This is a genomic window from Mesorhizobium sp. M7A.F.Ce.TU.012.03.2.1 (assembly GCF_004006095.1).
Taxonomy (GTDB): Bacteria; Pseudomonadota; Alphaproteobacteria; order Rhizobiales; family Rhizobiaceae; genus Mesorhizobium.
On record NZ_CP034779.1, the window covers coordinates 4,383,476 to 4,439,068 of the forward strand.

Annotated in this window: 57 protein-coding genes, 2 tRNA genes and 1 riboswitch (2 of these 60 only partly in view); of the genes, 37 read left to right on the forward strand and 22 right to left on the reverse strand. The window is 64.2% G+C overall.

The window, feature by feature from the left end; translation table 11 throughout:
* Positions 1–626 carry the 3' portion of a TetR/AcrR family transcriptional regulator gene (locus EJ079_RS21395; protein ID WP_127810051.1) on the forward strand. It extends 28 nt beyond the left edge of the window, so 626 of the gene's 654 nt are visible here — the last part of the coding sequence; its start codon lies off the left edge, out of view; its stop codon occupies positions 624–626.
* Positions 627–651: 25 nt separating this feature from the next.
* Complete coding sequence (gene ilvC, locus EJ079_RS21400) at positions 652–1,671, forward strand: ketol-acid reductoisomerase (RefSeq protein ID WP_013531065.1); 1,020 nt, start codon at positions 652–654, stop codon at positions 1,669–1,671.
* Positions 1,672–1,772: 101 nt separating this feature from the next.
* Here the strand turns inward: ilvC and EJ079_RS21405 are convergent, their stop codons facing one another.
* Complete coding sequence (locus tag EJ079_RS21405; protein WP_127810052.1) at positions 1,773–2,336, reverse strand: BA14K family protein; 564 nt, start codon at positions 2,334–2,336, stop codon at positions 1,773–1,775.
* 189 nt (positions 2,337–2,525) lie between these two features.
* Between EJ079_RS21405 and EJ079_RS21410 the strand changes: the two genes are divergently transcribed.
* Together EJ079_RS21410 and EJ079_RS21415 are read left to right on the forward strand one after the other, a co-directional pair.
* The gene (locus tag EJ079_RS21410) at positions 2,526–3,638 is read left to right on the forward strand and encodes an endonuclease/exonuclease/phosphatase family protein (protein ID WP_127810053.1); all 1,113 of its coding nucleotides are present in this window, start codon (positions 2,526–2,528) and stop codon (positions 3,636–3,638) included.
* A gap of 3 nt (positions 3,639–3,641) precedes the next feature.
* A complete protein-coding gene (locus EJ079_RS21415; RefSeq protein ID WP_127810054.1) occupies positions 3,642–4,358 on the forward strand; it encodes a hypothetical protein in 717 nt (238 codons plus the stop codon).
* On the opposite strand, the gene EJ079_RS21420 is transcribed toward EJ079_RS21415, so the two are convergent.
* The 4 genes from EJ079_RS21420 to EJ079_RS21435 form a co-directional block, all read right to left on the reverse strand.
* Positions 4,355–4,597, reverse strand: a complete 243-nt coding sequence (locus EJ079_RS21420) for a hypothetical protein (protein ID WP_127328948.1) — start codon at positions 4,595–4,597, stop codon at positions 4,355–4,357. The genes EJ079_RS21415 and EJ079_RS21420 overlap by 4 nt on opposite strands.
* A 128-nt stretch (positions 4,598–4,725) precedes the next feature.
* The gene (locus EJ079_RS21425) at positions 4,726–5,943 is read right to left on the reverse strand and encodes an ABC transporter permease (RefSeq protein WP_127810055.1); all 1,218 of its coding nucleotides are present in this window, start codon (positions 5,941–5,943) and stop codon (positions 4,726–4,728) included.
* Positions 5,940–6,653: an ABC transporter ATP-binding protein gene (locus EJ079_RS21430; protein ID WP_127810056.1), complete on the reverse strand. Its 714-nt coding sequence runs from the start codon at positions 6,651–6,653 to the stop codon at positions 5,940–5,942. Before EJ079_RS21430 ends, EJ079_RS21425 begins: the two co-directional genes overlap by 4 nt.
* A 4-nt stretch (positions 6,654–6,657) precedes the next feature.
* Positions 6,658–7,950, reverse strand: a complete 1,293-nt coding sequence (locus tag EJ079_RS21435) for an efflux RND transporter periplasmic adaptor subunit (protein WP_127810057.1) — start codon at positions 7,948–7,950, stop codon at positions 6,658–6,660.
* Positions 7,951–8,051: 101 nt separating this feature from the next.
* Between EJ079_RS21435 and EJ079_RS21440 the strand changes: the two genes are divergently transcribed.
* Both EJ079_RS21440 and EJ079_RS21445 read left to right on the forward strand, forming a co-directional pair.
* Complete coding sequence (locus tag EJ079_RS21440; RefSeq protein WP_127810058.1) at positions 8,052–8,960, forward strand: PhzF family phenazine biosynthesis protein; 909 nt, start codon at positions 8,052–8,054, stop codon at positions 8,958–8,960.
* A gap of 344 nt (positions 8,961–9,304) precedes the next feature.
* A tRNA-Lys gene (locus tag EJ079_RS21445) sits at positions 9,305–9,380 on the forward strand.
* A 112-nt stretch (positions 9,381–9,492) separates the two neighbouring features.
* Here the strand turns inward: EJ079_RS21445 and EJ079_RS21450 are convergent.
* The 8 genes from EJ079_RS21450 to cbiE all read right to left on the reverse strand — a co-directional run bounded on the left by EJ079_RS21450 (position 9,493) and on the right by cbiE (position 16,180).
* Entirely contained in the window at positions 9,493–9,750 is a 258-nt protein-coding gene (locus EJ079_RS21450) for a hypothetical protein (protein WP_127810059.1), read from the reverse strand.
* Positions 9,751–9,842: 92 nt separating this feature from the next.
* Positions 9,843–10,853, reverse strand: a complete 1,011-nt coding sequence (cobT, locus tag EJ079_RS21455; RefSeq protein WP_127810060.1) for a nicotinate-nucleotide--dimethylbenzimidazole phosphoribosyltransferase — start codon at positions 10,851–10,853, stop codon at positions 9,843–9,845.
* 51 nt (positions 10,854–10,904) lie between these two features.
* Positions 10,905–11,681, reverse strand: a complete 777-nt coding sequence (cobS, locus tag EJ079_RS21460) for an adenosylcobinamide-GDP ribazoletransferase (protein WP_127399295.1) — start codon at positions 11,679–11,681, stop codon at positions 10,905–10,907.
* 3 nt (positions 11,682–11,684) lie between these two features.
* Positions 11,685–12,998 carry a cobyrinate a,c-diamide synthase gene (locus EJ079_RS21465; protein ID WP_127810061.1) on the reverse strand — a complete coding sequence of 438 codons (1,314 nt, stop codon included), beginning with the start codon at positions 12,996–12,998 and terminating at the stop codon, positions 11,685–11,687.
* Complete coding sequence (gene cobA / locus EJ079_RS21470; protein WP_127810062.1) at positions 12,995–13,801, reverse strand: uroporphyrinogen-III C-methyltransferase; 807 nt, start codon at positions 13,799–13,801, stop codon at positions 12,995–12,997. Before cobA ends, EJ079_RS21465 begins: the two co-directional genes overlap by 4 nt.
* The gene (gene cobM, locus EJ079_RS21475; protein ID WP_127810063.1) at positions 13,798–14,562 is read right to left on the reverse strand and encodes a precorrin-4 C(11)-methyltransferase; all 765 of its coding nucleotides are present in this window, start codon (positions 14,560–14,562) and stop codon (positions 13,798–13,800) included. Before cobM ends, cobA begins: the two co-directional genes overlap by 4 nt.
* Positions 14,559–14,942: a cobalamin biosynthesis protein gene (locus EJ079_RS21480; RefSeq protein ID WP_127810064.1), complete on the reverse strand. Its 384-nt coding sequence runs from the start codon at positions 14,940–14,942 to the stop codon at positions 14,559–14,561. Before EJ079_RS21480 ends, cobM begins: the two co-directional genes overlap by 4 nt.
* Entirely contained in the window at positions 14,939–16,180 is a 1,242-nt protein-coding gene (gene cbiE / locus EJ079_RS21485) for a precorrin-6y C5,15-methyltransferase (decarboxylating) subunit CbiE (protein ID WP_127810065.1), read from the reverse strand. Before cbiE ends, EJ079_RS21480 begins: the two co-directional genes overlap by 4 nt.
* A gap of 1 nt (position 16,181) precedes the next feature.
* On the opposite strand from cbiE, the gene EJ079_RS21490 reads away from it, so the two are divergent.
* Entirely contained in the window at positions 16,182–16,943 is a 762-nt protein-coding gene (locus tag EJ079_RS21490; RefSeq protein WP_127270798.1) for a cobalt-precorrin-6A reductase, read from the forward strand.
* On the opposite strand, the gene EJ079_RS21495 is transcribed toward EJ079_RS21490, so the two are convergent.
* The 8 genes from EJ079_RS21495 to EJ079_RS21530 all read right to left on the reverse strand — a co-directional run bounded on the left by EJ079_RS21495 (position 16,907) and on the right by EJ079_RS21530 (position 27,181).
* Positions 16,907–17,671 carry a precorrin-3B C(17)-methyltransferase gene (locus tag EJ079_RS21495; RefSeq protein WP_127271898.1) on the reverse strand — a complete coding sequence of 255 codons (765 nt, stop codon included), beginning with the start codon at positions 17,669–17,671 and terminating at the stop codon, positions 16,907–16,909. The genes EJ079_RS21490 and EJ079_RS21495 overlap by 37 nt on opposite strands.
* On the reverse strand, positions 17,668–18,426 hold the full coding sequence (locus EJ079_RS21500) for a precorrin-2 C(20)-methyltransferase (RefSeq protein ID WP_127810066.1): 759 nt from the start codon (positions 18,424–18,426) through the stop codon (positions 17,668–17,670). The genes EJ079_RS21495 and EJ079_RS21500 overlap by 4 nt, the downstream gene beginning before the upstream one ends.
* On the reverse strand, positions 18,423–19,055 hold the full coding sequence (locus EJ079_RS21505) for a precorrin-8X methylmutase (RefSeq protein ID WP_127271902.1): 633 nt from the start codon (positions 19,053–19,055) through the stop codon (positions 18,423–18,425). The genes EJ079_RS21500 and EJ079_RS21505 overlap by 4 nt, the downstream gene beginning before the upstream one ends.
* A 2-nt stretch (positions 19,056–19,057) precedes the next feature.
* The gene (gene cobG / locus EJ079_RS21510) at positions 19,058–20,581 is read right to left on the reverse strand and encodes a precorrin-3B synthase (protein WP_127810067.1); all 1,524 of its coding nucleotides are present in this window, start codon (positions 20,579–20,581) and stop codon (positions 19,058–19,060) included.
* Positions 20,578–24,207: a cobaltochelatase subunit CobN gene (locus EJ079_RS21515; RefSeq protein ID WP_127810068.1), complete on the reverse strand. Its 3,630-nt coding sequence runs from the start codon at positions 24,205–24,207 to the stop codon at positions 20,578–20,580. The genes cobG and EJ079_RS21515 overlap by 4 nt, the downstream gene beginning before the upstream one ends.
* Positions 24,208–24,225: 18 nt before the next feature.
* Positions 24,226–25,278, reverse strand: a complete 1,053-nt coding sequence (gene cobW, locus EJ079_RS21520; protein WP_127810069.1) for a cobalamin biosynthesis protein CobW — start codon at positions 25,276–25,278, stop codon at positions 24,226–24,228.
* Between the two features lie 2 nt (positions 25,279–25,280).
* Complete coding sequence (locus EJ079_RS21525; RefSeq protein ID WP_127322371.1) at positions 25,281–25,709, reverse strand: DUF1636 family protein; 429 nt, start codon at positions 25,707–25,709, stop codon at positions 25,281–25,283.
* A 38-nt stretch (positions 25,710–25,747) separates the two neighbouring features.
* Positions 25,748–25,952, reverse strand: a riboswitch (cobalamin riboswitch).
* Between the two features lie 29 nt (positions 25,953–25,981).
* Positions 25,982–27,181, reverse strand: coding sequence for a winged helix-turn-helix domain-containing protein (locus EJ079_RS21530; protein WP_127810070.1), 1,200 nt, complete (start codon positions 27,179–27,181; stop codon positions 25,982–25,984).
* 330 nt (positions 27,182–27,511) lie between these two features.
* On the opposite strand from EJ079_RS21530, the gene EJ079_RS21535 reads away from it, so the two are divergent.
* The 25 genes from EJ079_RS21535 (at position 27,512) to EJ079_RS21655 (ending at position 53,198) form a co-directional block, all read left to right on the forward strand.
* Positions 27,512–27,877 (forward strand): NADH-quinone oxidoreductase subunit A, encoded by a 366-nt coding sequence (locus EJ079_RS21535; protein ID WP_010910112.1) that lies wholly within the window; start codon positions 27,512–27,514, stop codon positions 27,875–27,877.
* The gene (locus EJ079_RS21540; RefSeq protein WP_013531090.1) at positions 27,868–28,449 is read left to right on the forward strand and encodes an NADH-quinone oxidoreductase subunit B; all 582 of its coding nucleotides are present in this window, start codon (positions 27,868–27,870) and stop codon (positions 28,447–28,449) included. Before EJ079_RS21535 ends, EJ079_RS21540 begins: the two co-directional genes overlap by 10 nt.
* A 4-nt stretch (positions 28,450–28,453) precedes the next feature.
* A complete protein-coding gene (locus EJ079_RS21545; RefSeq protein ID WP_127382173.1) occupies positions 28,454–29,056 on the forward strand; it encodes an NADH-quinone oxidoreductase subunit C in 603 nt (200 codons plus the stop codon).
* On the forward strand, positions 29,057–30,247 hold the full coding sequence (locus tag EJ079_RS21550; RefSeq protein ID WP_023812387.1) for an NADH-quinone oxidoreductase subunit D: 1,191 nt from the start codon (positions 29,057–29,059) through the stop codon (positions 30,245–30,247).
* Positions 30,248–31,528 (forward strand): NADH-quinone oxidoreductase subunit E, encoded by a 1,281-nt coding sequence (locus tag EJ079_RS21555; protein WP_127397204.1) that lies wholly within the window; start codon positions 30,248–30,250, stop codon positions 31,526–31,528.
* A gap of 10 nt (positions 31,529–31,538) precedes the next feature.
* The gene (nuoF, locus tag EJ079_RS21560; protein WP_127268495.1) at positions 31,539–32,843 is read left to right on the forward strand and encodes an NADH-quinone oxidoreductase subunit NuoF; all 1,305 of its coding nucleotides are present in this window, start codon (positions 31,539–31,541) and stop codon (positions 32,841–32,843) included.
* Between the two features lie 70 nt (positions 32,844–32,913).
* The gene (locus EJ079_RS21565; protein ID WP_127810071.1) at positions 32,914–33,603 is read left to right on the forward strand and encodes an NADH-ubiquinone dehydrogenase; all 690 of its coding nucleotides are present in this window, start codon (positions 32,914–32,916) and stop codon (positions 33,601–33,603) included.
* 73 nt (positions 33,604–33,676) lie between these two features.
* A complete protein-coding gene (gene nuoG, locus EJ079_RS21570) occupies positions 33,677–35,758 on the forward strand; it encodes an NADH-quinone oxidoreductase subunit NuoG (protein ID WP_127810072.1) in 2,082 nt (693 codons plus the stop codon).
* Positions 35,759–35,760: 2 nt separating this feature from the next.
* Complete coding sequence (nuoH, locus tag EJ079_RS21575) at positions 35,761–36,804, forward strand: NADH-quinone oxidoreductase subunit NuoH (RefSeq protein ID WP_127810073.1); 1,044 nt, start codon at positions 35,761–35,763, stop codon at positions 36,802–36,804.
* Positions 36,801–37,055, forward strand: coding sequence for a hypothetical protein (locus tag EJ079_RS21580; protein WP_127810074.1), 255 nt, complete (start codon positions 36,801–36,803; stop codon positions 37,053–37,055). Before nuoH ends, EJ079_RS21580 begins: the two co-directional genes overlap by 4 nt.
* Positions 37,052–37,543 (forward strand): NADH-quinone oxidoreductase subunit NuoI, encoded by a 492-nt coding sequence (gene nuoI, locus EJ079_RS21585; protein WP_023812382.1) that lies wholly within the window; start codon positions 37,052–37,054, stop codon positions 37,541–37,543. The genes EJ079_RS21580 and nuoI overlap by 4 nt, the downstream gene beginning before the upstream one ends.
* A 239-nt stretch (positions 37,544–37,782) precedes the next feature.
* Entirely contained in the window at positions 37,783–38,403 is a 621-nt protein-coding gene (locus EJ079_RS21590; protein ID WP_027034807.1) for an NADH-quinone oxidoreductase subunit J, read from the forward strand.
* A complete protein-coding gene (locus EJ079_RS21595) occupies positions 38,400–38,747 on the forward strand; it encodes a hypothetical protein (RefSeq protein WP_127810075.1) in 348 nt (115 codons plus the stop codon). The genes EJ079_RS21590 and EJ079_RS21595 overlap by 4 nt, the downstream gene beginning before the upstream one ends.
* Positions 38,744–39,052, forward strand: a complete 309-nt coding sequence (gene nuoK, locus EJ079_RS21600; RefSeq protein ID WP_127810076.1) for an NADH-quinone oxidoreductase subunit NuoK — start codon at positions 38,744–38,746, stop codon at positions 39,050–39,052. Before EJ079_RS21595 ends, nuoK begins: the two co-directional genes overlap by 4 nt.
* A gap of 10 nt (positions 39,053–39,062) precedes the next feature.
* Positions 39,063–41,036: an NADH-quinone oxidoreductase subunit L gene (gene nuoL / locus EJ079_RS21605; protein WP_127810077.1), complete on the forward strand. Its 1,974-nt coding sequence runs from the start codon at positions 39,063–39,065 to the stop codon at positions 41,034–41,036.
* Entirely contained in the window at positions 41,036–42,541 is a 1,506-nt protein-coding gene (locus tag EJ079_RS21610) for an NADH-quinone oxidoreductase subunit M (protein ID WP_127810078.1), read from the forward strand. Before nuoL ends, EJ079_RS21610 begins: the two co-directional genes overlap by 1 nt.
* Positions 42,542–42,559: 18 nt before the next feature.
* Positions 42,560–43,996, forward strand: coding sequence for an NADH-quinone oxidoreductase subunit NuoN (gene nuoN, locus EJ079_RS21615; protein WP_127810079.1), 1,437 nt, complete (start codon positions 42,560–42,562; stop codon positions 43,994–43,996).
* A gap of 5 nt (positions 43,997–44,001) precedes the next feature.
* Positions 44,002–44,823: a biotin--[acetyl-CoA-carboxylase] ligase gene (locus EJ079_RS21620; protein WP_127810080.1), complete on the forward strand. Its 822-nt coding sequence runs from the start codon at positions 44,002–44,004 to the stop codon at positions 44,821–44,823.
* 118 nt (positions 44,824–44,941) lie between these two features.
* Positions 44,942–46,612 (forward strand): ribonuclease J, encoded by a 1,671-nt coding sequence (locus EJ079_RS21625; RefSeq protein WP_127810081.1) that lies wholly within the window; start codon positions 44,942–44,944, stop codon positions 46,610–46,612.
* Positions 46,613–46,715: 103 nt separating this feature from the next.
* Positions 46,716–47,120, forward strand: coding sequence for a methylmalonyl-CoA epimerase (mce, locus tag EJ079_RS21630; RefSeq protein WP_127810082.1), 405 nt, complete (start codon positions 46,716–46,718; stop codon positions 47,118–47,120).
* Positions 47,117–47,401 (forward strand): DUF1467 family protein, encoded by a 285-nt coding sequence (locus EJ079_RS21635; protein WP_127810083.1) that lies wholly within the window; start codon positions 47,117–47,119, stop codon positions 47,399–47,401. The genes mce and EJ079_RS21635 overlap by 4 nt, the downstream gene beginning before the upstream one ends.
* Before the next feature lie 654 nt (positions 47,402–48,055).
* Positions 48,056–49,384 (forward strand): proline--tRNA ligase, encoded by a 1,329-nt coding sequence (gene proS / locus EJ079_RS21640; RefSeq protein WP_127272306.1) that lies wholly within the window; start codon positions 48,056–48,058, stop codon positions 49,382–49,384.
* Complete coding sequence (locus tag EJ079_RS21645; protein ID WP_127810084.1) at positions 49,381–50,667, forward strand: lipoprotein-releasing ABC transporter permease subunit; 1,287 nt, start codon at positions 49,381–49,383, stop codon at positions 50,665–50,667. Before proS ends, EJ079_RS21645 begins: the two co-directional genes overlap by 4 nt.
* Positions 50,664–51,347: an ABC transporter ATP-binding protein gene (locus EJ079_RS21650; protein WP_174800360.1), complete on the forward strand. Its 684-nt coding sequence runs from the start codon at positions 50,664–50,666 to the stop codon at positions 51,345–51,347. Before EJ079_RS21645 ends, EJ079_RS21650 begins: the two co-directional genes overlap by 4 nt.
* A gap of 600 nt (positions 51,348–51,947) precedes the next feature.
* Entirely contained in the window at positions 51,948–53,198 is a 1,251-nt protein-coding gene (locus tag EJ079_RS21655; RefSeq protein WP_127810085.1) for a site-2 protease family protein, read from the forward strand.
* 21 nt (positions 53,199–53,219) lie between these two features.
* Here EJ079_RS21655 and lipB read toward each other — a convergent pair whose 3' ends face one another.
* The gene (gene lipB / locus EJ079_RS21660; RefSeq protein ID WP_127810086.1) at positions 53,220–53,963 is read right to left on the reverse strand and encodes a lipoyl(octanoyl) transferase LipB; all 744 of its coding nucleotides are present in this window, start codon (positions 53,961–53,963) and stop codon (positions 53,220–53,222) included.
* Between the two features lie 235 nt (positions 53,964–54,198).
* On the opposite strand from lipB, the gene EJ079_RS21665 reads away from it, so the two are divergent.
* From EJ079_RS21665 to EJ079_RS21680, 5 genes are all read left to right on the forward strand, one after another.
* Positions 54,199–54,283 (forward strand) — tRNA-Leu (locus EJ079_RS21665).
* 145 nt (positions 54,284–54,428) lie between these two features.
* The gene (locus EJ079_RS34285) at positions 54,429–54,689 is read left to right on the forward strand and encodes a DUF6538 domain-containing protein (RefSeq protein WP_348629718.1); all 261 of its coding nucleotides are present in this window, start codon (positions 54,429–54,431) and stop codon (positions 54,687–54,689) included.
* On the forward strand, positions 54,644–55,270 hold the full coding sequence (locus EJ079_RS21675) for a hypothetical protein (protein ID WP_127810087.1): 627 nt from the start codon (positions 54,644–54,646) through the stop codon (positions 55,268–55,270). Before EJ079_RS34285 ends, EJ079_RS21675 begins: the two co-directional genes overlap by 46 nt.
* On the forward strand, positions 55,270–55,428 hold the full coding sequence (locus EJ079_RS33380) for a hypothetical protein (RefSeq protein WP_164873829.1): 159 nt from the start codon (positions 55,270–55,272) through the stop codon (positions 55,426–55,428). The genes EJ079_RS21675 and EJ079_RS33380 overlap by 1 nt, the downstream gene beginning before the upstream one ends.
* A protein-coding gene (locus tag EJ079_RS21680) for a terminase gpA endonuclease subunit (protein ID WP_127810088.1) crosses the window boundary here: on the forward strand, positions 55,425–55,593 show its 5' end (the start). 1,826 nt of this gene lie beyond the right edge of the window; the window shows 169 of its 1,995 coding nt (coding positions 1–169); it begins with the start codon at positions 55,425–55,427; its stop codon lies off the right edge, out of view. Before EJ079_RS33380 ends, EJ079_RS21680 begins: the two co-directional genes overlap by 4 nt.

Below are 55,593 nucleotides of genomic sequence, written 5' to 3' on the forward strand. Positions count from 1 at the left end.
CCAGCGAAGCGCTGACAGAGCGACAGAAGGCCGTGCTCGACGCAGCGTTGCGGCTGCTGGTCGAAGAGGGCGATCAACTGACCATGACCGCCGTGGCGCGCCGCGCCAGCTGCTCCAAGGAAACGCTCTACAAATGGTTCGGCGACCGTGACGGGCTGCTGACGGCGACGGTGCAGTGGCAGGCCTCGAAAGTGCGGGTGGCGCCGGTTGACGGCAAGGGGCTCGATCTTGCCTCGCTGACCGCAAGCCTCGAACGCTTTGCCTCGGACTGGCTTAAGGTGATCTCCAGTGACACCTCGATTGCGCTCAACCGGGTGGCGGTCAGCCATGCCGGTTCGGGTAAGGACAATCTCGGCGCCGTGGTGCTTGAGAACGGCCGCTTCGCATTGGCCAAACGGTTGAAGCCGGTGCTTGAGGCCGGCCGACGGACCGAGCTTTTGGATTTTGCGGATGCCGAGACGGCGTTCCGCACCTTTTTCGGGCTGGTCGCCCGCGACGTGCAGATCCGTCTGCTGCTTGGCGACCGGCTGGAATTGACTGAGGCGGCGATCGGCGGCGATGCCGCGCGCGCGACGCAGCAGTTTCTCGCTCTTTTCGGAGCAAAAACCGGGCCGCAGGGCCTCTGATTCATAAAACGGGAAGGAAGACAAAATGCGCGTCTATTACGATCGTGATGCCGATCTCAATCTGATCAAGGGCAAGAAGGTCGCCATCATCGGCTATGGCAGCCAAGGCAGGGCGCACGCGCTCAACCTCAAGGATTCCGGCGCCAAGGAAATCGCCATCGGTCTCAAGGCCGGTTCGGCGACCGCCAAGAAGGTCGAAGCCGATGGGCTCAAGGTGATGAGCGTGGCCGACGCCGCCAAATGGGCCGACCTGATGATGATGGCAACGCCCGACGAGCTGCAGGCCGACATCTACAAGAACGAGATCGCGCCGAATATCCGCGATGGTGCCGCTATCGCCTTCGCGCACGGCCTCAACGTGCATTTCGGCCTGATCGAGCCGAAGTCGACGGTCGACGTCGTCATGATCGCGCCGAAGGGTCCCGGCCACACGGTGCGCGGCGAATACCAGAAGGGCGGCGGCGTGCCGTGCCTGGTCGCCGTCAACCAGGACGCCTCGGGCAATGCGCTCGACCTGGCCCTGTCCTACGCCTGCGGCGTCGGCGGCGGCCGTTCGGGCATCATCGAGACCAATTTCCGCGAGGAATGCGAGACCGACCTGTTCGGCGAGCAGGTCGTGCTGTGCGGCGGTCTGGTCGAGCTGATCCGGGCCGGTTTCGAGACGCTGGTGGAAGCCGGCTACGCGCCTGAGATGGCCTATTTCGAGTGCCTGCACGAGGTCAAGCTGATCGTCGACCTGATCTATGAAGGCGGCATCGCCAACATGAACTACTCGATCTCGAACACCGCCGAATGGGGCGAATATGTCTCGGGCCCGCGCATCATCACCGCCGAGACCAAGGCCGAGATGAAGCGCGTGCTGAAGGACATCCAGACGGGAAAATTCACCTCGGAGTGGATGCAGGAATACCGCGCCGGCATGTCCCGCTTCAAGGGCATCCGCCGCAACAATGACAGCCACCAGATCGAGGAAGTCGGCGCCAAGCTGCGCGCGATGATGCCCTGGATTTCCAAGAACAAGCTGGTCGACAAGGCCAAGAACTGAGCGAAATCCACAAGCGCTCGAAACAGCGGCTTCCAGAACAAAAAACGGCGCCAAGTGGCGCCGTTTTTTCATTCTGCCGGTCGGCTCAGCTACAGGTCAGCTCAATAGGGTGAGTAGCACTGCTGGCGCGGGCCGTTGTAGGGCTGGAAGGTGTTGTCGTAGGCCCGGTACGACCGGTAGCGGTTGTAGCACCATTGGACATGGGCGCTCGAAAGCCGTCCCGCGCGGTAGTAGCGGCGCGGCGCCGGCCGGTCATAGTAGTCGTAATTGTTGTACATGCTGCCGAGGCCAAGCCCCAGGCCAAGACCCAGGATCGCGGCACTCGCGCCATCATCGTAATAACGGCCGCCGCGATAGTGATGGCGACCATGGCGCCAACGCCAGTTGTCTCCACCATTCCAATTACCGCCGCCGCCGTGCCAGTGTCGACGGCCGCCGTCCCAATTGCCCGACCGGCGCCATCTCCAATCGTCGTTGTTGAACTGACGGTTGTTGCCGCCGGCCCAACTGTCGCGAACCGGCGTGACATTCGGCGCCGCCGTGCTGGTGGGTATCGACAGATCCGGCTGCATGATCGGTCCGGCGGCGGACGGTGCCGTGACGCCGGACAGGATACCGAGGGCTATCAGCCCCGATTTGACCGTGGAAGAAAAGAGCGAACTCATTGCACTCTCCAAGAGTTACAGGCCCCACGCCCACCCGAGGAATGGGGCAACAATGGATGTTTGCATCTGAACGGCGGATGAACGGAAAGGTTCCGTCAACCATGACGCGAACGCGCCCAGGACCAATCGATCTCAGATGGTGGTTTTGCGCGCTTGTTTTCCGAAGCACTTGCGGGCAAAGGTCGTGGCATGTCGCTGCGCCTTGCCACCTTCAATGTCGAGAACCTGATGAACAGGTTCGATTTTTCCGGCTATCGCAACCAGCTCAACGAGGATCGAACGCTGGCGCTGTTCGATATCCAGAGCGAGGCGGAATACAGGATCCTGGAGCAGGCCCGCGCCATCGCCCAGTCCGACGACACGCGCCAACTGACGGCGCTGGCAATCGCTGCCACCCGGGCCGACATCATCTGCATGCAGGAGGTCGACAACATCGAAGCGCTGAAGGCCTTCGAATACGGCTATCTGTTCAAGATGGTGGGGCAGGGCTACCGGCAGAAATACACCACATCGGGCAATGATTCGCGCGGCATCGACGTTGCCGTGATGATGCGCAACGAGACCGCGCAGGGCCAGCCGATCGAATTCGTGCGCATGACCAGCCATGCCTATGTCACCTACGAGCAGTTCGGGCTGCACACGCCGGAACTCGAGGCACTGGGCAATCAGGCCAATGAGCGCATTTTCCGGCGCGACTGCCTGGAGATCGACGTCACCGTGGGCGGTGTGCCGCTGACGCTCTATCTCGTGCATTTCAAGTCGATGGGCTCGCCGCGCAACGGGCTCGACGGGCGCGAGGCGACGATGCCGGTGCGCATCGCGGAAGCGCAGGCCGTGCGCCGCATCATCGAGGAGCGCTTCGGTGGGGAGCATGCCGCCAACAAACGCTGGGCGATATGCGGCGACATGAATGATTATCGCCAGCGCGTGAAGGTGGCCGGCGATGCGATCGACGGCTATCGCTTCGAGGTGGTCGACGAAGCCCTGTCCTGCATCAACGTGCTGACGGCAGGCGGCTTTTGCGAAAACGTCGTCGAGCGGCGGCCGGAGATGAACCGCTGGAGTTTTTACCACACGCGCGGACCGGAAGAGCGGCATCTGTGCCAGCTCGACTACATCCTGTTGTCGAAGGGGCTCGCCGCCAGCAACGCAACGGCCGTTCCCGACATCATCCGCAACGGCCAGCCCTGGCGCACCATCTTTCCGCCGGGGCAGGAGGTCGAGCGGTTTCCGCGCGCCGGCTGGGACCGACCGAAGGCATCGGACCATTGCCCAGTGGCGATCACGCTGGACATGACCTGACGCATGAGTTTCGACCTTCCGCGCAACGTCATCCTGCCGGTCGACGACATCGACGTCCGGCTCGATCCCGGTCCGCACCCTTTCGCAAGGGACAATGCAGAGGCGATCGCCGAGAACTGGCAGCACGAAATCGCCGCCAATCCGGCGCTGTTCGACGGCATGGTGGTGCTGCTGTCGCAACTTGCCTACCGCGACAGCCGTCTCATCGGCCGCTGCCATGCGGTCAATTACTCGACGTTCATGCTGTGGCGGAAGCGGCGCGAGAATTCGGGCGTTGAGCATGCCTATGCCCATGCCATGCTGGTGGCCGGCGACAATGCGCTGGTGGCGATCCGCATGGGTCCTCACACAGTCAACGCCGGCCGCGTCTATTTCGCCGCCGGCTCGTTCGAGCCGATCGATTTTCGCGATGGGCTGGTCGACGTCGATTTCAACATGATCCGTGAGGTGCGCGAGGAAACCGGGCTCGACCTGTCAGGTGCGGAACGCGGCAAGCGCTACCATGCCATGTCGACCAGCAGCGGCACGGTGATCTTTCGCCGCTACCACGCGGCGGCGCCTGCCGACGAGATCGCCAGGCGCATCTCAGCCTTCGTTGCCGCCGAGACCGAGCCGGAGATCGAGGGACCGGTGATCATCCGCCATGCCGCCGACCTGCCGGATGGGCTCTCGCCGCACATGAAGCCGCTGATCGAGTGGCATTTCGCAAACGGGAATTAAGGGCGCGTCTTATTCTGTGCCGCGTTGCGATCGTTGCGGGCGGCGACGAGGAACAGGATGAAGCCGATGCCGAGCAAGCCGCCCATCGCCATACCCATGGTCTGGCCGACGACTGCCTGGAAATCAGCGGTGACGCGATCGGGATTGGCCATGCCGAAGCGGGCGAGATACCACCAGATGCCTGCAAGACCTGCCTCGATGACCACCATCGCCAGGACCAGTCGCGCCTTCTTGCTCATCCCGCATTCCTCCACCCAGGTGAATTGCCCTAGCATCGCGAACGGCGCGGCGACAGCGGCGGGCAGGGTGGAAACACCGAAGACTGTGCAAAACCGGTTGGAGCGCTGGCGCGCTTCCGACCGGGTGCCTATTCGTGCCGCAGCGCGTCGATCGGGTCGAGCCTGGCGCCGCGCAGCGCAGGGAAGAAGCCGAACACCATGCCGATCAGGGCGGAAAAGCCGACGGCGAGCAGGATCACCGCCGGGCTCGGCGCGAACGGGATGGTCAGCGTCACCGCGGCGAGGCCGGCCAGCGCCAGCCCGATCAGGATGCCGATAATGCCGCCGAGCAGCGACAGCACCGTCGCCTCGACCAGGAACTGGATGAGGATGTGCTTTTCATGCGCCCCGATGGCCAGCCTGATGCCGATCTCGCGCGTGCGTTCGGTGACCGACACCAGCATGATGTTCATAATGCCGATGCCGCCGACCAGCAGGCTGACGCCTGCGACGGCGCCCAGCATGCCGGTCATGGTGGTTGTGGCGCTGGCCATGGCGTCGGCGATCTGGGTCATGTCGCGGATGGCGAAATCGCTCTCGCGATCGGGTGTGATGCGGCGCGCGTCTCGCAAGATGTCCTCGACGCGCGGCTGCAACTCGCTGGTCGGCGTGCGGTCGTCGGCGGCGATGTAGATGTTGTCGATGTCGCGGTTGCCGGCGATGCGGCGCTGGTAGGCGTGCAGCGGCATCAGGACGACATTGTCCTGGTCCTGGCCGAAGCCGGTATAGCCCTTGGGTTCGAGCAGGCCGATGATCTTGCAGGAGGTGCGGTTGACGCGGATGATCTCGCCCTCGGGATCGCCGGCGCCGAAGAATTGCTGGCGCACGGTCTCGCCGATCAGGCACACGCCGGTGCCGGAACGGGTTTCGGAATCGCTGAACGGGCGGCCTGATACCAGCTTCCAGTCGCGCGCATCGAGATAGGCGCTGTCGGTGCCGGTGACGCCCGAGGTCAAGCTCTCGGTGCCGAAGATGACGCGGACCTGCTTTTGCGAAGCCGGCGAAATCGCGCGGGCACCGCTGAGATGCGCAACGAGTGCCGCCAGGTCCTTTTCGGCCAGCGGACGCACCACCTGGTCGAGCCCGCCCGGGCCGCCGGGGCCGGCCGGACGGCCGGAGCGGACGACCAGCAGATTGCTGCCGAGCTTGGAGATGTCGGCCTTGACCTTTTCGGTGGTGCCGGAGCCGATGGTGAGCATGGCAATGACGGCGGCAACGCCGATGACGATGCCGAGCAAGGTCAGGAACGAGCGCAGCACGTTGCGGCGGATCGAGCGGAGCGAGAGGCGGACGGTTTCCCAGATCATGGTGATGCCATTTCCAGCTTCGCGGTGTCAGAAGCGACGTGGCCGTCGAGGAAGCGGATGGTGCGTTCGGCATAGCCGGCGACGTCGGCCTCATGGGTGACCATGGCGATGGTCAGGCCAAGCTCGGTGTTGAGCCGGGTCAGCAGCTCCATGATCTCGTGCGTGCGGGCGGTGTCGAGATTGCCGGTCGGCTCGTCGGCGACGAGCAGGGTCGGGCGGGTGACGATGGCGCGCGCGATGGCCACGCGCTGCTGCTGGCCGCCGGACAGTTCGGCCGGCGTGTGGTGCTCGCGGCCGACAAGGCCGACCTCCGCCAACGCCTGCATGGCAAGGTCGCGGCGTTCGCGGGCGGCCACGCCGCGATAGATCAGAGGCAGTTCGACATTTTCGGCTGCCGTGGTGCGGGCCAGCAGATTGTAGCCCTGGAAGACGAAGCCGACATAGAGGTTGCGCAGCATGGCGCGGCGGTTGCGGTCGAGGCGGCCGGCGTCGATGCCCATGAAGGAATAGGTTCCGGCCGTCGGCGTGTCGAGGCAGCCGATGATGTTCATCGCCGTCGACTTGCCGGAGCCGGACGGCCCCATGATGGCGACGAATTCGCCACGCCGGATCGCAAGATCGACGCCGGCCAGCGCATGCACCTTGGCCTCGCCCTGGCCATAGCTCTTCCAGACCTTGTCGAAGGTGATGAGGGTCGCGCCCGCAGCCACGGTATCAGCTCCGCTGCTGCGACGCGGTGATGATCTGAGCGCCTTCGTCCAGGCCCGAAAGGATCTCGGTCAGTTCGCCGTCGGTGGAGCCGATCTTGACGTTGACCGGGTGCGGTCGCCCATTCTCCAGCACATAGAGCGTGCGCGAGCCATCGGCGGGCACTGTGGCGGCCTGGCGCTGGCGATTGCCGCCGGGGCGGCCCATGCGGCCGGTAAACAGGTCGCTCAGGCTCCAGCCGCGGGCGGCCTGCTGGACCGGGCGATAGCGGAAGGCGGTGGCCGGTACGGTGAGCACACCCTTGGCCTGCTTGGTGACGACCGACACCGTGGCGGTCATGCCGGGCCGCAGCAGCAGCTCGTTGTTGTCGACCTCGAGCCGCGCATTGTAGGTGACGACGCCGTCGGTGGTGACCGAGGCGTAGGAGATGTCGCGAATCTCGGCATCGAACGGCCGCTCGGGGAAGGCATCGACGGTGAAGCGGGCATGCTGGCCGGACTTGACCGCGCCGATGTCGGCCTCGTCGACCGCCGCCACCAATTCCATGTTTCTGAGATCGGCTGCGATGATGAACAGCACTGGCGCCTGCAGGGAGGAGGCGACCGTCTGGCCTGGATCGACCGAACGCGTCAGCACGATGCCGTCGATCGGCGCATAGATGGTACTCTTGGCAAGGTCGGTCTGCTGCGCCTTGAGGTCGGCCTGGGCAATGGCGAGGTTGGCCTGCGCACTGTCGAGCGCTGCCTTGGAACGGTCGCGCGTGGCGGTTGCTGCTTCAAGCGATTGGTCGGTCGCCATGCCACGCCTGGTCAGTTCGGCGGCGCGCACCAGCGCCTTCTCGTTTTCGGCCAGCGTAACCGTGGCGTCCTCGACATTGGCGGCGGCGGCCTTGGCCGAAGCTTCGGCGCGTTCGATCTGGACTTCGAGTTTCACCGTGTCGAGTGTCGCCAGCACGTCACCCTTCTTGACCTGCTGATTCTCCTCGGCTGAGACCGAGCGGATGATGCCGGACAGTTCGCTTGAAATGTCGACCTGGGTGAGCGGCTGCAGCGTGCCGGTCGCCGACACCGCGACGGTGAGGTCGGCCTTGGCAGCAGGCACGGTGGTGTAGTCGATCTTGGCCGGCGAGCCCGCATACCACTGATAGGCGCCAAGCCCGGCGGCGAGCACGATCAGCGCCAGCAGCGCATAGAGCCAGCCGCGCCGGCGCGACTTGCGCAGCCCCGTTCTGTCGAGCCCAAGCGCCGTCTCGATGGCGGAATCCGATTCCGTCTTTGGCAGATTGACAATCTGGTCCACGCTGGACCCCTATAATGCGCAATGTCCCTATCTGTGCACAGATCAGGCTTACTGGTTCAAATATCAAATTAAATTTCGCCCATGTTGGGATTGAGGCAGGAATGAAAACCCGGAATTACTTGCTTTACGATGTGTTTACGACCGAGCGACTGGCCGGCAATCCTTTGGCCGTCGTGCTGGACAGCAAGGGATTGGACGCGGCCGCGATGCAGGCCATCGCGCGTGAATTCAACCTGTCGGAATCGGTGTTCGTGCTGCCGCCGGACAATCCCAAACACAGAAACCGCATTCGCATCTTCACGCCCGACTATGAAATGCCGTTCGCCGGCCATCCGACGGTCGGCGCCGCGATCGCGCTGGCCGAACTGGCGCAAGAGGGCGGTGCCGGCATTTTCGTGCTGGAAGAAAACATCGGCCCTGTGCGTTGTGCCGTTAGCAAGCACGACGGAAACACTTTCGCCGAGTTCGACCTGGCGAAGCTGCCGGAGCCGCTGAAGCTGGAGGCCGATCCGGAGGCGATCGGTGCTGCCCTTGGGTTGACGCCGCATGAGATCGGCTTCGAGAATCACCGCGTCGCGTTCTGGTCGGCCGGCGTGCCCTACGTCACCATTCCCGTTGCCAATCTCGAGGCGGCGGGCCGAATCCGGCTGGACAACCAGGCCTGGTCGGAACTGGCGCCGCGCAAGAGTGAATGGGCCTTCGCCAGTCCCTATGTCTATTGCCGCGAGACGGTGAACCATGAAAGCGCCTTCCATGTCCGCATGATCGTGCCCGGCACGCCGTCCTACGAGGATCCGGCGACCGGCTCGGCGGCAGCGGCCTTTGCCGGCGCCATCATGCATTTCGACGCGCCGACCGACGGCATTTCGCAGCTGTGGATCGAGCAGGGGCTGGAGATGGGCCGGCCATCGCGCATCCGCCTCGAACTGACCGTGCAAGGCGGCAAACTGGCCTCGGCGCGCATTGGCGGCAACGCGGTCAAGGTGGCGGAAGGCAAGCTTTTCGTGTGATCGCGCTACGGTCGTCATCCTAGGGCGGAGCAAGGAGCGAAGCGACGCGGCGCAGACCCTGGGATCCATGCCGCGACCGTCGGGCTGAATACCGACGGTGCAGATTGAGCGCACCTCGTCTACTGTTTTCAGCTCGCTAGCAGGCACATGTTTTCTGCACCGTTGCGTTCTTCGGTTGGCGTCCCGGCATGGATCCCAGGGTCTTCGCGACGGAGCTTTGCTCCTGCTTCGCCCAGGGATGACGAACCCCAGGAGCGATTTGTCGGGAAATGATTCCGGCAGGGCTGGACAGGACCGATGGTGGCGGCTATATGCCCGCCAACGCCGGTTTTTGCCGGCCGAGTGGGTGCGTAGCTCAGTTGGTAGAGCAGCTGACTCTTAATCAGCGGGTCCACAGTTCAATCCTGTGCGCACCCACCAAATTCTTCAAAGACTTGGTGGAATGACCCTGAAAGCGAGACGCGTTTGACGCGTCTCGGGCAGGCTGTCTGACTGTGATTCTTTAACCGCGCTATCCGGATCTCGTTGCGATTCAGCCACGTTGAAAAATGCGGCTCAGAAACCGGCCGAATCGAAAAGCAAGGCTCTTTTCCCCGGCTGCAGCATCGCTGGCGCCAGTTCCGTCTTTTCCCCCGGAGAAATCGCTGATGAGCCACCAGAAGAAGACCAGGAAGACAACGAAAATGCCGGTGTCGATCGGGCCATGACTTGAATAGCTGCTGTGACGGAACACAACAGCGACCGCTCCGGCGATAAACACCGCAGCTGCGGCAGGATGAAATTTCTTCATCCGCAAAATCTATTTGAGAATCGCCGTTACGGGAAGATGCCTCCTTTGTCGTGACAACGGCATCTTTGTCGGCCGATACGGGGAATGGATAACTACTTCTCCGAAACGCCAGCCTCGGCAAAACTCGCCATCCTTGCATGGCACTCCAGCGCCGAGCGGACGATGTTGACGGCGAGGCAGGCGCCGGAGCCTTCACCGAGCCGCATGCCGAGATCGAGCAGCGGTGGCAGGCTAAGCGCTTCGAGCAGGCCGCGATGGCCCGATTCGGCCGAAACGTGCGCGGCGATTGTGTGGGCGAGGCCGGTCGGGTGCAGCTTTGCCAGCGGGGCCGCGGCGGCGGTGCAGACGAAGCCGTCGAGCAGTACGGGTATGCCGAGATGCCGGGCGGCGAGCGTCGCGCCGAAGATGGCGGCGAGTTCGCGGCCACCGAGTGCTGCAGCAATGCCCAGCGGATCGGCGAGGGTGGCCACGTGACGCTGCAAGCCGGCTTCGATGGCGACGACCTTGCGCTTCAGACCGGCGTCGTCAACGCCAGTGCCGCGCCCGGTCCATTTTTCCGCGCCGCCGCCGAACAGGGCTGCTGAGATGGCAGCCGCCGGCGTCGTGTTGCCGATGCCCATTTCGCCGAAGCAGATCAGGTCGAGATCCTTCGTCACGGCATCATAGCCGGCCGAGACCGCCTCCAGAAAGGCCTTCTCGTCCATTGCCGGCCCTTGTGTGAAATCGCCTGTCGGATGGTCGAGATCGAGCGGAATGACGTCGAGTTCGGCGCCGGCCATGCGGGCAAGCTGGTTGATGGCGGCACCGCCGCCGGCGAAATTCGCCACCATCTGCACGGTGACCTCGGAAGGATAGGCCGACACGCCTTGCGCGGTGACGCCATGGTTGCCGGCGAAGACGAAGACTTTTACGCGGTCGAGTTTTGGCATGTCGCGGCCCTGCCAGCGCGCCAGCCAGGCGGCGATCGTCTCCAGCCGGCCAAGGCTGCCTTGCGGCTTGGTCAGCGTGTCCTGGCGGCGGGCGACCGCATTGGCCGCGGCATCGCTGCCGGCCGGCAGGTCGAGGCAGGCGGCGCGCAATTCACTAAGGGATTTGAAGGGCATGGGGGCAAAGTCTCCGAAAAGGAATCAGGCCAAGAGAATCAGGCCAAAGGATCAGGAAAGCGCTACGGAAGCGACGAGCAGCACCGCGATCTCGCTTGCCTGCTGCAAGGCTCCGATCGTGTCGCCGGTCTGGCCATCGATCTGGTTGAGGCAAAGGGCGCGGAAAGCGGCAAACAGCAGGCCAAGCAGGATCAGCGCGAAGATGGCTCCGCCCAGTCCAAGCAGGAGCAGCGGGATCGCGCCGAGCACGGCGCCGGCGATGGCGGTTTCCTGCGAGACGGTGCCGGCATCGGCCGAGAGGCCATCGACCCGCGCTGAAGGCAAGAGATGCATGAAGGCGCCAAGCAGGCCGCGCGAGGCCGCGTGTGCGGCTATGAGGGCGAAGAGGGCCTGAGTGGGATCGACGAACTCCGACAGCGCGCTCCAGCGGATCAGCAGCGACAGGCCCAGCGCCGCGGCACCATATGTACCGATGCGGCTGTCGCGCATGATCTCGAGTTTGCGGCCGCGCGATTTGCCGCCGCCAAAGCCGTCGGAGACGTCGGATAGCCCGTCCTCATGCAGGCAGCCGGTGGTGAGCACGGTTGCCACGAGAGCAAGGGCCGCCGCTGGCCCCATGGCCAGGCCAAACCGTTCGGCCGTGGCAAAGACGATGGCGCCGATCAGGCCGACGACAAGTCCGGCAATGGGGGCTGCCCAGATCGCGGCGGCAAGGCTGCGGCCGCGAAAATCGAAGACGGGCAGCGGCAGACGGGTGAAGAAGACCAGGCATAGCGCGATGTCGTCGACAACCTGCCGCGGTGAAAGGGCCAGATTCCTGAACTTCATGCTCTAGCCTCTCGCAATCGCATGGAAGAAGGTGCCGCTGACATGGCCGCGCCGGTAGCCCGAGGCGCCGATCGGATTGCCCAGACCGTCGGCAAGGTCGGCCAAGGGGTCGTCATTGCCGGTAGAGGTCATCTGCGCATAGTGGAATTCGTGGCCGCGGATCAGCGCACCTTGTGAGCCCAGCGGGCAGTCGGCGCGCAACCGCGCCTCGCGGTAGCCGAGATTCATCTTGCGTTTGGCGAAGCTGGTGGAATGGCCGAGCAGGCCGAGCATCGCATGCGTGTCGCCCGATGCGTCCTCCAGCGCTTCGCCCAGCACCATGAAGCCACCGCACTCGCCATGGATGGGCTTTGTCGTGGCAAAACGCGCCATCCCGGCGCGGAAAGTCGCGGCGGCGGCGAGCTTGCCGGCGTGAAGCTCGGGATAGCCGCCGGGCACCCAGCAGACATTGCAAGCCTCGTCGGGCGCTTCATCGGCGAGCGGCGAGAACGGGACGATTTCGGCACCCGCCTTGCGCCAGTAGGCGGCGACATGCGGATAGAGGAAGGTGAAGGCGGCATCCTCGGCCAACGCGATCCGCTGGCCGGGCGGCGCCAGTGCGTCGGTGAAGCCGCCAGACGCCGGGGTGAAGGGTGTCGCCAGGGCCATGATCGCATCGAGGTCGAGCGATTTCTCCGCCATATCGGCCAGCCGGTCGAGATGCGCCATCAGGTCGTCATATTCGCCGGCCTGGACGAGGCCGAGATGGCGTTCGGGCAGGTTCAGAGTGGGATCGCGCAGGATGGCGCCGACGACCGGCAGGCCGATCGCCTCGATGGCGTCGCCCGACAGCCGGCGGTGCCGCTCGCTGCCCAACCGGTTGAGCACTACACCGGCCATGCGTACATCCGGATCGTAGGTGGCAAAACCCTTGGCGACGGCGGCCGCGGTGGTCGACTGGCCGGAAACGTCGAGCACCAGCAGCACCGGCAGGCCGTAGAGCCGCGCCAGGTCGGCCGCCGAACCGGTGCGGCCGGGCGAGGCCGGAATGCCGTCGAACAGGCCCATGGCGCTTTCGAGGATGACGAAATCGGTGTCGTCGGCGGCTTGCGCGGCGAGTGCGTTGAGCAGCGATGGCGGCATCGCCCAGCTGTCGAGATTGACGCCGGACAATCCCGTGGCGGCGGTGTGGAAGCCGGGGTCGATATAGTCGGGGCCGGATTTGGCGCCTCGCACCTTCAGCCCACGCCGGGTGAGCGCGCGTAAAATGCCGATGGTGACGCTGGTCTTGCCGGAGCCGGAGCGCGGCGCGCCGACGATGATGGCGCGGGCCGTCATGCTTGTCCCGCCAGTGCCGCGCGCATGGCAACGATGCCGCCGACGATGATCAGCGCCGGCGAGGCAAGACCGGCGGCCGCGGCTTCCTCGGCAATGGTGGCGAGCGTGGCGACGACGGTTCGTTCCTGCGGCGTGGTCGCCGCGACGATCACTGCCGCCGGTGTCGACGGCGCCAGCCCGCCATCGAGCAGTGCCGCCGCGATCAAAGGCAGGTTGGCCATGCCCATATAGACGACGACAGGCTGGCCGGTGCGGGCGATTGCCGCCCAATCGAGATCGTCATCGGTGCCGGCGGCGTGGCCGGTCGCCAGGATCACTGCCTTGTTGATGCCGCGCATGGTGGCCGGAATGCCGGTCGCGGCCAGAGCGCTGAGGCCCGAGGTCAGGCCTGGCAGCACGCGGAACGGGATGTTTTCATGCGCCAGCGCCAGGGCTTCTTCGCCGCCGCGGCCGAAAATATAGGGATCGCCGCCCTTCAGCCTGACGACGCGGCGGCCGTCGCGCGCCAGCCGCACCAAAAGGGCGGTGATGTCATCCTGTTTCATCGACGGTTTTCCGCCGCGCTTGCCGGCAAAGAAAAGCTCGGCATTTTCGGCGACGGCGACGACATCCGATGAGACCAGCGCGTCGTAGACCAGCGCATCCGCCTCGGCCAAAGCCGCCAGCACTTCGAGCGTCAGGCAACCGGGGTCGCCGGGGCCGGCGCCGGCCAGCCAGACATGGCCCGGCTCAAGCCGGCGCGGCTTGAAATTCAGCTGGGACAACGCCTTTTCGAGCGTAGTGTTTTTGGTGCTGCCGCTCACAATCCGTCCCGTCCGCGAAAACGCCGCTGATAGTGGGCGTCGTATAATGAACTCTCGCCAAAACCTTCCGCTGCCAGCGAGCGGCCGACGAAGATGATCGCCGTGCGCTCCATCGGATCAGCGGCCAGCAACGCCTCGATGGTCGCCAGCGTACCGGTCAGCACACGCTCGTCCGGCCAGGAGGCGCGGAAGACGACCGCCACCGGGCAATCGCCGCCATAGTGCGGTGTGAGTTCGGCAACGACGCGGTCGATGGCGTGGATGGCCAGATGAATCGCCAGCGTGGCGCCGGTGCGGCCGAAGCCGGCCAGCGTTTCGCCGGGCGGCATTTTTGACGCGCGCCCTGAGATGCGTGTCAGCACCAGGCTTTGCGCGACTTCGGGAATGGTCAGCTCACGGCGCAATGCGGCGGCGGCTGCGGCGAAGGAGGGGACGCCCGGCGTCAGCGTGTAGGGAATGCCATGCTTTTCCAGCCGGCGGATCTGCTCGGCGACAGCGCTCCACACCGACAGGTCGCCGGAATGCAGGCGGGCGACATCCTGGCCTGATTTATGCGCGTCGAGATAGGCGGCCTCGATCTCGTCGAGCGACATCGGCGCGGTGTCGATCAGTTTTGTCCCCGGCGCGCAGTGCTGCAGCAATTCGGGCGCGACGATCGAACCGGCATGCAGGCAGACCGGGCAGCTTGCCAGCAGCCTCGCGCCGCGCAGCGTGATGAGGTCGGCGGCACCCGGACCGGCGCCGATGAAATGGACGGTCATGGCGCATCTCCGCTGATGGCGATGGCGCAGGTGACCGGGCCGAGCACCGTGCGGGGGCCAAGCAGTCTGGCGCCGGCGCCGGCAACGGCGAGGGCGGACGTCTCGGAAACCGATGGCGTGCCGGCGAGTTCTTGCGAGAGGTCGGAATGGCTAAGCGTGTCCGAGGCGGCCTGAAGGGCTGCATCATCGACGATGATGACCGGAAGGTTCAGCGCGCGGCCAGCGGCGGCGATCGCTTCTTCATCCTTCTTGAACTCGGCAGTCGCCAGTGCCGAAAGCGCCGTCATCGTCAGGCCATGAGTCTCCAGCGCGGTTTCGATCGCGGCAAGCACGTCTTCGACGCTCACGCCTTTTCGGCTGCCGATGCCCGCGACCATCATGGCTTGACCCAGCTCCATTGGGTCACGGGCATGGCCGGCCGCCAGGCCTGCATCGCGCCGACCGGCGATGCGCGAGAGATGGCGATGCGGGTGAGATCGCCGCCGAGCTTGGTATGCTGGGCGAGGAGCAAGGCTTCCATCTCCAGCGTCACCGCATTTGCCACGAGACGGCCGCCCGGGCGCAGCGCCTTGATGGCAGCATTCAGCACGCCGGCATCGCTGCCGCCGCCGCCGATGAAGATCGCGTCCGGCGTGTCCAGCCTGGCAAGTGCCCTGGGCGCGCTGCCTTCCACCACGACAAGGCCGGGAACGCCGCAGACGGCCGCGTTGCGGCCAATGCGGGCGGCGCGGATCGGATCGGCCTCGATGGCAATGGTGCGCATCGAAGGGTGGGCCAGCATCCATTCGATGCCGATGGAACCGGAACCGGCGCCGATGTCCCACAGCAATTCGCCGCGCCGCGGCGCCAGCGCCGACAGGGTGATCGCGCGGATCTCGCGCTTGGTGATCTGGCCGTCATGGTCGAACAGATGATCGGCAAGGCCTGATGTGAGCGGCAGGACGCGCGCGTCCGGACCGGATTCAACTTCGACCGCCAGAACGTTGAGTGGATTGATGTTTTCGAGATCGAAGGCATCGGCGCGGATCGTGCGGTGGTCCTCGCTTGGCCCACCCAACGCCTCCAGGATCGTCAGCCGCGATGCGCCGAAGTCGAGTTCGGTGAGCAGGCGCGCTATTGCAGCGGGGGCTTCGGCATCCGAGGTCAGTGCCAAAATGCGCGCGCGTGGCTGCAGCAGCGGCCGGATCAGGTCGAGCGGCCGGCCGTGCAGCGAGACGGTCTCGATGTCCTGCAGCGCCCAGCCAAGGCGCGCGGCCGCCAGCGAAACGGCCGACGGTGCGGGGATGACATGCATCTCCTGTTGCTTGACCTTGCGCGCGAGGGTGGCGCCGACGCCGTGGAAGAACGGATCGCCTGAAGCGAGCACGCAGACGCGCCTGTCGGCAAGCGCCAGCACGTCAGCCATCTCGGCATCGAAAGGAACCGGCCAGGCGCGCGCCTCGCCCTTGGCGAAGGAAGCGACCAGCGCCAGGTGCCGCTTGCCGCCGAAGATGATCTCCGCCTCGGCAATCCGCTGCTTGGCCTCGTCGCCGAGACCAGCTAAACCGTCCTCGCCGATGCCGACGATTGTGAGCCATTTTGGGGTGAGCTTGGCACCGCGCGGACCTTCAGCAGGCATGATGACCCACCGTATTCTGATCCTCGGCGGCACCACCGAAGCCCGGCAACTGGCCGGAAAACTGGCGGCGCGCGCCTCGGTCACGCTGTCGCTGGCTGGCCGCACTGAAAGCCCGGTCGCGCAAGGCGTGCCGGTGCGAACGGGGGGCTTTGGCGGTGCCGATGGATTGGCCGATTATTTGCGGAAAGAGCCTATCGATCTGCTGATCGACGCGACGCACCCCTATGCGGCGCAGATCTCCGCCAATGCGGCGCAAGCCGCGCGCGTGGCCGGTGTGCCGATCCTTGCGCTGCGACGCCCCGGCTGGGAGCCTGTCGAAGGCGACCGCTGGACTGAGGTCATTACATCCGGCGATGCCGCGCGAGCGCTTGGACTGGCGCCGCGCCGTGTTTTCCTGGCGCTGGGCCGGCAAGAGGTCGCTGCTTTCGAAGCTGCGCCCCAGCATCATTATCTCGTCCGCAGCGTCGACGCGATCGAGCCCAAGCTTGCCGTGCCGGATGCGAGCTATCTTCTGGCCCGTGGCCCGTTTCGTGAGGCGGAGGAACGCGCGCTGCTCGAAAAGCAACGCATCGATGTCGTCGTGTCCAAGAACAGCGGCGGCGAAGCGACTTATGGCAAGATCGCCGCGGCGCGGGCGCTTGGCCTCGAGGTGGTCATGATCCAACGGCCAGTCTTGCCGGATGTTCCCGCGGCTGAAAGCGTTGAAGCGCTGACCGTGTTGGTCGATCATTTTGTCCGTCCCGTGGACGAGCGCGGCGTGTAGACCAGCGCCGGCTTCTCCGCGCGCTTGATGATGCGGGTCTCCGGCGAGCCGATGATGATGCAGGTCGCCATGTCGGCCTTCTCTGCCTCGACATCGGCCAGCAGGTAGACCTCGATGCGCTCATCCGGGCGGCCGGCGGCGCGGCCGAAAATCACCGGTGTGGTGCCGGGCAGGATCGCGGTGAGGCACTCGAAGGCGCGGCCGAGCTGCCAGGGGCGCGCCTTGCTGATCGGGTTATAGAGCGCGATGACGAAGCCGGCGCCGGCTGCCGCCAGCAGGCGCAGTTCGATCAGCTCCCATGGCTTCAGATTGTCGGACAGCGAGATGGCGCAGAAATCATGGCCGAGCGGCGCGCCGATGCGGGCGGCGACCGCCAGCATGGCGGTGATGCCGGGCACCACAGCGACATCGACCGCGCGCCATTCGGCCGGGCCGGCCTCGATCGCCTCGCAGACGGCCGCCGCCATGGCGAACACGCCGGGATCGCCACCGGAAACCACCGCGACGTCGTGGCCCTCGGCGGCTTTGATCAGTGCGTCCTTGGAGCGGGCGAGTTCCTCGCGATTGTCGGAAGCGACTCGGGTCTGTTCCGGGCGCAATTCCAGCCGGTCGAGATACGGTTTGTAGCCGTAAAAGAATTTCGCCTCGGCGACGGCGCGGCTGGCTTCCGGAGTGACTTGATCGGCATTGCCGGGCCCAAGGCCGATGACAGTGAGACGGCCGCTCATGCCTGCGCTCCCACGGCGCCGGGGCGGCCGGACCAGCCGGCGACCAGCACGATGGCGAAATAGGGCGCCTTGTCGTCCGTCTTGTCGGCCAGCTTCATCGACACGCTGCCGGCCATGGTACCGCGCTCGACATAGACGGCGCGCGACAGCTTGGCCGTAGCCTCCAGCGCCCGCCTGATCTTTGGCAGGTTGCGGCCGACCTTCATGATGACGGCGGCATCGGTGTCAGCCAGCCGGCGCGTCAGCTCGAACTCGCTCATCGTGCCGGGCAGCACCGTCAGCACATCGTCGCCCTGGACGATCGGAACACCAGTCTGCGACCAGCAGCCGGACATGGCGGTGACGCCGGGAATAACTTCGGTCGGGAAGCGATGGGCGAGGCGCACATGCAGATGCATGTAGGAGCCGTAGAAAAGCGGGTCGCCCTCGGACAGCACCGCAACCATCCTGCCTGCCTGAAGGTGCTCGGCGACCTTCTCGGCGGACTCCTCGTAGAAAGCCGTGATCTGCGAGCGGTAGTCGTCGTGATCCCTAGCGATTTCGGTGGTGACGGGATAGAGCAGCGGCAATTCCGTCATTTCAGGCCGGAACTGCGCTTCGACGATGGCGCGCGCATTGCTGTTGTTGCCGCGCTTGGCGAAATAGGCCACGACATCGGCTTCCGCCAAGGCCCGCGCGGCTTTCAGGGTCAGCAGTTCTGGGTCGCCGGGACCGGTGCCGACGCCGACGAGACGGCCTTTGGGAAGCGCGTTCACAGGCCCGGCCTCGCCAATGAATTGAGCGCTGCGGCGGTCATGGCGCTGCCGCCGAGACGGCCACGCACGATGGCAAAGGGAACGCCGTAGGAATTCTCGGCCAGCGCGTCCTTCGATTCGGCAGCACCGACGAAGCCGACCGGCATGCCGATGATGGCCGCAGGCTTCGGCGCGCCGTCGCGCAGTTTTTCCAATAGATAGAACAGCGCGGTCGGTGCATTGCCGATGGCAACCACCGAGCCCGCCATGCGCTCGCCCCACAAATCGATCGCGGCGGCCGAGCGGGTGTTGCCGATTTCCCTGGCGATGTCGTGCGTGCGCGGATCGCGCAAGGTGCAGATCACCTCGTTGCCGGCCGGCAGCCTGGCGCGGGTGACGCCATGCGAGACCATTTCCGCGTCGCAGAAAATTGGCGCGCCCGCCGCCAAAGCGGTGCGGGCCGCGGCAACCAAATCCGTGGAGAACACAAAATGACTTGAAGATTCGACCTGGCCGCAGGCATGGATCATGCGGATGGCGACATCGGCCTCGGCCTCGGAGAAGCGCGACAGATCGGCCTCGGCGCGGATAATGGCGAAGGAGCGCTCGTAGATCGCCGTGCCGTCATGGATGTAGTCGTAGGCGGCCATGCTCATTTCCGTTTTTCAGTTTGGGCCTGTCGGTAAGCCTCGGCGATACCGGCCGGCCCGAGCCTTGTCAGGCAAGCAGCGGCAGTCTCGCCTTGATATCGTGCGCTGCGGATCATTGCCGCGACGCGGCGGATGCCGCGCGCGGCGTCATAGCCCGGCCTGTAGCCCGCAGGAAGGGCCTTTGCCGTCGCGTTCACGACAAGTCCGGCTCCGTTTTCGCCGCCGACAATCGTCAGCGTCGCCAGGCCGGGGTGGGCGCAGCCTTTGGCACAGCCGGAAATGTGCAGGGTGAAGTCGAGGATGTCGGCGTTTTCAGTGGCAATCGTCTCGGCGATCTCGCGCGTGGCAATGCGGCCGGAGGCGCAGGCCGGCGTGCCGGGGCAAGCGGCTATGCGCGTGCGCGGGTCGGTGGGGGCGGTGACGAAGCCGAGGGCGGTGGCGGTGTGTTGGAGGGGTTGGTTGGCTGCCGGTAGCTGACCGAGGAAGAGCAGGGCGCGGCCGGGGGCTAGGCGGATTTCTGAGGTGCCGAGGGCGAGGGCGTGTTGGGCGAGAGCGATGATCTTCTCTGCTGGCATGCTGCCGTAGGGGAGGGCGATGCCGAGGGCGGTGGCGTCGCCGGCTAAGGGGAAAAGGCCGATAGGTTTACGCGAGGCGCCCCCCTCTGTCCTGCCGGACATCTCCCCCTCAGGGGGGGAGATCGGCAGCTTAGGCGCCGGCTTTTCCTTACCAACACCGGAGATTGGCGAAACCATCGGTGGCAGCGTAATCTCCCCCCTTGAGGGGGAGATGTCTGGCAGGACAGAGGGGGGCGCCTCGCGCAAACTTGTCGAGCATAGCCAACCCGCCAGAGACACCAACTGCCTCTCAGTCAAATCCCTCGCATGAGCCTCGCGGCTTTTTTCGGCAACCATTCTTAGGGCCGCGACGGTGATGTCGCACGCCGAGCCTTCATCGGCAGTGACAAGTGGCCTCCCATTCCACCCATCACCCGCGACAGACACCCGCCACCGAACTCCTGCATCGACCCGCACTGCAGCAAGCCGCACATCGGCCGTCACCGAATCCATCGTCAACTGCCCGCAGCCATCGACAATCACGGAAACCTTCGGCCCCAGCATTGGCGCTAATCCAGCCTCGTCAATCGCCGCCCTGATCCGTTCAGCCAGTGGCCGGGGATCGGCAATCTCCTGCGGATCAATGCCGGCCAGCGGGCCGGTCTCCACCGGCACGCCGGTGCGCACCGCGATATCAAGCGCATCGACCTCCGCCGCCAGCAGCATCGCGCTGTCCGTCGTCAGCCCACGTATCTGTAGACTGCCGCGCGCGGTGACTTCCATGATGCCATTGCCATGCCACAAGGCGGATTCGGCTAACCCGATCAAAAGCTTCGGCGACAATCCTCCAGAAGTCGGGCCTCCAGAAGATGGGCCTCCAGCAACCGGGTTGAGCCGCACCAAAAGCCCGTCGCCGGTTTGCATTGGCACCGACAAAGCCGGGCAGGCGCCGCGACGAGAGAAGGCGTTCATGCCGCCACCCCAAGCGCCTCGGCCTCGGCAATCATGGCCGTGAGATCGTCGTCGATGGAGTTGCGCAGGGGATGCCACAGGCCACGCCGTCGCGCCGACAGGAAGCGCTCGGCGATGACTTTGGCGGCGGCGGGGTTCTCGCGCAGGATGAAGGCGCGGACCATGGGATCGCCGAGATAGGCATCGTGCACTGCCTCGATCAGCGTGCCCGAAATGGCGTGCGTGGTTTCGGCGAAGCCGACCAGGCGGTCTACGGTTTCGGCAAATTCGGAGGCGCCACGCGGGCCGTGGCGCATCTGTCCCGATATGAAGCGTGGATTGACGGCGCGGGCGCGCACCACCCGCGATACGGCCTCACTGAGCGAACGCGGCTTGGGCTTTTGCGGGTCCGTGGTGTCGAGCACGATGACGTCGGCATTCCTGCCGAGCGCCGCAAGGGCGGCCGAAAAGCCGCCGATGAAAGCGACCTCGGCGGAGCCTTCGAGGATGTCGCGGCCGGGGTCGTCGCCGGTGTGGACGAGAAGATCGGCCTCGGCGATGCGGGTTTCGAAGACGCCGGGCACCGATACGCCTTCGCCCTTGGCACCGCCATAGGCATGCGAGGTGGCGTCGAGATAGGCGCGGCCGATTTCTTCGCGCGCCACCCAGTTACCGGAGGACAAGATATCCTCGACGCCGGCGCCGTATGTGCCGGGTGAGGTGCCGAAGATGCGCGGGCTGAGCTTGCCATCGGCACGGGTTTTGGCCGCGAGCGGGTTTTCCGAGTCCTCCTCGTCGCGGGCGGCCACCGCGTTGGCGGCGGCATCGATCAGTGCGATCTGGGTCGGGAACATGTCGCGGAACAGGCCCGAAATGCGCCAGGTGACATCGACGCGCGGCCTTCCGAGCGTGGCCGGCGGCAATACCTCGATGCCGGTGATGCGGCCGGTCGCCGAATCCCATTGCGGCCGGCAGCCCATCAGAGCCAATCCTTGCGCGATCTCCTCGCCGCCGGTGCGCAGTGAGGCCGAGCCCCACAGGTCGATGACCAGCGAGCGCGGCCAGTCGCCATGCGACTGCATGTAGCCGCGCACCACTTCCTCCGCCGCTGCCTTGCCCAGATCATAGGCGGTCGGCGTCGGCATGGTGCGTGGGTCCGAGGTGAACAGGTTGCGGCCGGTGGGCAGAACGTCCGAGCGACCCCGCGCGGGCGCGCCGGCCGGGCCGGCCTTGACGTGGCGGCCATCGAGCGCGGCGAGCAGCGCCGCTTTCTCGGCGTCAGCGCTTTGTCGCCGCATGGCGTCGGGCTCGTCGTCGGGCGCGCAGCCATAGATATGCAGCCCGTCCTTGATGGCGAAATCCTTGAGGTCGCAGAGCCAGGCGTCGATGCGGCGCAGCGCTTCGTCCGGAGCGTCGGTCCCGGCGACGCCCGCGTCGGAGGCGAGACCGGTCTTTTGTGCGGTGTCGACGATCAGTTTCGCCAGACGGTCGCGGCGGCGGCGGTCGAGCCCGTCGGCCTGGGCATATTCGTCGACCAGCCGCTCGAGCTTGTTCTGGTTTTCGTCAAGCCCGGCGCCGGTCAGCGGCGGTGGCAGATGGCCAAGGGTGACGGCGGCGATGCGGCGCTTGGCTTGCGCCGCTTCGCCTGGGTTGGAGACGATGAAGGGATAGATGACGGGCAAGGGACCCGTGACGATCTCGGGAAAGCAGTTTTCCGACAGAGCAACGGTTTTGCCCGGCAGCCATTCCAGCGTGCCGTGTGCACCGACATGCACCAGCGCATGGACGCGGAGCGACTTGCGCAGCCACAGGCCGAAGGCGATCAGCGCATGACGTGGGGGGAGCGTCGGATCGTGGTAGTCGGTGCGGCGGTCGGCGGAGCGGCCGCGATCCGGGGCGAGTGCTACGGTGATGTTGCCGAAGGTCGCGGCGCGGAAGGGGAAGCTTCGGCGCGAGGCGCCCCCCTCTGTCCTGCCGGACATCTCCCCCTCAAGGGGGGAGATTGGCAGTTTTGACGCTCCGCCCTCTCCTGCAACATTGGAGATTGGCGAAACCGGTAATGACAGCGCAATCTCCCCCCTTGAGGGGGAGATGTCCGGCAGGACAGAGGGGGGCGCCTCGCGCAGACCCGTCTCATCTTCCACCTTCCCCCAAGCGGCTTCGACTGCAGCAATTGCCGCAGTCGGCAATTCGGTCGAGAAGGCCATGTAATCCTGGAAGGCCAGCCCGTGCTCGCCCGTTTCCAACATACCCAGCAACTCACGCGGCGTCTCCGGAATCCCCTCAACCCCGTAGCCCTGATCCCGCAGGTCCTGCAGAATGGCCAGCACGCTGGACGGCACGTCGAGGCCGACGGCATAGCCGGTGCGGCCGGGGGCGCTGGGATAATCCGGCATCAGGATCGCCAGCTTGCGCTTGGCCCGGGGCGTCTCCCGCAACCGGATGAAGGCCGCGATGCGGTCAGCCACTTGCGCCACGCGATCCGGTTCCGGCCGGTTGGCGAAAGCGCGGTGGCCAAGTGCTGGATCGATCTCGCTCTCGCCCTTGAAGGAAATGGCGCCGGCCAGGATGCGGCCGTCGAGCTCGGGCAGCACGACATGCATGGCAAGGTCGGCGGGCGCCAGGCCGCGCTGGTTGTTCTCCCAGATGTCGCGGCGGGTGGTGGCGACGATGACCTGGAAGACCGGCACGCCGGCGCGGTCGAACAAGGTCTCATTGCCCGGTTCGGCACCGGACGCGAAAGCGGTAGCGGTGACGATGGCGGCGGGTTTCAGTGAGGCGAGTGCTGTTTCCACGAAGGCCAGGGATGCCGGGTCCTTGAGGCTGGAGACGAAGATTGGGACCGGGTTGATGCCGCGCTGTCGCAGAGCTTCAAAAAGTGCGTCGATTGGCGCGACATCGGCGGCCAGCAGCATCGAGCGGTAGAACAGGATAGGCACGACCTTTCCCTCCCCCTCGAGGGGAGGGTGGCCCGCAGGGCCGGGTGGGGTCGGTACGACCGGACGCGGCGTTTCTTTGAGTCGGCGCGCCTCGGAGAGGACCCCACCCCCGGCCTGCGGCCGGACCCTCCCCTCGAGGGGGAGGGGGACGACGCCGCGGCCGGGTTCGTAGTAGCCAGCTTTGGGCACGGCGACCGGTTCGACGAAAGGCGCATCCGACCCCGCCAGCCGCGCCAATCTCCGCACCAGCGCGCTCATATTCGCCGGGCCGCCCTCGCGGAAATAGTCGAGCAGGCCGTCCAACTCTTCGCGCGGCAACGTCGAGGCTTCGATCAGGCGCAGATCCTCGTCGCGGCATTCGCCGGGCAGCAGTGCCAGCTTTATGCCGCGTTCGCGGGCAGTCGAGGCGAGCTGGTCGCAGCCGTAGCGCCACCAGTCGTAGCCGCCGAGGATGCGCACCAGGATGATCTTGGCGTGGCGGGCGACGCTGTCGACCCAGAGGTCGACGGACATGGGATGGCGCAGGTCACGCAGGGCGGCCAGCCGCATCGAGGGCCGGCGGCCGGCATCGGCCTTCCAGGCGGCTGCCAGTCCGGCGAGATCGCTGTCGGTGAAGGACAGGGCCACGATATCCGCCGGCGTCTGCCGCAGATCGACCGGCTCGGCGAGGTCGTCGAGCGAGGCGGATGTCGTGGTGAGGATGTGCATCGCGACCCGTGTCCGAAATCAGCCGGCGAGTATACGCTCGATCGCCGGGCGGTTCAGCCCCTTCAGGCCGATGACGACGAGACGCGAGCGGCGGTCGTCCTGCGCGGTCCAGGCGCGGTCATAGTAATGATTGACGCGCGGCCCGACGGCCTGCAGCAAGAGCCGCATCGGCTTGCCGCCGACTTCGACGAAGCCTTTTACGCGCAGCACGTTCTCTTCTTCTGCGACGGTGGCGACGCGCTTTGCCAGCTCGTCCGGATTGGCGATCGAGGCAATGTCGACGATGAAGGTGTCGAAGTCGTCATGCTCGTGGTCGAACGCGCCGTCATGATGGGACTTGCGGTTCTCGATGTCGTCCTCGACGGCCAGACCGAGCCCGAGCAGCACCGAGGGATCGACCTTGCCATGCGACGTCGGCACGATCTTCACGGCGCGGGCGGAGTGTTCGTTGATGATGGCGTTGGCGCGGGCGGTGCCGGCTGCGTCCATCAGGTCGCTTTTCGACAGGATGATCAGGTCGGCGCAGGCGATCTGATCCTCGAACAGTTCTTCCACCGGGTCGTCGTGGTCGAGCGTCTCGTCCCCGGCGCGCTGCGCCTGCAGAGCATCCATGTCGTTGGCGACGCGGCCTTCGGCCAAGGCCGGCCCGTCGACCACGGCGATGACGCCGTCGACAGTCACCCGGCTTTTCACGCTCGGCCACTGAAAGGCCTGGACCAGCGGCTTGGGCAGCGCCAGGCCCGAAGTCTCGATCAGGATGTGGTCGACCCTCGGCGTCAGCGACAGGATCTTGTCAAGCGCCGGGACGAAATCATCGGCGACGGTGCAGCAGATGCAGCCATTGGCCAGTTCGACGATGTTTTCCTCCGGGCAGGTGTCGATGCCGCAGCCCTTCAGGATCTCGCCGTCGATGCCGATGTCGCCGAATTCGTTGACGATGATGGCTATGCGCTTGCCGCCGGCGTTTTCCAGGAGATGGCGGACCAGCGTCGTCTTGCCGGCGCCGAGGAAGCCGGTGACGACGGTGCAGGGAACGCGGGAGAGGTTCGCAGACGAATCTGGGGCAGTCATGGTCAGTCCTTCAGCAGGTCGAGGGGAGGGATGCGGGCAACGAGGCCGCGCTTCAGGCTATCGGGGCGGCCACGCCAGGGAATGAGACCGTCGGTCGAGGTGGCGAAAAGCTTGGCGCCCGTGACGAGGTCGGCGCCGCTGGTCTCGGTCAGGTCGCCAAAGACATAGCTCCAGCAGCCGTCGCGCAGGATGGCGGCGCTGAGGCGCCGCTTGCAATTGCCAAGGCATTCGACGCTGCGGATGCGGATGTCGTCGCCGGATGCGGCGCGGCGCGTATCCTCCGCCAGCAATTCGCCGGCGCGGGGATGAGCGTCGGAGCCGGTCTCATCGCGACAGGAGGCGCAGACGATGATGGTGACGCCGGCCAAGGCATCATCATGGCCGGACGAAATATCCGCTGTGCCAGCCGAAAAACTGCTGTCGTGGTCCAAAGATCGGGCTCCTTGCCCGGAAACCCGCCGGGCGATCGGATTCTAAAGTCGCAGACGGCAGGTCTCCTGGCTCGCGGGTCATCGCCTTGGGTAGCCGCCTTCCCGGGAACTCCCAGTGGCTTTCGGCCTTGGCTCTTCGCTTACAGTTGCGGGGACAGCCGCGGATTTGGGATTTTGCCCCGCACCGCATTCCCTCTTAGCTCTTGCCGTTGCGGGCAAGAGACCATCTGACCCGGATTTAGGCTTTTGCGGGCGGCGGTGTCAACGCGAGCTTACGACATGGCGATGTCGGCCAGCGCCGGACCCAAATCGCCGGCCGGGGTCACTTCCATGCGCTCAAGACCAAGCCAGCCCTGCATCTGCTTCAATTCCTCGAACAGTTCTGCAGCGGTTTCAGGCGGCGCACCCGGCTCGGCATAGGCCGCATGGACCCGCAGTATGCTGGCCGGACGGTCGGCCTTGAGGTCGACGCGTGCCACGATCCTGTCGCCGAGCAGGAACGGCAGGACATAATAGCCGTATTGCCGCTTGTCGGCAGGCGTGTAGATCTCGATGCGGTAATGGAAATCGAACAGCCGCTCGGTGCGCGATCGTTCGAAGACGACCGGATCGAAGGGCGCCAGCAGGGCGCGGGCCTCGACTTTGCGCGGCAGGCGGGCGTCCCGGTGAAGATAGGCCGGCTTGTCCCAGCCTTCGACACGCACCGGCAGCAATTCGCCTGTTTCGACGAGCTCCTCCAGCCGGCCCTTCATGTCCGCCGGCGAAAGCCGAAAATAATCGCGCAAATCGCCTGAAGTCGCCACGCCGTGGGCGCGGGCGGAAATGCGCAGCAATTCGCGGTGCGCGTCCTCAGGCGTCGGCACCGGCAGATCGAGGACCGCCTGCGGCAGCACGCGCTCGGGCAGATCATAGAAGCGCTCGAAACCGCGACGGTGCGCCGTGGTGATGCGTCCGGCCCAGAACAGCCATTCGAAGGCATGCTTGGCGTGGCTCCAGCCCCACCAGCCGCCCGAGCCTTTCTGGCCTTCGAGCGCGGAAGCGGCGATCGGGCCGCGCTCGGCGACCTGGCGGTAGATCTCCTCGATATAGGCGGCATGTTCGCGGCCCCATTTGGCGAGCCCCAGATACATTTCCTCGCCGCGCTCGGCGCGCTGCATGCGCCAGCGCATCAGCGGGTACGTCTCCACCGGCAGGAAGGAAGCCTCATGCGCCCAGTATTCGAAAACCGTGCGCTTGCGTGTCACCGCGGCATTGTCGAGCAGCGAGAACGGGTAGGGGCCAAGGCGCGAATAGAGTGGCATATAATGAGCGCGCACCACCGCGCTAACGGAATCGATCTGCAGCAGGCCGGTGCGGGAGAGGGTGCGGGCAAAATGCCGGCGGTCGGGCGTGCCGGTCGGGCGGGGATCGAGAAACCCCTGGGCGGCAAGCGCGATGCGACGGGCCGTGGGGAGCGAGATCTTTTCCTTCATGCAGGCATCACTTTGAAGTGTTTTGACCGAGGGTCGAATGGCTGATTCCAACCCATGCTAGCAGGGTTTTGGCGGCATCCATGTCAGGAGAGAAAAGTGGAGTAAAAAGCGAAGGAAATCAAACAGGAGCGGATCGGACCAGTTTGCCGCGATATGCCGTCCAGGTCGGTGTTTTGAACAAGGTTTGACTTGCTTCGCTGGAAGTGCTGCGCTAACCCTCGCCGCGTTGCAGCATAGGCCCTTAAAACGGTTCAGCGGTTAAACTGTCACGCTTCCGCATTAGGGTCCGGTGCTGTAATCAAAGTGGATTGCGCCAACGGAAAGCCGAGCATGAACGCACTCTTGAGCTCATACCTGCCCATCGTCCTGTTCATAGGCGTGGCGCTGGTTGTCGGCCTGGCGCTGCTGGCCGCGCCCTTCCTGGTGGCCTACCGCAATCCCGATCCCGAAAAGCTTTCCGCCTACGAGTGCGGTTTCAACTCGTTCGACGACGCGCGCATGAAGTTCGACATCCGTTTCTACCTGGTGTCGATCCTGTTCATCATCTTCGACCTGGAAGTGGCCTTCCTGTTTCCGTGGGCGGTGTCGTTTTCGAAGATCGGCATGCTCGGTTTCTGGTCGATGATGGTGTTTTTGGCGGTGCTGACCATCGGCTTTGCCTATGAATGGAAAAAAGGAGCGCTGGAATGGGATTGAACGACAGTTCAGGCACCCTCGTCGCGCCGAAGCCCAAGGGTATTATCGATCCCAACACCGGCAGGCCGGTGGGGGAGGACGATCCCTTCTTCCTTGAGATCAACAACGAGTTGGCCGACAAGGGCTTTCTGGTCACTTCGACCGAGGCGCTCATCACCTGGGCGCGCAGCGGGTCGCTGATGTTCATGACGTTCGGCCTCGCTTGCTGCGCGGTCGAGATGATCCACACCTCGATGCCGCGCTATGATTCGGAGCGGTTCGGCGTCGCGCCGCGCGCGTCCCCGCGCCAGTCCGACATCATGATCGTCGCCGGCACGCTGACCAACAAGATGGCGCCGGCGCTGCGCAAGGTCTACGACCAGATGCCGGAACCGCGCTACGTCATCTCGATGGGCTCCTGCGCCAATGGCGGCGGCTACTACCACTACTCCTATTCGGTGGTGCGCGGCTGCGACCGCATCGTGCCCGTCGATATCTATGTGCCCGGCTGCCCGCCGAGCGCCGAAGCGCTGCTCTACGGCATTCTTCTCTTGCAGAAGAAGATCCGCCGCACCGGCACGATCGAACGGTAAATCCATGACCGCATCCCTGAGCGAACTGTCGAACTATCTCGGCGAGAAGCTGATCGGCCGCGTGAACGAGGCTGATATCGCCTATGGCGAACTCACCATCCGCGTCGAGCCGCGCGATCTGGTAGAGGTCATGACCTTCCTGCGCGACGATGCGCGCTGCCAGTTCATCTCGATCATCGACGTCTGCGGCGCCGACTATCCGTCGCGGGCCAAGCGCTTCGACGTCGTCTACCATCTCCTGTCGCCGAAGCAGAATGTGCGCATCCGCATCAAGGTGCAGGCCGACGAGGAAACCATGGTGCCATCGATCACCGGCGTCTTTCCCGGTGCCGACTGGTTCGAGCGCGAGACCTATGATCTCTACGGCGTGCTGTTTTCGGGCCATCCCGATCTGCGCCGCCTGTTGACAGACTATGGTTTCGAAGGCCATCCGCTGCGCAAGGATTTCCCGCTGACCGGCTTCGTAGAGGTGCGCTACGACGATGAGGCCAAGCGCGTTATCTATGAGCCGGTCGAGCTCAAGCAGGAATTCCGCAATTTCGATTTTTTGTCCCCGTGGGAAGGTACGGATTACGTCCTGCCGGGTGACGAGAAGGCAAAGCAGTAAATGGCTGAAACCTCCGTCCGCAACTTCAACATCAATTTCGGCCCGCAACACCCTGCGGCGCACGGCGTTTTGCGCCTTGTGCTGGAGCTGGACGGCGAAGTCGTCGATCGCGTCGATCCGCATATCGGGCTCTTGCATCGCGGCACCGAAAAGCTGATCGAGGCCAAAACCTACCTGCAGGCGATTCCCTATCTCGACCGGCTCGACTATTGCGCGCCGATGAACCAGGAGCACGCCTTCGCGCTCGCCGCCGAGCGCCTGCTCGGCATCGAAGTGCCGAAGCGCGGCCAGCTGATCCGCGTTCTCTACTGCGAAATCGGCCGCATCATGTCGCACATCCTCAATGTGACGACGCAGGCGATGGACGTCGGCGCGCTGACGCCGCCGCTATGGGGCTTCGTCGAGCGCGAAAAGCTGATGGTGTTCTATGAGCGCGCCTCGGGTTCGCGCATGCATGCCGCCTATTTCCGTCCCGGCGGCGTCCACCAGGACCTGCCGCAGAAACTGGTCGAGGACATCGGCAAGTGGATCGACCCGTTCCTGAAGTCGATCGACGACCTCGATCAGCTGCTGACCGGCAACCGCATCTTCAAGCAGCGCAATGTCGACATCGGCATCGTCTCGCTGGCCGATGCCTGGGCCTGGGGTTTTTCGGGCGTGATGGTGCGCGGTTCGGGTGCTCCCTGGGACCTGCGCAAGTCGCAACCCTATGAATGCTATTCGGAAATGGATTTCGACATTCCGATCGGCAAGAACGGCGACTGCTTCGACCGGTACCTCGTGCGCATGGAAGAAATGCGCCAGTCTGCGAAGATCATGCGCCAGTGCGTCGATCTCCTGCTCGGCAAGGAAAGCACCGGGCCGGTGTCGAACCTCGACGGCAAGGTGGTGCCGCCCAAGCGCCAGGCGATGAAGCGCTCGATGGAAGCGCTGATCCATCACTTCAAGCTCTACACCGAGGGTTATCGCGTGCCGGCCGGCGAGGTTTACGCCGCGGTCGAGGCGCCGAAGGGCGAATTCGGCGTCTATCTGGTTTCCGACGGCTCCAACAAGCCCTACCGCTGCAAGCTGCGCGCGCCGGGTTTCGCACATCTGCAGGCGATGGATTTCCTCTGCCGCGGCCACATGCTGGCCGACGTCACCGCCGTTCTCGGCTCCCTCGACATCGTGTTTGGTGAGGTCGATCGCTAAATGTCAGTCCGCCGTCTCGCAGAAGCCAGCGTCCAGCCAGCATCCTTCGCCTTCAACCGGGCGAACGCGGCTGCGGCGAAGCAATGGATCAAGAAGTACCCGAAGGGCCGTGAGCAGTCGGCCATCATTCCCTTGCTGATGATAGCGCAGGAGCAGGAAGGCTGGGTGACGAAGGCGGCCATCGAGACGATTTCCGACATGCTCGGCATGCCGCGTATCCGCGGGCTCGAAGTCGCGACCTTCTACACGCAGTACCAGTTGAATCCGGTCGGCACGCGTGCGCATATCCAGGTCTGCGGCACCACGCCCTGCATGCTGCGCGGTTCGGAAGCGCTGATGGATGTCTGCCGCTCCAAAATCCATCACGACCAGTTCCACGCCAACGACAAGGGCACCTTGTCCTGGGAAGAGGTCGAATGCCTTGGCGCCTGCGTCAACGCGCCGATGGTCATGATCTTCAAGGACACGTTCGAGGATCTGACGCCGGAACGCCTGGCTGAAATCATCGATCTCTATGACGCCGGCAAGGGTGCTTCGGTGGAACCGGGGCCGCAGAACGGCCGCACCGGCTCCGAGCCGGCCTCCGGCCTCACCACGCTGAAGAGCGAAAAGGCGATCCTCAAGTCGACCCGCGAAAGGGAGGCCAGGGAGGCCGCCAAGGCCGCCAGGGCGGCGCCCGACGCGATCATCGCGGCGCCTGTGCCGGGGCCGGCCGCGGCCCCTGTCGCACCGTCCAACACCAGCAAGCCGAAGACCGACACCCCTGAAACCAGCCCGGCATTGAAGACGCCTTCAAAAACCAAGGTCGCGCCGGCGGTTGAAAAGGCGGCGAGCGTTGCCGCGCCGCTGCATTCGGCCGCCAACGCCAACAAGGCGGACTCCAAGGTCGAGCAGGTTTCCAAGCAGCGCAGCGGCCCGATAATCAAGGCCGAGCCGGCATCCGCCTTCAAGGCGCCGGAGGTCAAGGTACCGGCCGCCAAGACGGCCAAACCGTCGCTCGGGGACAAAAACCGTCCGGCCGGCATCGATAAACCGGCACAGGTCGACGACCTGAAGCTGATCTCCGGCGTCGGCCCCAAGATCGAGGGCATCCTGCATACGCTCGGCATTTTCACCTTCGCGCAGGTCGCGTCGTGGAAGAAGGCCGAACGCGAGTGGGTGGATGGCTATCTCTCTTTCCAGGGCCGCATCGATCGCGACGACTGGGTCAAGCAGGCCAAGGCGCTCGCCAAGGGTGGCGTCGCCGAATACATCCGCGTCTTCGGCAAGAAGCCGGTCTGAGGGACGAAAAATGCTTCAGGACAAAGACCGCATCTTCACCAATATCTACGGCCTGTTTGACAAGTCGTTGGCCGGCGCGATGGCGCGCGGCGCCTGGGACAACACGCCCGGCATCGTTGCCAAGGGGCGCGAGTGGATCGTCAACGAGATGAAGGCGTCGGGCCTGCGCGGCCGCGGCGGCGCCGGCTTCCCGACGGGCCTCAAATGGTCATTCATGCCCAAGCAGAGCGATGGCCGGCCGAGCTATCTCGTCATCAACGCCGACGAATCCGAGCCCGGCACCTGCAAGGACCGCGACATCCTGCGCAACGACCCGCACACGCTGGTCGAGGGCGCGCTGCTTGCCGGTTTCGCCATGGGCGCGATTGCCGCCTACATCTATGTGCGCGGCGAGTTCATCCGCGAGCGCGAGGCGCTGCAGCGCGCGATCGAGGAAGCCTATGAGGCCAAGCTGATCGGCAAGAACAACACCTCCGGCTATGATTTCGACATCTACATGCACCACGGCGCCGGCGCCTATATCTGCGGCGAGGAGACTGCACTCCTCGAAAGCCTCGAAGGCAAGAAGGGCCAGCCGCGGCTGAAGCCGCCATTCCCGGCCAATGTCGGCCTCTATGGCTGCCCGACCACGGTCAACAATGTCGAATCGATCGCGGTCGCGCCGACCATCCTGCGCCGCGGTGCGGCCTGGTTCTCGTCCTTCGGCCGGCCCAACAATGTCGGCACCAAGCTGTTTTGCATCTCCGGCCACGTCAACAATCCGTGCACGGTCGAAGAGGCGATGTCGATTCCGTTCCGCGAGCTCATCGAGACGCATTGCGGCGGCATTCGCGGCGGCTGGGACAATCTTTTGGCGGTCATACCGGGCGGCGCCTCGGTGCCGCTGGTGCCGGCCGAGCAGATCATCGACACGCCGATGGATTTCGACGCGCTGCGCGACCTCAAATCCGGCCTTGGAACCGCGGCTGTCATCGTCATGGACAAGTCGACCGATGTCGTGAAGGCGATCGCGCGGCTTTCCTACTTCTACAAGCACGAGAGCTGCGGCCAGTGCACGCCATGCCGCGAAGGCACCGGCTGGATGTGGCGGGTGATGGAACGGCTGGTGCGCGGCGAGGCGCAGAAGCGCGAGATCGATATGCTGCTCGACGTCACCAAGCAGATCGAAGGCCATACGATCTGCGCGCTTGGCGACGCGGCGGCCTGGCCGATCCAGGGCCTGATGCGGCATTTTCGCGGCGAAGTGGAGCGGCGCATCGACGAGTTTTCGCGCAATGCGCACCGGGCCGAGCCTGTGATGGTGGCGGCGGAATAGAAGAATGTTTACGCGGGCGAAAGTCCGCAGCGAAGGGCGGGGCGAACGAAGAAACGACCAGGAGAACTCTATGTCGCCGTATTCGAACCCGCTGATGCCCAATTTGGACCAGATCGAGAAGATGAACCAGGACTTGACCAGGATGATGCCGAAGGAGATGGCCAGCGCCGTCAACCTTTTCGTGCATCCTGTGGCGGGTGCGGCGGCGATGTCGGCGCTTGGCCTCGGGCTCGCCAATCATGCTTTCGGCGTCTGGCTGGGCGCGCTTTCAGGCGCGGCAGAAGCCTCGCAGCGGCTGCTGCAGCCGATCGTCGATGATTTCGAGGCGCGCGTCGCGCAGTTCGAAGATCCAAGTCCTTCCTCCACCAAGGCACGGGCGACGGCGAAAACCATGATCGCCGAGGCGCAGTCCTTCGCCCGGGAGGTCACCGATATTGCCGCCAAGGAAGCCGCCACTGCCGTGCCGGCCGCAAACGCCGCTCCGGCGACAAGCGGCGCCGGCGATGCGCTGATGCCCGATGATTTCAGGCAGCCCAACGCCATGGAGAAGCCGGCCATTCCGGCAGATCTCAAGGCCATCTCGGGCATCGGGCCGAAGCTGGAAAAGGTTCTCAACGGCCTCGGTATCTGGACGTATGCCCAGATCGCGGCATGGACGCCGCAAGAGGTTGCCTGGGTCGAGGACTATCTGTCGCTCGGCGGCCGCATCGGCCGCGACGATTGGAAAACCCAAGCGGCGGCGCTCGCCGTCAAGAAGTGAATGAAGTGCCCGACGTGGTCTCGACCGCGTCCGGAAAAAGAGATTGCGGGAACTCCGCAGGGGTTTGAGGCGAATGGCAAAGCTCAAGGTCGACGGGAAAGAGATCACTGTACCCGACCACTACACGCTGCTGCAGGCGGCGGAAGACGCTGGCGCGGAAGTGCCGCGCTTCTGCTTCCATGAGCGGCTCTCGATCGCCGGCAATTGCCGCATGTGCCTGATCGAGGTGAAGGGTGGGCCGCCCAAGCCGCAGGCCTCCTGCGCCATGAACGTGCGCGACCTGCGTCCCGGGCCGAATGGCGAGGCGCCGGAAATCTTCACCAACACGCCGATGGTCAAGAAGGCCAGGGAAGGCGTGATGGAATTCCTGCTGATCAACCATCCGCTGGATTGCCCGATCTGCGACCAGGGCGGCGAATGCGACCTGCAGGACCAGGCGATGGCGTTCGGCGTCGATTCCTCGCGCTATCACGAGAACAAGCGCGCGGTCGAAGACAAATATATCGGACCGCTGGTCAAGACGGTGATGAACCGCTGCATCCACTGCACGCGCTGCGTCCGCTTCACCACCGAAGTCGCCGGCATTTCGGAACTGGGCCTGATCGGCCGTGGTGAGGATGCCGAGATCACCACCTATCTCGAACAGGCGATGACGTCGGAGCTGCAGGGCAATGTCATCGACCTTTGCCCGGTCGGCGCGTTGACCTCGAAGCCATTCGCCTTCCAGGCGCGGCCGTGGGAGCTGACCAAGACCGAATCCATCGATGTGATGGATGCGGTCGGCTCGGCGATCCGTGTCGATAGCCGGGGCCGTGAAGTGATGCGCATCCTGCCGCGCGTCAACGAGGCGGTGAACGAGGAGTGGATCTCCGACAAGACCCGATTTATCTGGGACGGCCTGCGCACGCAGCGTCTCGACCGCCCCTATGTGCGCAAGGACGGCAGGTTGGTTGCCGCCAGCTGGGCCGAGGCCTTCGCCGCGATCAAGGACGCGGTATCGAAGACGGCGCCCGAAAAGATCGGCGCTATCGCGGGCGATCTCGCCGCCGTCGAGGAAACCTATGCGCTCAAGCTGCTGATGGCTTCGCTCGGCTCGAAGAATACCGATTGCCGCCAGGACGGCGCCGCACTCGACCCGGCGCTCGGCCGGGCGAGCTATATCTTCAACCCGACCATCGAAGGCATCGAACAGGCCGACGCGGTGCTGATCATCGGCGCCAACCCGCGCTATGAAGCTTCGGTGCTCAACGCCCGGATCCGCAAGCGCTGGCGGATCGGCAACCTGCCGGTCGCCGTCATCGGCGATGTCGGCGATACCCGCTACGACTACGAACAGCTGGGCGCCGGACCGGATTCGCTGAAGGATTTGGCCGACGGCAACGGCAAGTTCTTCCAGACGCTGAAGAAGGCGACGCATCCGCTGATCATCGTCGGCCAGGGTGCGCTGGCGCGTGCCGATGGCGCGGCCGTGCTCGGCCAGGCGGCCAAGCTCGCCGCCGCCGTGAATGCTGCACGCGCCGACTGGAACGGCTTTGCCGTGCTGCACAACGCGGCCGGCCGCGTCGGCGGCCTCGATCTCGGTTTCGTGCCGGGCGAGGGCGGCAGAAACGTCGCCGGCATGCTGGGCGAAATGGAGCTCTTGTTCCTGCTCGGCGCCGACGAGATCGACATGGCCAAGACCGGCGGCGCTTTCGTCGTCTATATCGGCACGCATGGCGACCAGGGCGCGCACCGCGCCAATGTCATCCTGCCGGCGGCCGCCTACACGGAAAAGTCGGCCACCTACATCAACACCGAAGGCCGCGTGCAGCAGACCAACCGCGCCGGCTTCGCGCCGGGCGAAGCGCGCGAGGACTGGGCGATCCTGCGGGCGCTGTCGGATGTGCTGGGCAAGAAACTGCCGTTCGATTCGCTGCCGCAGCTGCGCGCCAAGCTCTATGGCGAATACCCGCATCTGGCCCGTATCGATCAGGTCGCGGCCGGCAATGCCGAGGACATCGCCGGGGTGGCGAAGCTCGGCGGGCGGCTGAACAAGGGCACCTTCACCTCGCCGGTGACGGATTTCTACCTGACCAACCCGATCGCGCGGGCATCGGCCGTGATGGCGGAATGCTCGGCGCTGGCCAAGAGCGGCTTCAAGCAGGCGGCGGAATAAGCATGGACACTTTCTTCTCCTTCTACGTGCTGCCGGCGCTGATCATTCTGCTGAAATCGGTCGTGCTGATCGTTATCCTGCTGATTTTCGTTGCTTACATCCTCTACGCCGACCGCAAGATCTGGGCGGCGGTTCAACTGCGCCGTGGCCCGAACGTCGTCGGCCCCTGGGGTACGCTGCAGGCCTTCGCCGATCTGCTGAAATTCGTCTTCAAGGAACCGGTCATCCCGTCAGGCGCCAACAAGGGCGTGTTCCTTTTGGCGCCGCTGGTGTCGGCCGTGCTGGCGATCTCGGCCTGGGCGGTCATCCCGGTCGATCAGGGCTGGGCGATCGCCAACGTCAATGTCGGCATCCTCTATGTTTTCGCCATCTCCTCGCTCGAGGTCTATGGCGTGATCATGGGCGGCTGGGCCTCCAACTCGAAATATCCGTTCCTCGGCGCGCTGCGTTCGGCGGCGCAGATGGTGTCCTACGAAGTCTCGATCGGCTTCGTCATCGTCACCGTTCTGCTCACCGCCGGCTCGCTCAACCTCACCGATATCGTTTTGTCGCAGCATGATGGAATTGGCACGCGGCTTGGCCTGCCCAACACCTTCCTCGACTGGAACTGGCTGGCGCTGTTCCCGATGTTCATCATCTTCTTCATCTCGGCGCTGGCCGAGACGAACCGGCCGCCCTTCGATCTGGTGGAAGCCGAATCGGAACTGGTCGCCGGCCACATGGTCGAATATTCGTCGACGCCGTTCCTTTTGTTCTTCCTCGGCGAGTATGTCGCCATCGTGCTGATGTGCGCGCTGGCCACCATCCTGTTCCTCGGCGGCTGGCTGCCTCCGTTCGACTTCGCGCCGTTCACCTGGGTGCCGGGCGTCATCTGGTTCGTGCTGAAAGTCTGCTTCGTGTTCTTCGGCATCTCCATGGTGAAGGCCTTCGTGCCGCGCTACCGCTACGACCAACTGATGCGGCTTGGCTGGAAAGTGTTCCTGCCGATCTCGCTGTTCATGGTGGTCGCCACCGCCGCCTTCCTCAAGATCACGGGATGGGCATGAGCACAGTTTTCCTTGGCCTGATCGGTGTGATTTGTGGATTGGCGGTTGCGACATTCGGCTACGTCGCTGTTTTGCCATTCGTGCTCAAAAGCCAGGAGAGGCTGCCGGCCGGATATGTGATGCCGATCTTGGGTTGGAATAAGAGCAAGATTGGTGAGATGACCACATTTGCATATCGCTATTTCATGCCGGTTTTTTGGTCCATCTTGGGGGCGATACTGGCAGTAACGACGTTTGGAGCACAACAATGAGCGCTCTTTCCCAAGCCGCCAAATCGCTGCTGCTGCAGGATTTCGTCAGCGCCTTCTTCCTGTCGATGCGCCAGTTCTTCGCGCCGAAGGAGACGATCAACTATCCGCACGAGAAGGGGCCGACCAGTCCGCGCTTCCGCGGCGAGCATGCGCTGCGCCGCTATCCCAATGGCGAGGAACGCTGCATCGCCTGCAAATTGTGTGAGGCGATCTGCCCGGCGCAAGCCATCACCATCGAGGCCGGCCCCCGCCGCAACGACGGCACGCGCCGCACGGTTCGCTACGACATCGACATGGTGAAGTGCATCTATTGCGGCTTCTGCCAGGAAGCCTGCCCGGTCGACGCCATCGTCGAGGGGCCGAATTTCGAATTCGCGACGGAGACGCGCGAGGAACTCTACTATGACAAGGACAAGCTGTTGGCGAATGGCGACCGGTGGGAGCGCGAACTGGCGCGCAACATCTCGCTGGACTCGCCCTACCGCTGATATTTGACGCATGGGACGGGCAGGGGCCTCGTCCAGAGGATGATCCCGAAAAGTTGCGGACTTTTCGGACCAGATCATGCTCCGGAATACAGAGTGGCCCATGTTTCTTTCGATCGGGCCTTTCAACCCGATCGGAACATGGGCTAGGACAACGCGGCTTTGGAACCGGAGGCGGAACCAGGCCAGAGACAACAAACAGGACGAGCGTCCTGTTCGTACAGGAACCCGGGGGATCCCCAATGTTGAGTGGACTAGAGGCGGCCTTTTTCTACCTCTTCGCCTTTGTCGCGGTGGCGTCGGCGTTCATGGTCATTTCGTCGCGCAACCCCGTGCATTCGGTGCTGTTCCTGATCCTGACCTTTTTCAACGCCGCCGGCCTGTTCATGCTGACCGGGGCCGAGTTCCTGGCGATGATCCTGCTCGTCGTCTATGTCGGCGCGGTGATGGTTCTGTTCCTGTTCGTCGTCATGATGCTCGATGTCGATTTCGCCGAACTGAAGAGCGGCGCCCTGCAATATGCGCCGATCGGCGCGCTGGTCGGGCTGATCCTGGCGGCGGAGCTGATCGTGGTTCTCGGCGGCTACACCTTCGCGCCGCAGCTCGCCTCGACGGTCTCCAAGCCCATTCCGGATCTCGCCACGCGAACAAACACGGCCGCACTCGGCGACATCCTCTATACCGACTACCTCTACTATTTCCAGATTTCGGGCCTCGTGCTGCTGGTCGCCATGATCGGCGCCATCGTGCTGACGCTGCGCCACAAGCCAGGCGTCAAACGGCAGTCGATCGCGGCCCAGGTCGGCCGCACGCCGGCGACCGGCATGGAAATCCGCAAGGTCAAGACAGGCGAAGGAATATGAGTTCAGGTCCACTGGTATACGGCGGCTTGGCGCTTTGGTCTGCTTGGACGGCGCTTTTCTCGTTCGAAGACGGTGTCTTGATGACGCTGCTTTTGCGGTTTGCTGCTGCGTTTGTCATCGCCCTTGGAGTTTTCGGGATGTTGTTCGGGTTCAAGGAGCAGTCCCTGTCCATGCTCAGTGGGCTCTATTTGCTATTCTTCGCCCTTCCGGTCGTTGGAGTGTCATTCATTTTCGGGGCTTTGAAAGACGCGATCGGAACCTTGCCTTACGTTGCTGCCCTGATAACGGCTAGCGCAGTGTTCGTAGTCACTTTCATGGTTCAGGCAGGAGTCGTAAAAGCATGACCGTCGGCATCGCGCATTATCTGACCGTATCGGCTGTTCTGTTCACGCTCGGCGTGTTCGGCATCTTCCTGAACCGCAAGAACGTCATCGTCATCCTGATGTCGGTCGAACTGATCCTGCTGGCGGTCAACATCAATTTCGTCGCCTTTTCGGCGGCACTGGGCGATCTGGTCGGCCAGGTGTTCGCGCTGTTCGTGCTGACGGTCGCGGCGGCCGAAGCCGCCATCGGACTTGCCATTCTCGTCGTCTTCTTCCGCAACCGCGGCTCGATCGCGGTCGAAGACGTGAACATGATGAAGGGTTGACGGAACCACCATGTATCAGGCCATCGTCTTCCTTCCCCTGCTCGGCTTCCTGATCGTCGGCCTGTTCGGCACGTCGCTCGGCGCCAAGGCGTCCGAATACATCACCTCGGGTTTCCTGGTGATCGCGGCCGTGCTGTCGTGGGTCGCTTTCTTCACCGTCGGTTTCGGCCATGGCGAGGTGTTCACCGTGCCGGTGATGCGCTGGATCCAGTCAGGCGGGCTGGAAGCGGCCTGGGCGCTCAGGATCGACACGCTGACGGTGGTGATGCTGGTGGTGGTCAACACCGTGTCGGCGCTGGTTCACATCTATTCGATCGGCTACATGCACCACGATCCGAACCGGCCGCGCTTCTTCGCCTATCTGTCGCTGTTCACCTTCGCCATGCTGATGCTGGTGACATCAGACAATCTGGTGCAGATGTTCTTCGGCTGGGAAGGGGTGGGCCTCGCCTCCTATCTGCTGATCGGCTTCTGGTACAAGAAGCCGTCGGCCAATGCCGCGGCAATCAAGGCCTTCGTCGTCAACCGCGTCGGCGATTTCGGCTTCGCGCTCGGCATTTTCGGCCTGTTCGTGCTGTTCGGCTCGGTCAATCTCGGCACCATCTTCGCCAATGCGGCAACGTTCATTCCGGCCGAAGGCGCCCCGCACGGCGCCGCGGTGCTGACCTTCCTCGGCTATGCGCTGGACAAGCAGGCGGCCATGACGATCGTCTGCCTGCTCCTGTTCATGGGCGCCATGGGCAAGTCGGCGCAAGTGCCGCTGCACACCTGGCTGCCGGATGCCATGGAAGGCCCGACACCGGTTTCCGCGCTGATCCATGCCGCGACCATGGTGACGGCCGGCGTGTTCATGCTGGCCCGTTTGTCGCCGCTGTTCGAACTGTCGCATTCGGCGCTGACTGTGGTGACCTTCATCGGTGCCTTCACGGCCTTCTTCGCGGCCACCGTCGGTCTCGTCCAGAACGACATCAAGCGCGTCATCGCTTACTCGACCTGCTCGCAGCTCGGCTACATGTTCGTGGCACTCGGCGTCGGCGCTTATGGCGCGGCGATCTTCCACCTGTTCACGCATGCCTTCTTCAAGGCGCTGCTGTTCCTCGGCTCGGGCTCGGTCATCCATGCCGTGTCCGACGAGCAGGACATGCGCAAGATGGGCGGCCTCAGGAAACTGATCCCGACCACCTACTGGATGATGGTGATCGGCACGCTGGCGCTGACCGGCGTCGGCGTTCCGGTGACGGTCATCGGCACCGCCGGCTTCTTCTCCAAGGACGCCATCATCGAGAGCGCCTTTGCCGGCCACAATTCGGTTGCCGGCATGGCCTTCGTGCTTTTGGTCATCGCCGCCTGCTTCACCTCCTTCTACTCCTGGCGGCTGATCTTCATGACCTTCCACGGCAAGCCGCGGGCGAGCCATGAGGTGATGCACCATGTCCATGAATCGCCGCCGGTGATGCTGGTGCCGCTGTTCATCCTGGCCGCGGGCGCGCTGTTTGCCGGCGTCATCTTCCACGGCGCCTTCATCGGCGAGGGCTATGCCGAGTTCTGGAAGGCATCGCTGTTCACACTGCCTGACAATCACATCCTGCACGACATCCACGAATTGCCGCTGTGGGTCGAACTGTCGCCCTTCATCGCCATGCTGATCGGCTTCGCGCTGGCCTGGAAATTCTACATCCGCTCGCCGGAAATGCCGGTCAACCTGGCCGCGCAGCATCGCGGGCTCTACGCCTTCCTGCTCAACAAGTGGTATTTCGACGAGCTCTACGACTTCCTGTTCGTGCGTCCGGCCAAGCGCCTCGGCCATTTCCTGTGGAAGACCGGTGACGGCACCATCATCGACGGCCTCGGCCCGGATGGCATTTCGGCGCGCGTCGTCGATGTCACCGACCGCATCGTCAAGCTGCAGACCGGCTATCTCTACCACTACGCCTTCGCCATGCTGATCGGCGTTGCCGCACTCGTCACCTGGATGATGCTCTGATGACCGCCTGGCCAATCCTCTCGCTGGTCACCTTCCTGCCGCTGGTTGGTGTGCTGCTTATCCTGTTCATCAATGACGACAGCGAAAATGCACGCGGCAACATCCGCGCCATCGCGCTGTTGACGACGATTTTCACATTCATCATCTCGCTGTTCATCTGGACCGGATTCGACAATTCGCAGTCCGGCTTCCAGTTCGTCGAGAAGGTCGCCTGGCTCGACTCCGGCATTTCCTACCATATGGGCGTCGACGGCATCTCGATGCTGTTCGTCATCTTGACGACGTTCCTGATGCCGCTCTGCATCCTGGCGTCGTGGGAATCGATCGAGAAGCGCGTGAAGGCCTACATGATCGCCTTCCTGCTGCTCGAAACGCTGATGATCGGCGTGTTCTGCGCGCTGGACATCGTGCTGTTCTACGTCTTCTTCGAAGCCGGCCTGATCCCGATGTTCATCATCATCGGCGTCTGGGGCGGCAAGCGGCGCGTCTACGCCTCGTTCAAGTTCTTCCTCTACACGCTCGCCGGCTCGGTGCTGATGCTGCTCGCCATCATGGCGATGTTCTTCCAGTCCGGCACAACCGACATCCCGACGCTGCTGACCCACAACTTCCCGGCCAACATGCAGACATGGCTATGGCTTGCTTTCTTCGCCTCCTTCGCGGTGAAGATGCCGATGTGGCCGGTGCACACCTGGCTGCCCGACGCGCACGTCGAGGCGCCGACGGCGGGCTCCGTCATCCTGGCCGGCATCCTGTTGAAGATGGGCGGGTACGGTTTCCTGCGCTTCTCCTTGCCGATGTTCCCGCTGGCGTCGGAAATGTTCGCGCCGCTGGTCTTCGCGCTGTCCGTCGTCGCCATCATCTACACCTCGCTGGTGGCGCTGATGCAGGAGGACATGAAGAAGCTGATCGCCTATTCGTCGGTTGCTCATATGGGCTTCGTCACCATGGGCATCTTCGCCATGAACCAGGAAGGCGTGCAGGGCGCGATCTTCCAGATGCTCAGCCACGGCCTCGTCTCCGGCGCGCTGTTCCTGTGCGTCGGCGTCATCTACGACCGCATGCACACACGTGAGATCGCGGCCTATGGCGGCCTGGTCAACAACATGCCGAAATACGCCACGGTGTTCCTGATCTTCACCATGGCCAATGTCGGCCTGCCCGGTACCAGCGGCTTCGTCGGCGAGTTCCTGACCATGCTCGGCGTGTTCCGGGTCAACACCTGGGTGGCGTTCTTCGCCGCCACCGGCGTCATCCTGTCGGCCGCCTACGCGCTCTGGCTCTACCGCCGGGTGATCTTCGGTGCGCTGACCAAGGACAGCCTGAAGGGCCTGCTCGACCTGTCGCTGCGCGAGAAGGTGATCATCTACCCGCTGGTCGTTCTGGTCATCTTCTTCGGCGTCTATCCCGCCCCGGTCTTCGACGCGACGGCCGAATCGGTCAAGTCGCTCGTCACCAATGTCACTGCATCCATCGGCGCCGCGCAGACCGCGGCGGCGAACTGACCAGAGGTTTTGCGAACCATGACGCCGGACCTTCTCTCCAGCCTGTCGCTCTCGACGCCAGAGCTGATCCTTGCCGTCGGCGCGCTGGCGCTGCTGATGGTCGGAGCCTATTCGCGCGCCAACACGGCCAACACGGTAACCGGCCTTGCGGTGGCCGTGCTGGCGATCGCAGGCGCCTGGCTGATCTTCCGGACCGGGCAGGGCAGCGCTTACGGCAATGCCTTCATCCAGGATTCCTTCGCCCGCTTCATGAAGGTGCTGGCGCTGGTCGGCTCGGCGGTGACGCTGGTGATGTCGATGCGCTTTGCCAAGGCTGAACGCTTCGACAAGTTCGAATATCCGGTGCTGATCCTGCTGTGCACGCTCGGCATGATGCTGATGATCTCCGCCAATGGCATGATCGGCCTCTATCTCGGCCTCGAACTGCAATCGCTGGCGATCTACGTGCTGTGCGCGATCAACCGCGACAATCTGCGTTCGACTGAGGCTGGCCTCAAATATTTCGTCCTCGGCGCGCTGTCCTCGGGCATGCTGCTCTATGGCATCAGCCTGGTCTACGGCTACACCGGCAACACCGGCTTCCAGGAGATCGCTTCTGCGCTCGGCAGCGGCGAGCGCCAGCTTGGCCTCGTTTTCGGCCTCGTCTTCGTGCTGGCCGGTCTGGCCTTCAAAATCTCGGCGGTGCCGTTCCACATGTGGACGCCAGATGTCTATGAGGGCGCGCCGACACCGGTGACGGCCTTTTTGGCGGCAGCACCCAAGATGGCGGCGATGGCGCTTATGGTGCGCGTCACCATGGGTGCGTTCAAGCCGATCGCCGCAGACTGGCAGCAGATCATCGTCTTCATCTCGATCGCCTCGATGGCGCTCGGCTCCTTCGCGGCAATCGGCCAGACCAACATCAAGCGGCTTATGGCCTATTCCTCGATCGGCCATATGGGCTACGCGCTGGTCGGCCTTGCCGCCAACAGCCAGGCCGGCGTGCGCGGCGTTGCCATCTACATGCTGATCTATCTGGTGATGACGCTCGGCACCTTCGCCTTCATCCTCGCCATGCGGCGCAAGGAAGGCAATGTCGAGCAGATCAGCGACCTGGCCGGCCTGTCGTCGACCAATCCTATCATGGCGACGATCCTGACCATCCTGATGTTCTCCCTGGCCGGCATTCCGCCGCTCGCCGGCTTCTGGGGGAAATGGTACGTCTTCCTCGCCGCCATCAACGCCAATCTCTATGCGCTGGCGATCATCGGCGTGCTGGCCTCGGTGGTGGGCGCCTATTACTACCTGCGCATCATCAAGATCATGTGGTTCGACGAACCGGTCGGCGGCTTCGTGCCGATGGCGACGGAATTGCGTGTCGTGCTCGGCGTCTCCGGCGCCTTCGTGCTGTTCTACGTGCTGATCGGCGGGCCGATCGGCACCTATGCCGAAGCCGCCGCCAAGACGTTTTTCTAGTCGGCATGGCATTTCGGCTGGCTCCAACCTCGGCGTCGGAAGGGTTCCGGCTCGAGGCGCATGAGAGCGTCGGCTCCACCAATGGGCTGGCACTGGACCACGCAAGGGCAGGCGACCCCGGCAGATTGTGGGTCGTTTCCAAGAAGCAGGAAAGCGGGCGTGGCCGGCGCGGCCGCGTCTGGGCGACCCCCGAAGGCAACCTCGCGGCGACGCTGCTCGTCATCACCAAGGCGGAGCTTCGCCTTGCCGCGACGCTGGGCTTCGTCGCCGGACTGGCGCTGGCCGATGCGCTCGACGCCGTGGTGCCGAAGGGCCGGATCGCTATCGGCCTCGACGGCGGCAGCGAAGGAAAGAACCGTTTCGAACTGAAATGGCCGAACGACGTGCTCGCCTCCGGCGCCAAGCTGGCCGGCATCCTGCTGGAATCGGCAATCCTGGAAGGCGGCCGTTTCGCGGTGGCGGTCGGCATCGGCGTCAATGTGGTGGCATACCCCGAGGATTTGCCCTATCCCGCAACATCACTCAGCGCGCTGGGCGCGGCATGCGATGCGGAAACGCTGTTCCTGGCGCTGTCGGATGCATGGAGCGAGAATGCCCGATTGTGGGACGAGGGGCGCGGACTTGCCGCCGTCAGGCGACGCTGGCTTGATCGTGCTGCGGGGCTCGGCGGCGAAGTTGCTGTCAGAATTGACGGTAATGTGGTGCGTGGGGTGTTTGAGACCATTGACGAGGACTGCCGTTTCGTGATCCGCGACGATAAAGGTTCGGTTCGGACGATCGCCGCCGGCGATGTGCATTTCGGCGCGGTCGCTTCGGCCAGGGCATAGGGCCGTTCATGAACGGTTCTAACTGTTTGTTTTTGCGCAACTCCGGTGGGAAAACCGTTACACACTTTTCCCGGAATTGCTTTTTAGGCTTGGCCTGAGGGCCAGGAAGGGAAAAATCATGGCGAAAGCGGAAAACGCCGAACTCGTCTTCGTGCCGCTCGGCGGCGTCGGCGAGATCGGCATGAACTTCGCTCTTTACGGCTACGGGCCGCCCAATGCGCGCGAATGGATCGTCATCGATGTCGGGGTGACCTTCCCCGATGCCAGCCTGCCGGGCGTCGACCTTGTGCTGCCCGACACGCGCTTCATCGAGGAGAACCTCGCCAATCTGCGCGGCATCATCATCACGCATGCGCATGAAGACCATTATGGCGCGCTGCTCGACACATGGCCGAAGCTGAAGGCGCCGGTCTGGATGACGCCGTTCAGCGCCGGCCTGCTGGAGGCCAAGCGGCAAGGCGAGCAGGGCGCGCCGAAAATACCGGTGACGATCTACCGGGCGGGCGAGAAATTCACCGTCGGCCCGTTCGAGATCGAAGCCATTCCGGTCGCGCACTCGATTCCCGAGCCGATGTCGCTGGCCATTACCTCGCCGGCAGGCACCGTCATCCATACCGGTGACTGGAAGATCGATCCGGAGCCGACGATCGGGCCGAAGACCGACGAGGCGCGTTTCCGCGCCTATGGCGACAAGGGCGTTCTGGCGCTGATCTGCGATTCGACCAATGCGCTGCGCGAAGGTGAGTCGCCTTCGGAAGTGGCTGTGGGCGAGGGCCTCAAGGGCGTCATCCAGGCTGCCAAGGGCCGTGTCGCCGTCACCACATTCTCCTCCAATGTCGGACGCATCGTCTCGATCGCCAAAGCGGCGCGCGATGCCGGACGCCAGTGCCTGGTGCTTGGCCGTTCGCTGAAGCGGGTCATCGATGTGGCCGGCGAACTCGGCTACATGGACGGTCTGCCGGAGTTCATCGCCGAGGAGGATTTTGGTTTCATCCCGCGCGAGAACCTGGTCATCATCTGCACCGGCAGCCAGGGCGAGCCGCTGGCCGCACTGGCCAAGCTGTCGCGCGAAGAGATGAAGTCGGTGTCGCTGACGGCGGGCGACACGGTGGTGTTTTCCTCGCGTACCATTCCCGGCAACGAGAAGGCGATTCTCGAGATCAAGAACCGCCTCATCGACCTCGGCGTCAAGATCATAGAGGACGGCGATGCACTGGTGCATGTCTCCGGCCATCCGCGGCGCAGCGAATTGCGCAAGATGTATAAATGGGTGCGCCCGCAGATCGGCGTTCCCGTGCATGGCGAGGCGGCACATCTGGTGGCGCAGGGCTCGCTGATGTCGACATCGGGCATCGGCCAGGTGGCGCAGGTGCGCGACGGCGACATGCTCAGGCTTGCTCCCGGCCCAGCCACCATCATGGATCAGGTGCCGTTCGGCCGTATCTACAAGGATGGCAGACTGATCGGCACCGATCAGGCGATGGGCATCCGCGACCGGCGCAAGCTGTCCTTTGCCGGCCATGTGGCGGTCAATGTCGTCCTGGACGACAAATATGAGCTTGCCGGCGACCCCGACCTGGTCGCCATCGGCGTCGCCGAGGCCGACGGCCGTGGCGAGTCGCTGGAAGATCTGATGATCGATGCGGCAATCGGCGCGGTGGACTCCATCCCCCGTCAGCGCCGAAAAGACCTCGACTTGGTGCAGGAAGCAGTGCGGCGCGCCGTGCGCGGCGCCGCCAACGAAGCCTGGGGCAAGAAGCCGCTGGTGACTGTATTCGTCACAAGATGACGAAAGGGAGTACGGGAGTAGGGGAGTAGGAAGAGCAAACAGCTGACATATCTGTCTTTTCCCCTACTCCCGTATTCCCCTACTCCCCTACTTGGGAGTGCCAATGCTCGGACGTCTCAACCATGTCGCGCTTGCCGTGCCGGATCTGGCGGCCGCCGTCGCCGCCTATCGCAACACGCTGGGTGCCGAAGTGACGGCGCCGCAGGCGCTGCCGGAGCATGGGGTGACGGTGGTGTTCGTCAATGTCGGCAACACCAAGGTCGAACTTCTGGAGCCTTTGGGCGAGGGGTCGCCGATCGCCGCCTTCCTGGAGAAGAACCCCTCTGGCGGCATGCATCACCTTTGCTATGAGGTCGACGACATCCTGGCCGCGCGCGATCAGCTCAAGGCCGCCGGTGCCCGCGCGCTGGGCGACGGCAATCCGAAGATCGGCGCGCACGGCAAGCCGGTGCTGTTCCTGCATCCGAAAGATTTTTTCGGAACGCTGATCGAACTGGAGCAATCATGAGCTGGGTTTCGTTCACCGCCTTGTTTTTCGCGACCTGGTGGGTGGTGCTGTTCGCCGTGCTGCCGTTCAGCGTGAGGACGCAGGACGACGATCGTGACGTGACGCTCGGCACGGTTCCGAGCGCGCCGCGCGGTCCCCACATGCTGCGCGCGGTGATCCGCACCACCATCGCCACCGCGATCCTGATGGGCATTTTCTATGGCCTGACGCATGGGCTCGGATACAGCCTCAACGACATCCCGCACATCGTGCCGGAATTCAGCCAAACCTCAGCCAAATAGCCGGCCCCGGCCCAAGAAGATTTGTCCGGCAAAGACGTTTTCATCCGTCGGAACAGCTTGGTTCCAGACAGGAATGCCGTGCCGTTTTGCGGCCGGACGAGCGCTGACGCTGGGTAAGGTGGTTTGGCAACGCGTTGCGCTAAGCAGATGATTGCACAAAAAAAATGCAAGGCACGAGGCCTTGCAATTTAAACGCGTCCGATCTGTTTCCGGTTTCCGGCGGCAGCGAGTAACCGCGCCTAGATCGCATCCTCCCAAGACTTTGACCGCGTAGGAGAGCAGATTTTTTTCCACCCTCTCGGTTATCGAGGTACATTAGCCTAAGGCGAATGAAAATGTCACGAAGAATTTTGCCTTGAAACGGGCATTCTCGTGCTGCACTGCACAATAGTGTGGCAGGCGTTGCTTGGCGAACGATCATCAAGACGCGCGCGGTGACCGGGAGGCCTTGCAGCGCCGTGGGTCTTCTGGGCGGGCGAAGGACGGTGCGACGCTTCTGATCCCGGCTATCCCATGCTTTTTGAAAATCGATTGCCGCTTTTCGGGCCGAAGCGTCCGGGTTCCCATTCCGCCTTGAAATGGCTATGAAGCCGGGTCAAGCAAGCCAAAGTCGCGCCGATTCTGACGCGGCCCTCCTCACTCACGGACCTGTCCATGCGTTTGTCGCGCTATTTCCTGCCGATCCTCAAAGAAAACCCGCGCGAGGCCGAGATCGTCTCGCACCGGCTGATGCTGCGCGCCGGCATGATCCGCCAGCAGGGGCAGGGCAGTTTCTCGTGGCTGCCGCTCGGCAAGCGGGTGCTGGACAAGGTCTGCCGCATCATCCGCGAGGAGCAGAACCGCGCCGGTGCGCTGGAAATCCTGATGCCGACCATCCAGTCGGCCGATCTGTGGCGCGAAAGCGGCCGCTATGACGACTATGGCAAGGAGATGCTGCGCATCAAGGACCGGCAGGACCGCGACATGCTCTACGGCCCGACCAATGAGGAAGTGGTCACCGAGATCGTCCGCGCCTATGTGAAGTCCTACAAGGACCTGCCACTCAATCTCTACCACATCCAGTGGAAGTTCCGCGACGAAGTGCGGCCGCGCTTCGGCGTCATGCGTTCGCGCGAGTTCCTGATGAAGGACGCCTATTCTTTCGACCTCGACTTCGAGGGCGCCAGGGCGGCCTACAACAGGATGTTCGTGTCCTATCTCCGGACTTTTACGCGCATGGGGCTACAGGCGATACCGATGCGGGCCGACACCGGGCCGATCGGCGGCGATCTCAGCCATGAATTCATCATCCTGGCCGACACCGGCGAGAGCCAGGTCTATTGCCACCGCGACTATCTTTCGCTCGATGTGCCCGGAGAGAAGACCGACTTCGCCAATGCCGCCGAGATCGGCGATATCGTCAAGACTTGGACGACACCCTACGCAGCCACCGACGAGATGCACGACGAGGCGGCGTGGGAGAAGATCGGCGAGAGCGACAAGGTTTCGGCGCGCGGCATCGAGGTAGGCCACATCTTCCATTTCGGCGACAAATATTCGAAGCCGATGGGCGCCAAGGTGACCGGGCCCGACGGCAAGGATCATTTCGTCTCCGGCGGCTCCTACGGCATCGGTCCGTCGCGGCTGGTCGCGGCGATCATCGAAGCCAGCCATGACGACAACGGCATCATCTGGCCGGAGGCGGTGGCTCCGTTCGACATCGGGCTGATCAACATGAAAGCGGGCGACGCCGAGTGCGACCGCGTCTGCGACGAACTGCATGCCGCTTTCGTCGCCGCCGGCAAGGACGTGCTCTACGACGACACCGACCAGAGGCCCGGCGGCAAGTTCGCCACCGCCGACCTGATCGGCCTGCCCTGGCAAGTGATCGTCGGGCCGCGTGGTGTCGCCGCCGGCGAGATCGAGATCAAGAATCGCAAGACCGGCGAGCGCGAGACGCTGCCGATCGCAGACGTGAAGAAGCGCTTCGGTGTCGCCGCATGAACGAGGCGGTGGCGGCAAGACCGGTCGGCGCCGGACCCTTTTCCATCTTCGAGCGCATGGTCGCCTGGCGCTATCTGCGCTCGCGGCGCAAGGAGACGGTGATCTCGGTGATCGCCTCGATCTCCTTCCTCGGCATCATGCTGGGCGTCGCCACGCTGATCGTGGTCATGGCGGTGATGAACGGTTTCAGGGCGGAGCTTTTGACGCGCATCCTCGGCGTCAACGGCCACCTGATCGTGCAGCCGCTCGATTCGCCGCTGGAGGACTACGCGCAGGTCGCCAGCCGCATCAACGGTGTGTCAGGCGTCAAATACGCCATCCCGCTGATTGATGGCCAGGTGCTTGCGCAAGGCAATGTCGGCGGCGGAACCGGAGCGCTGGTGCGCGGCATACGCGGCGAGGATCTGAGCAAGATCGCCATCGTTGCCAGCAACATCAAGCAGGGCTCGATCGCCGATTTCGACTCTGGCGACGGCGTTGCCATCGGCAAGCGCATGGCGGAGAATCTCGGCCTGACGCTTGGCGATACCATCACCTTGATTTCGCCCGACGGCGACGTGACGCCGATCGGCACCACGCCGCGCATGAAGGGTTACAAGATCGCGGCGATCTTCGAAGTCGGCATGTCCGAATATGACACCTCCATCGTCTACATGCCGTTTTCCGAAGCGCAGCTCTATTTCAACATGGACGGGCGGGCGCAGACGATCGAGATCTATGTCGACAATCCAGACGATGTCGATGCGCTGAAACCGAAGGTGGAGGCGGCGGCGCAGCGGCCGATCGACATGGTCGATTGGCGCCAGCGCAACGAGACCTTCTTCTCCGCGCTGCAGGTCGAGCGCAACGTCATGTTCATGATCCTGACGCTGATCGTGCTGGTGGCGGCGCTGAACATCATCTCCGGCCTGATCATGCTGGTGAAGGACAAGGGGCACGACATCGCCATCCTGCGCACCATGGGGGCGTCGCGCGGCGCCATCCTGCGCATCTTCCTGATGACGGGTGCGGCGATCGGCGTGACCGGCACGCTCGCCGGTGTGCTGCTCGGCGTGCTGATCTGCACCAACATCGAGTCCATCCGCCAGTTCTTCTCATGGATGACCGGCAAGGTGCTGTTCAATCCGGAGCTCTATTTCCTCAGCCAGTTGCCGGCGAAGATGGATCCGCGCGAGACGACCTATGTCGTCCTGATGGCGCTCGGCCTGTCCTTCCTGGCAACCGTGTTTCCGGCATGGCGCGCCGCGCGTCTCGATCCGGTCGAAGCCTTGAGGTACGAATAGTGGCCGAGGTCATTATCGAGCTGAAGAGCGTCGAGCGGCACTATGTCCAGGGGCCGCGCAAGCTCACCATCCTGAACGGTGCCGATTTCTCGCTGAAGCGCGGCGAGATGGTGGCGCTGGTGGCGCCGTCGGGCACCGGCAAGTCGACCCTGCTGCACACTGCCGGCTTGCTGGAGCGTCCCGACGCCGGCGACGTCATCCTGGCCGGCCGTGCCTGCGGGCGGCTCTCCGATGACGAGCGCACGGCGATCCGCCGCAACGATGTCGGCTTCGTCTACCAGTTCCATCATCTGCTGCCGGAATTCTCGGCGCTGGAAAACATCATGATGCCGCAGCTCATCAAGGGGCTCAGCCGCAAGGACGCGGCCGAGCGCGCGGCGCAGCTGCTCGATTACATGCAGATCGGCAAGCGCGCGTCGCACCGGCCGTCCGAACTCTCCGGCGGCGAACAGCAGCGCGTCGCCATCGCGCGTGCGGTCGCCAATGCGCCGCTGGTGCTGCTGGCCGACGAGCCGACCGGCAATCTCGACCCGGTCACCGCGTCTTATGTGTTCGAGGCGCTGGCGGCGCTGGTCAAGCAATCGGGCCTCGCGGCGCTGATCGCCACCCACAATCACGAATTGGCATCGCGCATGGACCGGCGCGTCACCCTGGCCGACGGCAAAGTGGTGCCGCTTTAGTCTCTGATGTCGTCATCCTAGGGCGAAGCTCCGCGGAGCGGAGCGTAGACCCTAGGATCCATGCCGTTACTTTCGAGACAAATGCAGGGGTCGAGGATATGCGACCTCTATCAGCGCGATAATTCTGCACCGTAGCATCGCCCCTGGGTCACGGCATGGATCCTAGGGTCTGCGCGCGTCGCTCCGCTCCTTGCTCCGCCCTAGGATGACGATGCGATGGATGTATTGGCTAATCCCAAAGGCTTCGGTCAGCCCACGTAGCACCGTCGCTCGCCCATCAACCCTTTCTTAACCCTGCCGATTTGATCGCCCGGAAATTCCGGGCGCGGGCGGATCGTGCCCGTTGACTTTGAAACAAAATTAGAACAAAATGCGAACATATCAACAACAGGAGAGAGTTATGACCGATCTGGTTCAGGATGTCATCTCACTGGTTTGCATGAGCACGTTCCTTGTTTCCATGGCGATCTGGATCGGAGCCATGTGATTTGGCGGCGTTCGCCGCCGCGGGTCCTACGCGGTGGAAGGCCGTTCCGCCGTTAAGCTTTTCTTGCCGCCGTAACGTTAGGGTACCTCGGCAAGACAGGGAGCAATGTCCAGGTGTCGCCCATCGTCACGGCCATTCTGGTGGCCAGCAATCTCGGGCTGATCTTTCTGTTGATGACCGTGCCGCTTGGTCTGCGCACGGTGCGGCTGACCCGTCTGGTGGCGATGGACCGTCAGCGCCTCTGGCAGGCGCTGTGGCCGCTCGGCAGCGATGCCGGCTGGTCCGGTGAGATCCTTTCCGCCGAGGCGCCGGACGGCGAGGGCGTGGCCCGCATCACGCTGTCGTGGGAAGGTCGCGACGGCAAGCCGATCGAACGCAGGTCGCGGTTTGAAGACGTCGTCGAAGGTATCAGCTTCTCGATGCGTGTCATCGAGGACACCGCGCTCGATGCTTCGTTCTGGAAGGACTTTTCCGAAACCGCCGAACTCGTTTCCGAGGGCAACGGCACGCGGGTGACGCTCAGCCAGACGGATCGCTATCGCGGCGTCGCCTTCCTGGTGTTCCGCTATTTCGCCCTGCGCCGCGAACTCTCCAAGCTGCAGCGCTGGGCGCGGACCGGGCAGTATCGCAAGGGCGGTTGGTTCGAGCATCCGCTCAGCCAGGTTGGCTTTGCCGGGCTTTCGGCGCTGATCCTGTGGCCATTCTTCGGCCTTCACTTCGGCGGTCTGGCACTGGCCGCGATCCTCACATCGGTGGTCGCCCTGCATGAGCTTGGCCATATGGCGGCGTTCCGGCTTATGGGCCACAACCGGGCACGGATGATCTTCATTCCGCTGCTCGGCGGCATCGCCATTGGCGGGCGGCCCTATGACAGCCGTTTCGAGGTGGCTTTCGTGGCGCTGATGGGCGCCGGCTTCTCCGCATTCCTGGTGCCGGTTGTGATCGCTGCCAGCACCTTTGCCGGCGCGGAAGGCCACCGGCTGGCGGCGGCCCTGCTGGCGACCCTGGCGGGCTTCGCCGCACTGTTCAACATCGCCAATCTGGTGCCGGTGTGGAAATTCGACGGCGGCCAGGTGCTGCGCCAGATCTGTCCGGGACCAGTCGGGCTGGCGCTGGCTTCCTTCTTCCTGCTCTCGGCTTTCCTGGCTGTCGGTTGGCAGGCCGGCTTTTCCTCCAACTTCCTGCTCGCGACGGGAGCGGTGTTTTCGATCCTCAGCCTGCTGACGATGAGCAGCGGGGTCAAGCCGCGTTACGAGCTGAAGCCGATCCGCACCATCGACCGGCTCGCCATGGCGGCGGCGTTGCTGGCAGTGTTCGCCATCCATGGCTATGGCGTATTGTGGGCCTCCGCCCAACTGATTTGAGCCGTACCGGATCCGGAAGAATCAGCCGGCCTTGCGCTCGGCTTCGACAGGCAAGACCGTGGCGGGACCGAACACATCCTCGAAGGCGGATTTCAGCGCCAGGTCAAGGTCGGCCATGGTCAGGGGAAGGCCGAGATCGACGAGGCTGGTGACGCCGTGGTCCTGCACGCCGCAAGGCACGATGCCGCTGAAATGGTCGAGGTCGGGCTCGACATTGATAGCGATGCCGTGAAAACTCACCCAACGCCGCAGCCGGATGCCTATGGCCGCGATCTTGTCCTCCGCCAGTGAGCCGTCCGGCAGGGCAGGGCGATCCGGCCGCACCACCCAGACGCCGACCCGGTCCTCGCGGCGCTCGCCATGCACGTTGAAGGCAGCGAGCGTGCCGATGATCCACTGTTCGAGCGCCGCGACGAAGGCGCGGACGTCCTCACGCCGCCGCTTCAGATCAAGCATGACATAGGCGACCCGCTGGCCCGGCCCATGATAGGTGTATTCGCCGCCGCGGCCGGCCGCAAATACCGGGAAGCGGCTGGCGTCGATCAGATCCTCGCCGCGAGCGCTGGTGCCGGCCGTGTAGAGCGGCGGGTGTTCGACCAGCCAGACCATTTCGCCGGCAGCGCCGCTGCGGATCGCCTCGGCGCGCGCCTCCATGAAGGCAAGTGCTTCGGGATAGGCGGTAAGGCCGGGCTCGATCAGCCATTCGACCGGTGCTGAACCGGGGAGCGGCAGGAACGACGTGGCGATCTGGCTGCGTTCGGGCATGGCGTATCGTCTTTTCGCTTATGCATGTCGCGTCCCAAAACCGCCTCGCACCTTTGGGTGACATCAACTTGCCTTCCATATGGCGATATCAGGCGCAAACGTCCAGTTCCGGCGCTGCGTTCGGACCCTGTGGAGCATTATGCCAATCGCCTGACATTATTGCTTGCCGTGCACTTGTTTCGCCGGAAACGATTTGCTACACGCCGCGAGCCGGTCGGTTCCGGCTCTACCACGTGCGGTCGTGGCGGAATTGGTAGACGCGCAGCGTTGAGGTCGCTGTGGGGCAACCCGTGGAAGTTCGAGTCTTCTCGACCGCACCAATAATTTTCCGGAAAATTGCGCATAGCGCGTTGATTTTTCAACAGAAAATGACGTTCGATTTTTCCGGCCTTGCAGCGTTCGCCCGTTTTGTGCCACTAATTGCGCCACACAGCTAGCCCCGACAGGCTTTTTGCAGGTGCGTGCATGGGTCGAAATCGAACCCGGATTGATCCCGACAGATACCTGACCGTGCGTCAGGGAAACTATCACTACAAGCGCCGTGTGCCGGTGACGATCGCGCATCTCGACGAGCGGGCGCCGCATGTGCGCGCCTCGCTCAAGACCGACGATCGCAACCTGGCGCGGCTTTTATGGAGCCTAAAGAGGCGCCTAAACAGCAGCCTAAAGAGCGCTAAACAATGCAGGTCCTGTCGAAGGGCGACTTCGCGGCGCACATTGGCGTGAGCGCCGGCCGGGTCAGCCAGTACATAGCGGCCGGCATGATCGGCCAGGATGCCCTCGAAGGGCAGGGCCGCAACGCCAAGGTGATCGTCGCCAGGGCGGTCGAGCAGATCAAGCGCAAGCGCGACATCGGCCAGTCGCTCGGCAACGGCCTTTCGACCCGCCTCGATCTGGAACCCGACGATCAGCCAGAGCCGGCGCGGTCGGCCGCCGGTTCCGACACCACGCTGCGCACGCCGAACGTCGACGATGAGCTGAAGCAGCAACGCCTCGAGGCCGAGCGCCGCCGCAACCGACTGGCCGCCGAGGACGAGGCGGCGCGCCGCGGCCGCCTGGTCGACGCCTCTCATGTCCGCGCCGAGATGACCAAGCTGGCGCAGGCGATCGAGGATGAGAACGCCGGCATGCTGACCGACTTCGCCTCGGCCGTCGCCGCCGAGTTCAAGCTGCCGCAGCGCGACGTGCTGCACCTCCTGCGCAAGGTACGCGCCGACAAGAAGGCGGGCGCCGCCGACCGCGCCCGCCGCCGTGCCGCCAGCCTGCCGGAATTCGTCGAGGCGATCATCGAGGAAAGCGCTGCCTGATGCCCAGCTTCGGTTTCGGTCCCTCCGTCAACCACCGCCCGCGCATCGATGCGTGGAAGATGCACTACATCCGCAAGGGCTGCCATCCAGTTAAGGCCGACCGCGTCGCCTGGGAAAAGGTTCGCAGGAGCCACACCTGGCCGCCGAAAGCTGAATGACCGCCCACTTCGTCCAGGTCGCCAACGCCGAACGCCTCGCCGCCCTGGTGCTGGCCGAGGTAATGACGCCGCCGCCGCCGGTCGACTATCTGCGCTGGGCCGAGGACAACATCGTCTTCACCGAGCGCGAAAGCCCGCTGCCCGGCCCCTATAACCGGGACCTGT

Bases quoted from the DNA above. Each gene is read 5' to 3' on its own strand.
- EJ079_RS21545 (WP_127382173.1), top strand. From the start codon at position 28,454: ATGACCGCATCCCTGAGCGAACTGTCGAACTATCTCGGCGAGAAGCTG.
- cobT (WP_127810060.1), bottom strand. From the start codon at position 10,853: ATGCCCTTCAAATCCCTTAGTGAATTGCGCGCCGCCTGCCTCGACCTG.
- EJ079_RS21595 (WP_127810075.1), top strand. From the start codon at position 38,400: ATGAGTTCAGGTCCACTGGTATACGGCGGCTTGGCGCTTTGGTCTGCT.
- EJ079_RS21550 (WP_023812387.1), top strand. From the start codon at position 29,057: ATGGCTGAAACCTCCGTCCGCAACTTCAACATCAATTTCGGCCCGCAA.
- EJ079_RS21425 (WP_127810055.1), bottom strand. From the start codon at position 5,943: ATGATCTGGGAAACCGTCCGCCTCTCGCTCCGCTCGATCCGCCGCAAC.
- EJ079_RS21505 (WP_127271902.1), bottom strand. From the start codon at position 19,055: ATGGCCGCCTACGACTACATCCATGACGGCACGGCGATCTACGAGCGC.
- EJ079_RS21540 (WP_013531090.1), top strand. From the start codon at position 27,868: ATGGGATTGAACGACAGTTCAGGCACCCTCGTCGCGCCGAAGCCCAAG.
- EJ079_RS21675 (WP_127810087.1), top strand. From the start codon at position 54,644: ATGCAGGTCCTGTCGAAGGGCGACTTCGCGGCGCACATTGGCGTGAGC.
- EJ079_RS21645 (WP_127810084.1), top strand. From the start codon at position 49,381: ATGAACGAGGCGGTGGCGGCAAGACCGGTCGGCGCCGGACCCTTTTCC.
- EJ079_RS21555 (WP_127397204.1), top strand. From the start codon at position 30,248: ATGTCAGTCCGCCGTCTCGCAGAAGCCAGCGTCCAGCCAGCATCCTTC.
- EJ079_RS21515 (WP_127810068.1), bottom strand. From the start codon at position 24,207: ATGCACATCCTCACCACGACATCCGCCTCGCTCGACGACCTCGCCGAG.
- EJ079_RS21410 (WP_127810053.1), top strand. From the start codon at position 2,526: ATGTCGCTGCGCCTTGCCACCTTCAATGTCGAGAACCTGATGAACAGG.
- EJ079_RS21610 (WP_127810078.1), top strand. From the start codon at position 41,036: ATGACCGCCTGGCCAATCCTCTCGCTGGTCACCTTCCTGCCGCTGGTT.
- EJ079_RS21450 (WP_127810059.1), bottom strand. From the start codon at position 9,750: ATGAAGAAATTTCATCCTGCCGCAGCTGCGGTGTTTATCGCCGGAGCG.
- EJ079_RS21415 (WP_127810054.1), top strand. From the start codon at position 3,642: ATGAGTTTCGACCTTCCGCGCAACGTCATCCTGCCGGTCGACGACATC.
- nuoF (WP_127268495.1), top strand. From the start codon at position 31,539: ATGCTTCAGGACAAAGACCGCATCTTCACCAATATCTACGGCCTGTTT.
- cobS (WP_127399295.1), bottom strand. From the start codon at position 11,681: ATGAAGTTCAGGAATCTGGCCCTTTCACCGCGGCAGGTTGTCGACGAC.
- EJ079_RS21495 (WP_127271898.1), bottom strand. From the start codon at position 17,671: ATGAGCGGCCGTCTCACTGTCATCGGCCTTGGGCCCGGCAATGCCGAT.
- EJ079_RS34285 (WP_348629718.1), top strand. From the start codon at position 54,429: ATGGGTCGAAATCGAACCCGGATTGATCCCGACAGATACCTGACCGTG.
- EJ079_RS21620 (WP_127810080.1), top strand. From the start codon at position 44,002: ATGGCATTTCGGCTGGCTCCAACCTCGGCGTCGGAAGGGTTCCGGCTC.
- EJ079_RS21490 (WP_127270798.1), top strand. From the start codon at position 16,182: ATGACCCACCGTATTCTGATCCTCGGCGGCACCACCGAAGCCCGGCAA.
- EJ079_RS21625 (WP_127810081.1), top strand. From the start codon at position 44,942: ATGGCGAAAGCGGAAAACGCCGAACTCGTCTTCGTGCCGCTCGGCGGC.
- EJ079_RS21535 (WP_010910112.1), top strand. From the start codon at position 27,512: ATGAACGCACTCTTGAGCTCATACCTGCCCATCGTCCTGTTCATAGGC.
- mce (WP_127810082.1), top strand. From the start codon at position 46,716: ATGCTCGGACGTCTCAACCATGTCGCGCTTGCCGTGCCGGATCTGGCG.
- EJ079_RS21530 (WP_127810070.1), bottom strand. From the start codon at position 27,181: ATGAAGGAAAAGATCTCGCTCCCCACGGCCCGTCGCATCGCGCTTGCC.
- nuoN (WP_127810079.1), top strand. From the start codon at position 42,560: ATGACGCCGGACCTTCTCTCCAGCCTGTCGCTCTCGACGCCAGAGCTG.
- proS (WP_127272306.1), top strand. From the start codon at position 48,056: ATGCGTTTGTCGCGCTATTTCCTGCCGATCCTCAAAGAAAACCCGCGC.
- EJ079_RS21480 (WP_127810064.1), bottom strand. From the start codon at position 14,942: ATGATGGTCGCGGGCATCGGCAGCCGAAAAGGCGTGAGCGTCGAAGAC.
- nuoG (WP_127810072.1), top strand. From the start codon at position 33,677: ATGGCAAAGCTCAAGGTCGACGGGAAAGAGATCACTGTACCCGACCAC.
- EJ079_RS21465 (WP_127810061.1), bottom strand. From the start codon at position 12,998: ATGACGGCCCGCGCCATCATCGTCGGCGCGCCGCGCTCCGGCTCCGGC.
- nuoH (WP_127810073.1), top strand. From the start codon at position 35,761: ATGGACACTTTCTTCTCCTTCTACGTGCTGCCGGCGCTGATCATTCTG.
- EJ079_RS33380 (WP_164873829.1), top strand. From the start codon at position 55,270: ATGCCCAGCTTCGGTTTCGGTCCCTCCGTCAACCACCGCCCGCGCATC.
- nuoI (WP_023812382.1), top strand. From the start codon at position 37,052: ATGAGCGCTCTTTCCCAAGCCGCCAAATCGCTGCTGCTGCAGGATTTC.
- EJ079_RS21420 (WP_127328948.1), bottom strand. From the start codon at position 4,597: ATGAGCAAGAAGGCGCGACTGGTCCTGGCGATGGTGGTCATCGAGGCA.
- cobM (WP_127810063.1), bottom strand. From the start codon at position 14,562: ATGACCGTCCATTTCATCGGCGCCGGTCCGGGTGCCGCCGACCTCATC.
- EJ079_RS21405 (WP_127810052.1), bottom strand. From the start codon at position 2,336: ATGAGTTCGCTCTTTTCTTCCACGGTCAAATCGGGGCTGATAGCCCTC.
- nuoK (WP_127810076.1), top strand. From the start codon at position 38,744: ATGACCGTCGGCATCGCGCATTATCTGACCGTATCGGCTGTTCTGTTC.
- cobG (WP_127810067.1), bottom strand. From the start codon at position 20,581: ATGAACGCCTTCTCTCGTCGCGGCGCCTGCCCGGCTTTGTCGGTGCCA.
- lipB (WP_127810086.1), bottom strand. From the start codon at position 53,963: ATGCCCGAACGCAGCCAGATCGCCACGTCGTTCCTGCCGCTCCCCGGT.
- cobW (WP_127810069.1), bottom strand. From the start codon at position 25,278: ATGACTGCCCCAGATTCGTCTGCGAACCTCTCCCGCGTTCCCTGCACC.
- EJ079_RS21440 (WP_127810058.1), top strand. From the start codon at position 8,052: ATGAAAACCCGGAATTACTTGCTTTACGATGTGTTTACGACCGAGCGA.
- ilvC (WP_013531065.1), top strand. From the start codon at position 652: ATGCGCGTCTATTACGATCGTGATGCCGATCTCAATCTGATCAAGGGC.
- cbiE (WP_127810065.1), bottom strand. From the start codon at position 16,180: ATGCCTGCTGAAGGTCCGCGCGGTGCCAAGCTCACCCCAAAATGGCTC.
- nuoL (WP_127810077.1), top strand. From the start codon at position 39,063: ATGTATCAGGCCATCGTCTTCCTTCCCCTGCTCGGCTTCCTGATCGTC.
- EJ079_RS21565 (WP_127810071.1), top strand. From the start codon at position 32,914: ATGTCGCCGTATTCGAACCCGCTGATGCCCAATTTGGACCAGATCGAG.
- EJ079_RS21635 (WP_127810083.1), top strand. From the start codon at position 47,117: ATGAGCTGGGTTTCGTTCACCGCCTTGTTTTTCGCGACCTGGTGGGTG.
- EJ079_RS21580 (WP_127810074.1), top strand. From the start codon at position 36,801: ATGAGCACAGTTTTCCTTGGCCTGATCGGTGTGATTTGTGGATTGGCG.
- EJ079_RS21590 (WP_027034807.1), top strand. From the start codon at position 37,783: ATGTTGAGTGGACTAGAGGCGGCCTTTTTCTACCTCTTCGCCTTTGTC.